The following is a 55,844-nucleotide window of genomic DNA, read 5'->3' as shown; positions in this document are numbered from 1 at the left end:
CATGCCTCCCATTTCGGTCTTCATATTTCCTATTTCTGATTTCATGCCTCCCATTTCGGTCTTCATATTTCCTATTTCTGATTTCATGCCTCCCATTTCGGTCTTCATATTTCCTATTTCTGATTTCATGCCTCCTATTTCGGTCTTCATATTTCCTATTTCTGATTTCATGCCTCCTATTTCGGTCTTCATATTTCCTATTTCTGATTTCATGCCTCCTATTTCGGTCTTCATGCTTCCTATTTCTGATTTCATGCCTCCCATTTCGGTCTTCATATTTCCTATTTCTGATTTCATGTTACCCATTTCAGTTTTAATGCTTCTCATTTCGGTCTTCATGCCTGTCATCTCTGACCTTAAGCTGGTTGTTTCCGATTTTAAATCATTTACATCTCCTCTCATACCTTTAACTTCTGTATCCAGGCCGATAAGCAGCTCAAGAATTTGTTTTTCCATGTTATCACCTCCTCTTTTCATTATAGTGGATAGGAGAATAACTATCACGTACTATACGAAGAATTCATTTTCCATTTTTGGATGCGGGGGTCGCAGAGAGCCACTATTAAAAGTGGGTCAAGGTGCCTGTCCCTGCAACACCAGCTCCCCTCTACCCACGAAGTATGGGCAGCGTGCAACAACGAAAAGATCCACCGGATTTAATAATTTCAATAATGTCGACTTCTATTATTTCATAACCTCTCTTCGTGAGTTCCGCGTTCACCTTAGGATTAACCGGCAGGCTGAAAATTTTCTTATTGCCTATACTTAGTACGTTTGTGCCAAGGGTGAACTGTTCGTCCTTTGTTACTTCGATTAATTCAAACTGCGACGAGAGATTGTCTATCTCTTGCTGTGTAAAAGCTTCTGGATAGTACAGTGCTTCTGTCGGTGAGATAATGTTGAACACACAATCTAGGTGTAAGTATTTCTCTTTAAAAGGCACCTTTATTACTTCATAATGTGGCAGGAAGCTTTGAAGATGTTTGATTGCTTCCTCGTTCGTCCGGTTGCTCAAACCAACATACACCTTCTTGCCATGGATGATGACATCTCCGCCTTCAATCATATCCCCCTTTAAATTCAAATAAGAAATTTCTTGTTGTTCCAACATGCTTTTCAAGACATCTTCTTCCCCTTGTCTTATTTTATTAGCCATTTCCGCAACAAAAAGAATATTGCCAAGGGTGAAACCAATATCTCGTGTGAAAACTTGTTCCGGAAACATTTTCATTGCAGGCAGGAGGATAACTTCCACTCCGTGTTCCTCCAATTTATCCACAAATTTTTTATGCTGCGCCATGGCAATTTCAATATGAATGCCTTCATTCTTAAATTTTTCCTGTGTTTCATTAATAACCTCTCGAATGGTCATAAATTCAGGTTTGCAAAGGATAACCTTGCGCAAAATATCATACTCACTACTTACATGCGGCCGCATCGCTTCATCGGAAAGTAAAGACATGTTAATCACCCTTTAACTAAATAATGTTTTTATTGTTACCTAGTAAAAGGATTTTTAATTGGAAAGGAGAACGATATTAATTTTCCTCGTAGTGCGTAGAAATGAACAAGTCCACTTGCACAAACTTCCAGAATAACCTCTCCCTCTTTACCTATACTAACTATATGTGCGTGACAACATGGATAAAGAAACAAAAAGTGAGGGGTTAACTTGGCAAAAAAAGAGGAAAACGTATCCACAGATGATGCAGTGTTGCAAATGCTGCTTGATCTAACAGATAAAGACGGTGTGGAAATTGGTATCACGTTAAACATTAATGGAACAGTAGTAGCAGGAACACTGGTTGGTCCCCACACTTATTACGAGGGAATCATTCATTCTGCAGGTGGTGTAGAAAATAGTACCCTGTCGCGCGTTCTACATAAAAAATTCACTGATCTTAAAGAGGCCTATATCAGTGAGCGGCAAGAAGAAGAGGAAAAGAAAAAACAGGATATGATTGCTACGTTTATCCATTTAAGAGATGCGGTATATATTTCTGCGAACGCGCAATCTCCTTTCAAAAGTCACACTTGGTGGCGTGGAAGAATTGATTCCATTGATGGGTTTTCTTTTAAACTTTAAGTAATCGTACTTATTAATTGTAGACATGACGATGGAGGGGTAGAGGTGACAAACAAGAAAATCGGACAAGTCAGTGCTTGGTGCATAATAAGCATGGCTTCCATCCCTCTTATAATGACACTTGGCAATTCCATGCTTATTCCTGTTTTGCCAATGCTTGAAAAAGAATTGGACATCTCCTCTTTTCAATCCAGTATGATCATCACTTCCTATTCTGTTGCATCTATTTTCTTAATACCTATTGCAGGTTATTTATCAGACCGGTTTGGCAGGAAAATGATTATTTTGCCGAGTTTATTGCTGGCACTGATCGGAGGATTAATTTCTGGATTTGCTTCCTGGAAAATGGATGACCCCTTCACATGGATAATAATGGGACGGATTATCCAAGGTATTGGTGCAGCAGGGGCAACACCGATTATCCTGCCACTAGTTGGCGACTTGTATCAGGACGATGATGAGAAAACCAGTTCGTGCTTGGGAGTTATTGAGACATCTAATACATTTGGGAAGGTTCTTAGTCCAATATTGGGTTCGCTTCTGGCAGCTGTCCTGTGGTACCTTCCTTTCTTTTCCATATCTTTTTTCAGTTTAATTTCAATATTAATGGTTCTTGTTTTCATTAAAGTACCTAAGAAAAAGGACAAGCCACTCGCACTAAAAATTTTCATTCAAAATACAAAGAAAATCTTTCAAAAAGAAGGAAAATGGCTTTATACCACCTTTGTCATTGGCGTCTATGCGATGTTGATCCTATTTGCCCTATTATTTTATTTATCCGACATTCTTGAAAAAACGCATGACCTGCACGGTGTTAAAAAGGGATTATATTTAGCGGTTCCTTTGTTCACCCTGTGCGCCTCTTCCTATATCACCGGAAAAGTAATTAAGGGAAATATTGAATTGATGAGAAGAATTTTGATGGTCACACTTGGCGTTATCGCCATAACCATCGTTTTTGTTGGCTATGTAAATGAAAAAATATTTATATTGCTTACGATATCCAGTTTTATTGGCATTAGCATTGGAGCCATGCTACCCACCCTTGATGCCATAATCACCGAAAATGTAGAGAAGGAAGAAAAGGGCACCATCTCCTCCCTATATAGTTCTTCTCGATTCATCGGAGTCGCTGCAGGTCCGCCAATTATGTCTGTGATCATGAAGAAACATCTACTCACAAGTCTCTATATATCAAGTGCTATGGCAGTTATTATCGGCGTACTTGTCTTTATTTTCATCCAACATGTAAAACCAAAGAAGAGCACGCTTTGGTAGTGGGGTGTAGGGACAGGCACGGCGGCCCATTCTTACTTGGATGTGTGAAAGATGTGGGTTCGTGCAGTTTATTGCAAGAGTAAAGGCCTCTAGTTCCACTAATTTAAGGGGCAGAGGTCTTTAAAGGCTTTATAAAGACTTCACTTACCGTTATTTCACGTTCCTGAAGTCTTTATAGCACTTCTAATGACCTTTCTTCTTCATTTTTCACTTCCTAGAAGTCTTTATTAGACTAATCATGACCTGTTTGTATTGCCTTTTATGTAGAAGAGGTCTTTATCGCGTCTTAAAACCTAGTAATCCGCAGCATAACTCCTTTTATTGAATGATTTCAGCTATTCATCCTTTTTTTAACACGAAACAGTTGCTTTTCTACTCAAAAGTGTGTTAATTTGTATATGCAAATGAAATCAAAGGACTGAAGATTATGCGAGAAGAAGAAGAGCTGCTCATTCATTGTTTGTATTTTACGGCCAATCGATTTGCACGTAATATGACAAAATTGACGGAGAAAACATTCGATTTTGATGAACTATCCCCTTCTTATCTGTATATGATGATGATTGTAAAATACAATCCAGGGATCTCACAGAAAGAGCTTTGTCATACATTATCTATCGCTCCTTCCACCAGTACTCGTTTTATTGATAAATTAGAGAAATTAAAACTAGCAACCAGAAGAATGGAAGGAAAACAAAGTTTTATAACTTTGACCGAAAAAGGCGAAGATGTTTACACTGAATTCCGACTTTCCCTTAAAGAGCTTTTTAAGAATTACTCCGAGATATTAGGGCGTGAGTTCAGCTTGGATCTAAGTAAAACCTTGCATGAAGCCAGCAATAAAATAGAAAAAAAAATATAAATTTTTTTAGATTTTCATTTGCATATACAAATAACATTTTTGAGGAGGATATACATGAATAATAAAGTGATGTTGATTGTTGGAGCAGGCCCTGGAATAAGCTTAAGCACAGCAAAGAAGTTCGGCCGCGAAGGGTATAAAATTGCGATGATTGCACGCCGTGAAGAGGCATTAAATCAATACACAGAAGAACTGAAATCAATGAACATAGAGGCAAAAGGATTTAAAGGTGATGTTTCTGAAGAAGATTCGCTTCAAACAGCCATCCATGAAGTGATCAATACCTTAGGAAAGATTGATGTACTCCTTTACAATGCTGCAGCCGGTACTCCAGGAAAACCAACAACTCTTAAAACAGAAGATTTAATAAACGATTTCAAAATTAGTGTGGCAGGAGCCTTAGTTTCTGTCAAAGAGGTCCTACCCCACATGGAGAATGGTACCATTCTGTTCACTGGTGGAGGGTTGGCTTTGACTCCTTATGCAGACTACGCTTCCTTGGCTGTAGGGAAAGCAGGTATTCGAAATTTGGCTTACAGTCTGGCACAAGAACTAAGTCAAAAGGAAACGTACTTGGGATTACTTACTGTTAACGGATTTGTTAAGGAAGGCACCTCCCTTTCACCAGATCATGTGGCTGAAGAATTTTATAACATGAACACTAACCGGACAGAACTTGAAATCATATTAGAAAATCATTAATTTTTTTGTATTATCATTTGCATATACAAATAATAGGAGATGAAAAATAATGAAAACACTTGTCCTTTTGGCACACCCAAAGATTGAAAACTCAAGAATTAATAAAGCTTGGAGTCAGAAATTAATGACCGTGGAAAACATAACGGTTCATAACCTTTACGTATCCTATCCAGATGGAAAAATTGATGTGAAGCATGAACAACAACTTCTGCTCGACCACGATCGCATCGTTTTTCAATTCCCTTTCTATTGGTACAGTAGCCCCTCACTTTTAAAGGAGTGGCAAGATGTTGTGTTGGAATATGGTTGGGCATACGGCACTAACGGAACTAAGCTTCATGGCAAAGAATTTCTCCTAGTCATTTCAACAGGAGGCCCTGCTTCAGCCTACCAAGCAGGAGGATATAATCTTTTTAGCATGAGTGAATTAACAAAGCCATTTCAAGCAACAGCAAACTTGACAGGCATGAAATTCCTTCCTGCCTTTACACTACAAGGATCCCACAGATTGTCGGAGGAAGAGATAGAGGAAAATGCGGAAGTTCTAGCAGGTTATTTACGTTCTATGTAATAACATAAAAGGGCCGAAACAAATAAATTGCTTCGGCCCTCTTTATATCCTGCTATCTTATTGAATGATTTCCATTTGAAGTTCTAATTCTTTTACTTTTGCTTGAGGGAGTAGAATTTTTTCGAATTCAAATTCGTTTAGACCTATTCCTTTTTTCACTCTATTAGGAAGATCTGGATTAGCTAAAGCGCTTGTCCCTATGGAAACGAAATCAGCTTGATGTTCTTCTAATATTGTTTCCGCTTTTTGGGGATCACCTAAACTTCCATTCGCTATGACAGGAAGTTTACCAAACTCTTTGGCAGCCTGAGCCAACGTTTTAGTATTCTGCCCGAATGCTGGTGCTGTTGCATCTCCATCGGTAACATGAATATAGTCTAAAGAACTCTCTCCTAGTTGAGAGAAAATGTATTCTGCCTCGCTTTCTCCTTCCCCCCATTTGTGATTAGGATCAGCTACCTTGATTTGAGAAATGCGAATTCCCACCATAAAATCAGCGCCTACTGCTTCTCGAATATCTTCTATGATTTCTATTACAATTCGAAGGCGATTTTCTTTTGAGCCTCCATATTGGTCCGTTCGATGATTCATATAATCTGTCAAAAATTGATCCAATAAGTACCCGTTTGCTCCATGGATTTCTACTCCATCAAATCCAGCCTCTTTCGCTCGCACGGCACTCTGAACGAATGCATCTTTCACTTGTTTGATATCTTGTACCGACATTGCTCTCGGTGTCTGGAATGGACCTGATCCACCATAGAAACCTAATTGTTCACCCTTTGGAGGAATGTCAGATGGTGCAATCGTTTCATTTGTGTAAGCATTCCCCTGACTTTGGCCACCAGCGTGCATAAGTTGAGCAATCATCAAGGATTTATGGTTGTGAACAACGTCCACTATTTTTTTCCACTCTTGTACATGTTCTTCTCTTACAAGTCCTGGTTGATCATCATAGCCCTGACTGTAACTCTCATCCAGATAAATCCCTTCTGAGATAATGGCACCAAATCCACCTTTTGCAAATCGTTCATAATACTTACTCATGGTCTCATTAACACAACCATCTTGTTCTGCACTAATTCTTGTCATCGGCGCAACAATAAATCTATTATGAAATGTATTGCCCTTGATTTCTGCTTTTGAAAATAAATTTTTATATGTCAAAGTAACCATCCTTTCTAATTAAACTTAGCTATCATGCTAATAGAAAAAAATCTTTAATTCAAGATTTTTGCACTTGATAAGCTTGTCATGAAATAGGATGACTTTAACACACAAAATTTATAACCCATCAAATGATTGTTTTTAAGAATTTCTCCAATACTCCCACTGATTTTTCATAAAGTCGTGGATAGATATACTTATTTACTCCTATCCAAGCTAAGAAAACTCCTAAAAAGCCTGCTACAATAAGACCCCCAAAAGCAAAATTTTTATGAATACCGTAACCTATTGGCAACAATAATACACTTGTCGATATTAGGATTATAAACATACAAATAAATAATGCTCTTTTTTCCACTTTGTGTTTAACATTATTTAACTTCCGAACTCCCATTCCTAATATTTTAAAATAACAAATAGTAAGGATAACGGGGATTATCCACTTAAATGAATCCATTTGCTTCCCCCTCTTTACCGTTGAATTTTCTCCCAAACCGCATTCGTATAAGCAATCTTCAATCCAGCTCGTTCCATGTTCATTTGGCTTACACTGCCAAATGCCGCTTGCCCAACCAAGTATCGGCACCCTGCATTAGCAGCCTGTTGCATCCTCTCTTGAATGAGTGCTGTTTGAACGCCTTTGTTTCTGAATTCAGGCAGGGTTGCAGATGCAGCCAATGTGGCCACATCATTTTTTATAAACAAGACTGCGATTCCAACTGGCTCACCGCCTACATGCGCCAAATAAAAAATCCAATTGTCGCTCTCTGCAAGAACCTTGTTATTTGCCGTCACATAGTCCTTGAATGCAACGGGCATCCCGAAACCTTTCGTGTATAACTCACCAAAAATATCAAAATTCGCGAGACTGATTTCCTCTATTTGAATAGCACTCTCTGCCCTCATGTCCGTTCTTTCTTCAATGGATAAGGGCCTATAGAGAGCCGTGTGGAAGCCACTCTGAAAAAAGCCCAATGAACTAAATTTCCTGAAAAGGTCAGTTGAAGCATTGCCTGGTGTCACTTCAAACCTAGGAGGAATGCCTTTACTAGAATAAAATTCTACTATGTCATCCAAATCTTCTATATTCTCTCCGCTAATTCCCTTCACCGTATTGAATGATGGACCTGGAATACTTTTCACAGAGAATGCCACGGCATTCCCATATCTCTTTAGTTCAACGCCCATAGCATTTTCATTGATGCTTGCAACTCTCAGCAATCTATCTTCAAGTGCATCAATCTCAGACTGTTCCACGATTTCCAATTGATCTTTCGTTAAGATTGACATGTCTTTACCTCCGGCGCGATGAGATCCGTATCAGGCGGCGTATACCCAAGTTGGCGACCAATTTTAACAATCTGTCCTTTATGGTGGAATTCATGAGTCGAGGTGTGGGTGAAAAGCCAAAGTGTGCTAAAATCAGAGGTTTCACCGCTTTTGAAGGTATATGGAATGGTATGATTCCAGTTCCCTTGATACTTCAGCAAAAATTCCTCCACGATTTCATCCGTTTTTTGGAAAAGGCCCCTCATATCTTGAACGGTTTTAATGTCTTTTGGTTCAGTTTTTCCGATTGATTTACTAAGACCATGTGTACCGAGCCAAAAATGATAGCAAGTGGCCACATGTACGTGAAGATTTCGGATCGAGTCACCGCCAAAGCTCTCCATTTCTTTTACATAATCATCATGTGCCATGCCTTCACAATAATGAAATAGCGTTTCCCTTGTTCGTTTAATCCAATCGTATTGAGTTTGAAATAACTCCATTTTCCCATCTCCCTACTTTTAAATGAAGGAATATTCCGTCTTTAAATTTATAGTACCACACGCGTAGGAAGATGGTAATAATTTCTACAGCAGTGTTAGCATGTGATGTTTAGGGACAGGCACAGCGGCACAAACCGGTCGCCCGTACCTGTCCTCTCAACCCATTGTTTAAAACTCCCTGTTTTGGGGAAATTAAAAACACTTTGAAATCTACATATATGGGAGGTATTATCCTTGAAAAGATTATTTGGTGTGTTGCAGAAGGTAGGGAAAGCGTTGATGCTTCCGGTTGCACTTCTACCGGCGGCTGGGATTTTGCTTGCGCTTGGGGCTGCATTGAAAGAGGAAAATTTGCTGGAGTTGATGCCGTTCCTTGGAGCGGATTGGATTCAGTTAGTGGCGAGCGTCATGGATGCTGCCGGAGGAATTGTATTCAGTAACCTCCCTGTACTGTTTGCCGTTGGGGTGGCAGTTGGACTTGCAGGTGGTGAGGGGGTTGCCGCACTTGCCGCGATCATCGGTTACCTCATCATGAATGCCACCATGGGTGTAGTGCTTGGCGTAGATGATGGGATGCTTGATGACCCGGCATATGCGAATGTATTGGGAATCAATACGCTTCAGAGTGGTGTGTTTGGCGGGGTAATTGTCGGTATCCTCGGGGCCTTCATGTACAATAAGTACTACAATATCGAGTTGCCATCATACCTCGGTTTCTTCGCTGGGAAGCGATTTGTCCCGATTGTAACGGCTGCCTCTGCCGTTGTGTTAGGTATTGTCATGTCCTTTGTTTGGCCGCCGATTCAAGGTGGATTGAACACCCTGTCGGAAAGTATGATCAACACAAACTTAACGTTGTCCGCCTTTATTTTTGGTGTCATTGAACGGGCCCTCATTCCGTTCGGTCTGCATCATATTTTCTATTCTCCGTTTTGGTTCGAGTTTGGATCCTATACCAACCAGGCTGGAGATATTGTCCGCGGGGACCAGGCGATGTTCTTTGCGCAGCTGCGTGATGGGGTCGAGCCTACTGCCGGAACGTTTATGACAGGTAAATTCCCGTTTATGATGTTTGGACTTCCTGCCGCGGCACTTGCGATCTATCATACCGCCCGTCCTGAAAAGAAGAAAGTAGTCGGTGGAATTATGGCGTCTGCTGCGCTTACCTCTTTCTTGACGGGTATTACAGAACCAATTGAGTTCTCGTTCCTGTTTGTTGCACCTGTTTTATTTGCAATTCACACGGTGTTTGCAGGTCTTTCGTTCATGGTGATGCATATTTTAGATGTAAAAATAGGGATGACGTTCTCAGGTGGGGTCATCGACTACTTGCTGTTCGGAATCGTACCAAACAGAACCGCTTGGTGGCTTGTTATTCCAGTAGGTCTTGTATTTTCCGTCATTTACTATTTCGGTTTCCGCTTTGCTATAACAAAATTCAATCTTGCAACACCTGGTCGTGAGGAAGTGGACGAGGAGGAAGATGGAGCCTCTCCCTCTACTGCTGGCGAACTCCCTCATGACGTATTAGATGCGATGGGTGGCAAGCAAAACATATCCCACTTGAATGCTTGTATCACGAGACTTCGCGTGTCGGTAAACGAAATTTCCATGGTCGATAAAGCTCGCTTAAAAAGGCTTGGTGCCTCAGGTGTTCTAGAAGTCGGCAACAACATCCAAGCTATTTTCGGACCTAAATCAGATACGTTAAAATCACAAATCAAAGATATTATGGACGGGAAGACACCTCGTCCTGCTAAAACAGACACAAACAAAGAAGTTGAGCAGCAAATTGAAGAGATCAATCCTGATGCGATGCAAACCAAGTCAACGGAAGGCGGATTTATCGCTCCTATCAAAGGGGAAATCAAACCACTTGACGATGTTCCCGATCAAGTCTTCTCTGGAAAAATGATGGGTGACGGCTTTGCCATTGAACCTGCAGAAGGACTTGTCGTCTCTCCTGTTGACGGGAAAATTGTTAACCTGTTCCCGACCAAGCATGCAATTGGAATTGAATCCAACGAAGGACACGAAATTTTGATTCACGTAGGAATTGATACGGTGAATCTAAAAGGGGAAGGGTTTGAAGCACTCGTTTCACAAGGGGATACTGTTACAAAGGGGCAGGAACTCCTTAAGTTTGATATGGATTTCATCGGGAAGAATGCTCCTTCCTTGATGACACCAATTGTGTTCACCAACCTGAAGGATGATGAAAAAGTAAAGCTGAACAAGCAAGGTGAGGTTGGTTTGAAGGAAGAAGGAATTGTGGAGATATCTAAAGGGTAGTTAGAGAGGGCCGTTTCGATCACAGACATGTTAATCGAAACGCCCTTTCTTTATTTTACAGATGGCGGGGTATTATGAAAGGCTGTTGGAGCAGGATTTAGCATTGGCTTTCCTCCCCATGCCCCAGACATGCTTAAGTATTCAAAATTAGCTAATCCATCTGGAGCAGCGCCACTCGCCCAATTGCCTTTGCTACTCTCTTCTCCCTCTGATAAAGCAATAAACGTATGAGAGACTTCCGATTTTTCTTTGGATGTAGGGAATGTGCTTGGAACGATTACTCCTTCTTGCGCTTCTAATTCATAAATTGCTGCCAACCATTGATTTTGGTGCATTCTATCCCTGGCAATAAGGAATGACAGCATGTCTCTTACTCCCGGGTCTGTTGTTTGTTCATATAATCTGACTGCCTGCAAACGCCCTTGTGTTTCGGCGTTTAGATTTGCCCTGAAATCCGCTAGCAGATTACCACTGGCAATGACATATCCTGCGTTCCATGGTACACCAACGCTGTTTACTGGCATTGCTGAAAGACCTGAAACAATGGCGTATTGCGGGTTCATCCCTCCCATAATTGCTGCCATTACAGGATTCTGTGCCGCTTCTTCTTGAGCTTTCACCGGTGCATTGTCGAGCAATCTTGCAATCATGGTTGCAAGCATCTCAACATGGGCGAGCTCCTCGGTCCCCGTATCCATCAATAAATCCCGGTACTTATCATGTCTCCTTGTTCCCCAGCCTTGAAACAAATATTGAACAGCAACCGAAATTTCTCCGAACTGCCCACCCAATATTTCTTGCAACCTTGTTGCAAATATGGGATCAGGCTTATCAGGCTTGGCTTCATACTGTAATTCCTTCATATGAAAAAACAAAACATCTCCACCCTTCTTTATGCATCACAAGTTATATATACTGACAATGGTTAGTACATCATTCTAAATTTAAGTTGGTACAATAAAGGAAATTTTTAAGGGCGGGTATATCATGAAAAAGCACCGCATCTATCCGTCCATTTTTGCAAGTGTCTACCCCCATTACGTTACGAAGGCAGAAAAAAAGGGACGTACGATAGTAAAAGTGGATGAGATTATTCGTCGATTAACAGGCTACAGCCAGGCCGGATAGAAGCACTTATTAACAAACAGACTTCGAAACCTTTTTTGTTGAAGCTCCCCTAATGAACACAGCGCGGAGCATAATTAAAGGAGTCGTTTGCGGTGTCCGAGTAGAGGAAGTTGAAGAAACAACCATAAGAGAAATACGCTATTTGGATAAGCTGATTGATGAGTTACCAAAGGGAGAAGCGAGTTAGGGGACAGATACCCAGGCCCACCATTTTTGTAAAAAATCTGTTGTTTTTCTTTTAACAGCAAAATAAACTTATGGAATAAGGGGGGAAGTTTATGCAAAAACGTGCCACCATATTGGGTTCACTTTTCTTTCTATTGTCAGCCATTCCTTTGGTTGCCTTTCTGACTTCTTGGGGTTCAACAATGGTTGAGCTGTTCAACAGAGTAACGCTCTTCATTCCCATTGCCTTTGGTGTTGTAGGATTACTTGTCACTCTATTTAGAGTAAAAGGGTGGCCAAAGGGTTGGCTGATTGCGGCAAATTCACTTAGTGTGTGCGGGTGGGCATTATTACTCTTTATAGCGATTTACGGGTTTCAAGCACCATAGAATTCGACAAATAGATGTCAATTTCTTTTATTAGGAAAATGAAAATTTCCTACAATACTTTTTTCAAAAGTTAATTTCGATTTTTCCGCTGAACCTCTTGCTACTCAAGGGGTTCAAATTTTATTTAACAAACGTTTGTATAAAAAGATCTATTTCAAAATAAGGGTTTCCCGGGAAATTTGTCGTTTCGTATTGAATGGTGGCAGGTTTGTGAATTATATCACTACACCTTTTTCAAAAGTTAATTCCTTAAAAATAGTTTTTACCCTACAGCGCCATAGCTTCAAAATTTTCTTAATCAAACGTTGGTTTAAAAATTACTATATTAAAAAGTATAAAAGGACAGCCCCCTTACCAAACGAGGGCTGTCCTTTTAACCTTAAATGACGTCCATGATGAAGTCCGTCGATTCGAAAAATAACAAACTAATAAGGATAATGATAAGCGGCAAAATTATTCCAATTAGGCTGCATACTAAGCCCGCCTTGGCATATCCTTTTCCTAATTGATCCGTTTTGTGAATCTCATTAAGACCTATCACGCCAAGGACAAAGCCCGGAACTGCAAAAAGCATGCTCAAAAAACTAATGATGCAACTTATAATAGAAATAATTCCTAAGATTAGTGATAACACTGCATTACTATTCATTTTTTCGGTTTCGGAATGCGGAACAGATTCATTCATTTTTTACACCTACCATTCTAATTCAGTGAATGTTAGAAGATACATTATTAGACTCTCACTGCATTATAGCTCTCCTCAGCTACAACACGCCACTACTTTTCTAGTATCCTTTTCCCTAATCCAGATATCTCCATGCCTAATCTCATAATTTATTTTTGCATGATCTAATTGTTGAATCTGGTTGTCTGTTTTTTCTGTCCAATAAACATACGCCCCACTACTGCTATCTGAACTGCAGGCAGAAAGGATAACGAGGGAGATCAACCCTGTAGTGATTAATTCTTTCATGAGACGCCTTGAGATATGGTTTTCTGATATATATTTAGAAAGCTTTCGAATGTATGAGAATATAGATCCGGCTGTTCTCGATGCACTAAATGTCCAGCAAACGGGATGACTGCCATATGTATATTAGGATTCTTGTCTTGAAATGTAATAGCGGCAGACACTTCCATGTTATGTTTTTCACCAACTAAACAGAGTGTAGGCACAGTCAGGTTTCCTACATCCCCTATTTCTTCAAAAGGGTAAAAATCTTCTGCTTGGAAGGAATGTAACAATGCTTTCCAATCGTTATTACCATGAATTTCATTTAAAAAAGCAACAGCCTCTTCATTTTCAAATAACTGTTCATGCGCTGCAGCTTCTTCCTTTGATAGCTCGTCCCAGTTATCAGGTTTAATTGGGAAGATTCCAGAGAAACAAAGGGAGTCTGCTTTTTCAGGATAATACTTTGCGAATAAGAGTGCTGCCACTCCTCCCACTGATACACCTGCAATATGACAGGAATCAACCTGAAGATGTTCTAATGTTTCATATATATCTTTAGCGCAGTGACTAAAATATCTCTCTATACTTCCTCCTGATTTCCCATGACCTCTTAAATCTGGGCGTATTACCATATACCCTCTTTCAACAAAAAATTCTGTTTGCTCTATATATTCCGTTGAGCCAGTCATGCCTCCAGAGTGTAATAACACTAATGGTTTGCCATGGCCAGATATCTCCGTATGTAAAATCATTATATTTCCCCCTCATTAATGGATAAACACTCTGCCCAATCAGATTATCCCCAACTGTGTGATTGCCATAAACAAAAACAAAATCCCTAGAGTGTAATCCATTATATAGACCTTTTTTTCATCACGATGATAGTGCGATTCTACACCATTCATAACATTCATCAATCCCGCCATAAGAATGACAAACCCTAGATACGTGCTATTAAAATCATCCCAAATTCCAAGGATAAATAATACAATCATTGCTATAGCCACTATTATTCTAACTACCACTACTGGCTTAGAACTTTTCGACCGTCCTACTTTTTCAAAAAACAATCCCATTTAGTACAACTCCTGTTGGTTTCTATTTCTAATTAAATAAAATACTTAAACCACTGAACGCTCGTATTATGTAAGAGTTGTATGGTTGTCTCTCTAGTAGTAATACGAAATTGATCAGGAAAAAGTTCCATTCTTGTCCTATTATGGAGGTGTTCACTGCTGAAGGGGTTTGGGGGCGGTTCTCAGTTACCGTTTTCCTTCTTGCAAGCTCGTTTCGGGCTTAGAGAATGCTTCTCTGTTACCGTTTTTCTTCTTACAAGCTTGTTTGGGGCTTAGAGAGGGCTTCTCTGTTACCGTTTCTCTTCTTGCAAGCTTGTTTCGGGCTTAGAGAGGGCTTCTCTGCTACCGTTTCTCTTCTTGCAAGCTTGTTTCGGGCTTAGAGAGGGCTTCTCTGCTACCGTTTCTCTTCTTGCAAGCTTGTTTCGGGCTTAGAGAGGGCTTCTCTGCTACCGTTTCTCTTCTTGCAAGCTTGTTTCGGGCTTAGAGAGGGCTTCTCTGCTACCGTTTCTCTTCTTGCAAGCTTGTTTCGGGCTTAGAGAGGGCTTCTCTGCTACCGTTTCTCTTCTTGCAAGCTTGTTTCGGGCTTAGAGAGGGCTTCTCTGCTACCGTTTCTCTTCTTGCAAGCTTGTTTCGGGCTTAGAGAGGGCTTCTCTGCTACCGTTTCTCTTCTTGCAAGCTTGTTTCGGGCTTAGAGAGGGCTTCTCTGCTACCGTTTCTCTTCTTGCAAGCTTGTTTCGGGCTTAGAGAGGGCTTCTCTGCTACCGTTTCTCTTCTTGCAAGCTTGTTTCGGGCTTAGAGAGGGCTTCTCTGCTACCGTTTCTCTTCTTGCAAGCTCGTTTCGGGCTTAGAGAGGCGCTCTCTGTTACCGTTTTCCTTCTCTCATGCTCGTTTCGGGATTAGAGAGACGCTCTCTGTTACCAAATTTCTTTTTCGCATTGAAGCTTGGTAACAGAGATATACCCCGCTGCGATAAGAATCATGGAGGCTTTAGCAAAGTTCTTCAAGCTTCCGTTGTGATCACCAAAAGCTATTACTAATAGTACGGTGAAACCAACAAATGGGATTTCCGAAAAAGCAAGACAACAATCCAAGTACCAAGTGTTACTTTACTCGTATCCCAGCTGTAACGGGCGAAGTAAGACCACGGCTTTCCTAGTGTGTTTGTTTGTAGTGGTATTCATTGTAATCCAATGACACCCTCCTCTCTCAAAACAATCAATTAAACACTTCCAACCAACCCGGGTAGTCGAATTGTCCTTCCGAAATTTGAAAGAAACTTCCATAGATCCCCAAATGGGTAATGCCGTATTCCCCCGCTACTACCGGAGTATAAGCAGAAAAGAGAAAAAGGTTCACGCGTTCAACTTCCATTTCCAGCCCCTCCGGCAACTTTTCATAAATTGGCTCCCCTGTCATCTCAAGGTACTCTTCCTCGCTGGGGTTTGTGAGTACAGCCACCAGCAACAAGGTCACCATCAATAGCAACAAACTGTATTTTTTCAACACACATCACATCCCAAAACGGTTAAAGTGACTTCTCAATCCCTCACCTAAAATATTAAAGGTCAAAATAACATACATAATCGCAATCGCTGCAGCCGCTGGAATCCACACGGCTGTATAAATATCTTTTCGGGCATCCCCTAAAATGGTCGGCCAATTGAAGCTTGTGTTTACCAACTGAAACATTCCACCAGGCGGAACCTCTACAAATTGCATCGTAATAAAAATAGAGAAAATCCCTAGCTGGCCGATAATCAGCGCTACCCTTCCAATATCAAAGCAAAAATTAACAAGCATGGTAGGGAGAAGTGAAGGCAAGAAATGATTTTTGGCAAGACCGAAATTGGTGACACCAACTGTACGAGCCGCATCAATATAAGGCTTTGTTTTTACATGCATTAGCTGATCACGAACTGTCACGCCCACACGCCCCACTTCCACCAATGCTATGCTGAAAATAACAATCCAGAACCTATTTTCTGCATAAATTAAAAGTGGTAGATTAAACGCTAAAATGGCAAAGAAAATTACCGGCATGCTGGAGAAAATCTGATCCCACACGTTAAGGACATTTGAGATTACACTTCCCCCTAAGGATGCAATCGCACCAAGCACAACACCTACCACATAACGAATGCTTGTTATTAAAAAAATAAGTAATAATGTATCCTTGGCTCCCATGACAAGAAGACTTACCATGTTCCTGCCTTCATGGTCAGAGCCAAGCGGGTAGTCAGCTGATGGAGGGAAAGGCGCTGATACGATGCCCCCAGCCTCTGGGAAGATTAATCGTTTCCCTTCTAACCCCTCTTTAACATATGAAAAAGAGGAACCGAAAACGGCTACCAAGATTAATAGCACAAGAAAAAATCCTCCGGTCCAAAGCGCTGTGTTTTTTCGCATCTCCTACGCTCCCTTCTGGCTGAGCTTTGCCAGCATAATCATTTTTACAAAATGAACGACAAGCACGGTTACTATAAAACAAAGAGCGAAACCAAATACTAATCCCGCTTCAATGTCTGAGGTACCGAACCCAACCGTGTTCTGTCTTCCGCCTAATGCTACAAACATCCGATTCCCTGCTCCAGCATAGCCAGTCAAGTACTCCACCATCAACATGTTTGAAATAACCACCATCATAATGGTCGGCAGGTGCGCAATCAAGTCAAGCGCACTGTTTCTCAAAATATGGCGGTTGATAACCTGACTGACTTTAAACCCCTTAGCAAAAGCTGTTCGAATATAGTCCTGACCATCTTGATTCAAAAGCGACACACACGTCATGCGCGCGACATACATCGTCGGATAAACGGAAACCAGCAAGGCCGGCGCGGCAAAGCTGTACCAATTCTGATTGCTGAAAATTAAGCCCATCGGCAGGTAATAGAAAGCAAGATAAAATGCGATAATGACGACGAAGAAATCAGGGATCGACTGGAAAAGCCAAGTAGTTCCGTTCCCAAACAAATTCTTTTTTGTATATGTATGGCGGTAATCAAAAACCCCCTTTAAAACACCGAAAATAATGCTGACCACAAATCCAATCACAATGATAAGTAGGCTTTTCGGATAATACCGAAGTAGTTCTTTTTCTACGGAAGTTTCAGAGAACATAGTTCCTCCAAGACTCTGGTGGTCCCAAATATACTGAAAGAACTGGATGATGTTTGTTTTATATACTTCAAAAAATAGAGAAAGTTGAAATCCTTGGAATGCACCATCTTCTAGATTCATAGGGATTTCCCCATAGTACCCTCCTCTAGGAAAAAAAATGAGCAGGATAGTGAAAATCAGAGCCAAAATAACAGAAACAGACAATTTAAGAGATTCTTTCTTTAGTTCCATCGGATCCCCCTTTTTTCAACATTCAGTCTTTTTTCTCTGCAATATAGTATTTGTCTTTCCACTCGTATAGGATGAAGTTGTTATTCTTGGTGTGTTTGTAAAGGGCTGTCCCAGGCGGTAAGGAATTACTATCTAGATGCTTTTCAATTAACTCCTCGGCGGTATCCATATCCACAATATTGCGTTGGACTTTACCGATCAGGTCTCCTTTAACGCTATCCTCCGCTTCTTTCTGGGTCAGCTGAAAGGAGGTTTCCTGTACTCGAACAAATTCGTAGGCCCAAGATGCTTCTTCTGTGGATTTAGTTAGGATGGGCTCTTTGGTTGATGCGCAACCAACTAGGCTCAGGGAAAGGAACGTTATTAATATAGGTCTTTTCAACATTATCACCTCAGCAGTGTGTTAGGAAGGTTTCAGATGGGCTATGATTTGTTTCTTTTACTTTTATGTAAACTGGCCAATAAACCTACTAAGGTTGCTACAGGAAGTTTAAGAAGAGAATAGGCTATTAGCCCTTCCACTACATATCCTTTTGCCTTTTGGAAATTCGTTGTTTCAGGGACCCAGTCGATTACATATCCCACACTAAAAATACTAGGTAGTGATAGGACGATGTAAGCAATAATTGTAAAAATGATGAAACTCTTCCAGGGCATCCGACCTCCTCCTATCTGCTAAGATAATCTATCTCCAATTATTTCAAAATAGATTGGAATACTCAAATGTTTTTTGAAAATTTTGTTAAAAATGAGTTGGATTTTGTTTACAATTTGTCACATTTAAATGGTACACTGCTATTCGCTTCACACAAAAAAATGCTCCAAAATTCTGGAGCGCATTACTTCCATGATAGGCATTTTATATTTTACCTTTCTACACATCCAGCGACTGCGTCGGGAGAAAAGGCGCGTTCTATTGGACCTTTCCTCCTTTTTCAACACCACTTCGGGCATATAGACGCGCTCTATTTGACCTTTCCACACATCCACTAAATGCTTCAGGCATATTAAATCTACTTATCTACAACTCATCCAACACCCGCTCAAACATCACCATATCTACCGCCTGAATCCCATCCTCAAAAATTGGTTCAGGATATTTCAAAAAGAAGTCCTTCCTTATTTCCACCATCCTAAACCCTGCTTTCTGGTAAAAAGAAAGATTGGCAATACTGGAGTTGGCAGTGCCGACAATCATCTTGCGGAAACCCTGTCTCTTGAATACCTCAAAAGCGATATCAATAACCCGCTTCCCCAGCCCGCGGCCACGAAACTCAGGGTCCAACGCGATGTTTTTCAGCTCGATCACACCCTTTGATTCTTCCACAAACAAGGCCACACCGGCCACTGAGTCATCACCAACAACAATCGCGAGCATTTGCCCCTCCGCAATATACTCTTTCACCACGCTCTCACTCTCATCCGCCATTACCAAGTACGGCAAAAAACTCAAGCGATCCGAACTTCCCACCAACTCTAGTCGAACACGCATCTCTTCCATAACTTTACCTCCTAAACCCACCTTCTGAGTGAATAATCTGTCCTGTCACCCATTCTGCCTCTTCACTGACGAGAAACTTTATAGTCCGCGCCACGTCACTTGGCACCCCTACCCGTCCGGAAGGGAACATGCCAGAAAGACTTGACTTAATTTCCTCTGTCATCCAACCCGTATCTGTCGGGCCTGGATTGATTGCATTTACCGTAATTCCCAGTTTCCCAACCTCTGCCGCTAACGTTATGGTCATAGCATCAATCGCGCCTTTCGTCGTTGCATAAGAAAGCTCGCCTGGCATCGGCCCTCGAAATTGGCCCGATGTGAGATTAACAATCCGTCCGCCGCTCCCAAAGGTGAACTGCTGAGCAAATCTGCTGCTTAATAGAGTGGTAGCCCGGATGTTTACGAGATAATGCTTATCCAGATCCTCCGCTGTTATCGTGCGATAATCGTCGTTTGTGGAGTAGGCCGCGTTATTTACCAGAATACTTGGCTCACCAAGATTCTCTCTCACTTTTTGAAACAGCACATCAGCCGCTTCCATACTTGTGAGGTCGAGCTCCATCATTCCCACTGGAACACCGAATCCCTCCAACTCTTCTTTTAAAAGTTGAGGATCTCTAGCTTCAGAAACCCATGGCATCTCTTCATCATAAGGCGACCAATACGTAAAAAATACAGGATGGCCAGCTTTCGCCAACTGCCTGCACACCTCTGCTCCAATTCCTTTTAAACGACTTGCTCCTGTAACGACTGCTATTCTATTCATAAAATAACCCTCCTATTGTTAGGGTATAAACAAGTTCGGTCCGATAAAAGAGATGTTTTTCCCATAAAAAAACAGGTGCACCAAAGGCACCTGTTTCAAGTGGGGTATCGACTCCACAACATGTGTATCCCTTTAATGAAATGATGGACGGTCGGACTAATCCCTTGGTAGGAACAGCTGACTCTATCCAGTTACTCAATTTTCATTAAAGGCTATTCCACATTGTTAGGCTTTCGATTCCCCTTCCGTTCATCTCTTTCTTTTATGGTAAGAATTTGAAAGGGATCTGTCAAGGATAATAATGTGTGATCTTGCGCCTGATTTCTTCTATGATGGCATTGGGCTCTTTGTTGGTTGTGTCAACTAAGTGAGGCACGTTTTCTTTTTTATTTTCCAACTGGTGGAGAAGTTCCAAAGATCGAGGAATCATGTCGGTGTCTCCGCGTTTGGTGATACGCTCCGCTAGCACTTCTGGGTCAGCACGCAGGACATAATAGTGAAGTGTCACTTCCACCCCTGTTTGATGAAGTTCCCTGCAAAACCATTCCAACTCATCCTCCACCACATAATCAATAACAACATCATATCCGTTCAGCAAAAAGTTCTTGGTCATACTGCTCAAGTTCTGCCAGACGATAGAAAGCTTTTCTTCCCAGAGCGGCTGTGCTTCCCCTACAAACATGGCGCTAAGCAAATCCCCCTCAATCAGTACCGCTTCCTCTAATTTATGAGCAAGCCCTTTAGTGATGGTCGACTTTCCCACACCACATGGCCCAGAAATGATATACACGTTCCTCTTCTTCATCCTTACTCAGACTCCTTTAGAAACCTCACATTTTGTGTTAATGCGTTATTATGTATGATCTTGCTCAACTTAATCATCTCATGGTTAACCATCTACTCCATTGTCCCATCATCAAAGAAACGCTTTTCACACCTTGGGCATACGTAGGCATAGGATAACTCAATTTCCTTATAATACCTGAAAGGAAGCCGTTTCTTACAATTTGGACATCTCCAAAAAATAAAGGAGACGATACTAAACAGAACTATGACAATAATTGATAAATAAATTAACCACGCAATGTTAAAAATCTGCCCAAAAAAATTGCTAAACCCTCCCACAAATAACATCCACACAGCTGCATTTCTTACTCGCAACGGATTGAGGTACTTCCTCCACACTGCGCTCACCCCTTTATAAGGTATACGTTTCTTTTGCTTATATGTTGCATTATGTTTGATAAAAAAAAGAGCGGTGATTACGTTTAGGGACGTAAAACTACCACTCTTGTTTTATTCCTTAAAATTCTTTTATTCCTTTAAACTACGTTTCACTTCCTCCAAGCCTTCATCTTCTAAGATGAAATAAAAGATCCCCTCTATTTTTTCAGCATTTACTTTATCAGCAATTTGGATAGTATTTACCTCTACTTCTTCCGGAACCCCCTCCAAAATGTTTAATTCTTTTGGGTCTTCCAATAGACGTTCCAATACAGCTGTTAATATTTCATAATGTTTCTTTTCCTCGTTCTCCGTCATTAGATTTCTATCTGAAAGGGAAGTTAACACTTCTTCTCCACCTAAAACTTCATCATCTGACTTCAATGAAATTCCGCCAATTTGATCAACATATTTAATAAACTCTTCTTCTGTTATCCCTGAAAATGAATCATCTTTAATTTGAAAATAATTTAAAAGAGTTTGTTTAACACCTTCTTCTCCACCAAACGCATAAGCATGTAACATTTTATCCATTCCAATTTTTTTACCTTCCGAACTAAAAATTGGTACATAGAGATCTCTTGGAACGGACAGTACATCTAAAGATTTAGCCGAAGGATTATAGGAATATACAATATTTAACGGTGCCCTTAGATTCTCGTTTGTAATGAAAAAGACCCCTGTTTGTTTTTTTACAGTGGGTGAGCTATTAACCTGCTGTTGCTCTTGAATTACCGCATTTGGAGAAGACCATAAAACCATCAATAAAACAACGGTTACTATTCCTAGAATTGAGGAGAGTACTACTGGACTAAAGCCCAAAAAAGTAAGCTTCTTATCTTTACGTTCATGGAGTTTATGGAAAACTTTCTTTCTATCATTATCATTGAATTTCACTCTATCAAAGACTTCGAAAAAAGTATCTTTCTCCTTATTGTTCATAGATTTCCCTCCTTTCCACTTCCTGCTTCAGCCTATCTCTTCCTCTAGTTATCCTGCTCTTAACCGTACTAATTGGCAGACCTAGAAGTTCAGCGATTTCCTCCATCTTCAATTCTTCATAATAGTATAAGAAAATAATTTCACGGTATTTTGTTGGCAATGTAAAAATAGAGCTCTTCACCCTTCCCATTTCCCACTTTTTTAGTGCCTCCTCTTCTGTTGACATGGCGCTCCTTTCATTCCCATAATATATCTCTATCATTCTCGACTTTTTATACGCCCAACTCTTTAGATAGTCCTTACATTCATTAATGGTAATTCTGTATAGCCATGTTTTTATGGTAGATTCATGTCTGAAATCCGATATTTTGGTATAGCATTTAATGAAAGTATTTTGCACAAGGTCTTTTGCTATTTCTTCTTCTTTTACATAGGCATAAGCAAGTCTTGCCAACTGATCACCATACTCCAGCATAACTTTCTCTAATAATTGATCTCTCTCGTTTTCGTTCACATTATCCCCTCTTTTTCTCTATACGCAATGGTTGGACGATTGAGTTTGTGAAATTGTTTCAAATATTTTAAAGTTTATTACTTCTTTACAGAAAAAAAAAAGCTCATTGGACCAGGAAGCTTCTATTTGGCCGATATGTTAATTGCACGTTTCTTCTGTATCTTCTATTCCCCTTTTGTATCATACACCTCCTAAAATAAAATAAATGAGAAAGTAATTATTGTTTGTAGTTGTGCATATCTTTGCAACTACACGTAACTTATTTCGTCAAAATGACAATACGAAATGATTCACTCATGAATTTTTAACTCTTAGGTGATTAGCTTTGTTATCCAAGCTAGTGTAATAATCAGAAATCGAAAAAGTAGAAAATAAGTAATTATTGCTTCAATTATAGGAGGCTAACAGGAACTTTTTATTTGTATCTCCTTACATATTCAAGTAAATGATAGAATAATAATAAATTTATTAATAACAAAAGAAAGTAAGGAAGTGGTCTTTTGGATAAAAAAGGGAGAGGGAAGGGTGTTTTCATAGGTACTGGTATTGCAATAGGGGCTGCACTTGGAGCGGCACTTGATAATCTAGCTCTAGGAATTGCTTTAGGTACTTTTATTGGAGCCTTAATTGATTGGTTGAGAACCAGATAATACTTTTAAATCACCTGACTTACTAAGTGGTTATAAAAAAACGCTTGGATAGCTTTCCACGCGTTTTTTTTAATATTTGTTTGATATTTATAGTGAAGGTCTACACTCTGATTTTCTCAATACATAGTAATTATATAACTCATTTTCTATCGTAAGTTTCCCCTGAAGAGAAAACCCGCATTTCTCCATAACTTTATTGGATGATAGGTTATTCATTAACGCCACTGCATTAAGAATCTCTAAATTCGTGAATGAAAATAAGTAGTTTATTAGCCCTAATGACGCTTTTGTAGCGTATCCATTCCCTTGATGATCGGATGAAATGGCATACATGATTTCTCTATTCGGAGCAGGGAGTTCCTCTTTTATTCCCGTACAGCACCAGCCAATGAATTCATCTGTTGCACTAATAAATACACCTAGTTTTAAAAATTGATTGTCTATGTTATTTGCTTTAGCAGCCTCTAAGAATGCTTTATTTGCCGGTATTTCGTAATTTGTGACCCAGTCTACCCTTTGTTCCCTCGTCGATTTCCAATCTGGCAAGAAATTAGAAATTTCTGGTTGATTGGATATTTTGTATATATTTTCTGCATCTTCTACGGAAAACTCTTGAAGGTAAATGTCTCCTAAACCTATTCTAAATAATACTTCTGAGCCGTTATGTATGATAATCTACTCCTTCTTATTACCATTTATCGTATATATTTTCTCATAATGGTTTCCTTAGTAACCTTTTACTTATTAAAACGCGAAACAACTTCAATTTGTTTAAGCCTCACTTTTAATTCTCCAAATCATATAATGATAGACTTCGCCCTAATCACTGTCCTAAAATATTGATGCAACTCATTAATACCTTCCGTTCTCGGCCTTCTTATCTCTATGGGAAGCACTCTTAAAATCCTTCTCTTATTTGTTTTTTATTTCCTCTAATATAGATATGATCTTTTCATTTTGTTCAATTAGCGTTTGATTCTGTTTTCTAATCCTAGCAAAGTCGAATAAAAATATAAAAACAGCTATGGTAATAATGATAAGCATTTCTGCTAGCTCTCCCCTTTATGGTTTAAATTTTTTATTTATTTTAATACCTGTAACCACTCATGTGTTGGTTCATGAATGCTGATTGCTTGCTTAAGCCATCGTAGTTGGTCCGATTCGAGTGCTTCTTTAACAGACATAAGGTCCATGTGGTCTTTATCTCTTGTGTTCTTCGCCTTATATAGTAAAACAATTTCTGGAGGTAAGTATGGCAGTCCTGCTTCTGTAAAACGGATGAATGATTCTAGTGGAGATGTAATTCTTCTATCTCTTCTAAATATCCAACTCTCACCGTCTGTCTCATTTAAGAGAACTTCTAAGTCCCCACCTGCCTTCTTAGCATGTACTTCGTGGACAGGCAATTCTAAAAACTCATCGCCCCAAATTAAAAACTCACCGTGTACTACTTTCCTAAAGTCCCAAGTAGAAAGGTACCGTTTTAGTTCCACTTGATCCTTCCTATAAATACCGATCTCCACATCATGGTGATCTCTCGTTTCTTTTCCTAAGAAAAGATCGATTGCCCAACCACCCGCAAAAAACCAGTCTTTGTTGAAGCCAGCCATCAATTCGTTTATTTGCTTACATTTTTCAAAAGCCATTTTAGACCCTGCTTCCAAGCAACAAATCCATCAAGTGTTCCACACTAGAAACGGTGTAAGTCGGTTCCGCCTCTTTTATTTCTTCCCGAGACCCGTACCCATACGTCACGCCAATGGAGTCTATCCCTGTATTCTTCGCTCCAATGATATCGTGCTTTCGATCTCCAATCATCACAAAGTCATTGGGATAAAATTCAGTATATTTATCAAGTATGTGTTGAATGATTTCCGTTTTGGAGGACCTTGTTCCATTGAGGTTACTTCCGACAATCAGTTGAAAATACTGCTCTAACTCAAAGTGCTTGATTATTTGCTCAGCAAAAACGGTAGGCTTTGACGTTGCAACCACCAACACATATCCGCTTTCCTTTAAAGATGCTAACAGCAAGTGGATAGAAGGATATAGGACATTTTCATACATTCCCTTCTCCTTAAACCTTTCTCTATAAAAATCAATAGCACGTTCTGATTCTTTTTGGTCAAACCCATAATACTCCGCGAAAGAAACTTGTAGTGGTGGACCGATAAAAGTCTCTAGTTTATCTGTGTCAGGTTCCAAAATATCCATTTTTTCTAACGCATAGTGAACAGATTTTGTAATGCCTTCTTTCGGATCTGAAAGCGTTCCGTCTAAATCGAATAGAATAATCTTGTATGCTGCCAAAAAAGCTCCCTCCCTGTTACTACTCATTACCTCTTACCCGCCGTGAATGCCGTTTTTCCGCTGCATTCAAAATAAACATAATAGAAAAAAAGTTGATGAATGCTGCTGTAGAAATTATTATCCAATTAGGGATTTCTGGAAAGAAATCTGATAATAGAAATAATAATGGCGTAACTAGCACCAAAGTCAATCCTATAAAGAATGACTTTGTCTCCGGTACTGTTTTGATTTTATCTACCATTTTTTTCACCTTTTCCACTAAGTTTGGTACCTCGCTATATCTGTACAATTCCTTCTTCCACACCGTACAAGATAAGGCCTTCATAAGGATCTCCGCTAATGTTTAGAAGCTTACAAAATGCCGGTTCCGTTTTATATCCTTGCTTTTTAAGGCTAATTACTTTTCCTCTTAAACCTGGATCTCTTTGCAGAAGCTCATATTCAATTTTCATATGAAGGTATGCAAACTGCTTTTGGACAGGCTGAGCTTGACCGAATAATTCAAACTCGAAATCATGAAAAGTAAAGTTCGCCTTCACGACTTCTTTCCCCAGGATAATTTTTCTTTTCAAAGAGAAATTTTCTTTATCAGCATAAAGAGTTTGTAATTCGTGTGCAAAAGAATCTAAGTCCTTTACTTCCATGATAATGTCTAAATCTGATCCTTTGATATCAATATCAATAGGGATCGTTCCACATAGGAAGGGATAATAATCGTTTAGATCATCTAAAATCTTTAATTCATTAATAGCTGCATATGCCTTCTGTTGCTGTTTATTGCCGGTCTTCATTTGCTCAAAAAGATTATTCAAGTAACCACTCTCCTAGATCATAAAAATCTAGCGCTATCCATATTTCTTGAATAGCGCCAGAAAGATGTTGGAAAAATTTATTGAAAGTTGGCAAACGCTACTAAAGTCCCCTTATCACATGATTCAAAGCCGTAAACCGAATATCTACAATTTCGACATTATCCTGCATAACCCTTCCAATCTATTGCCAGATTCCTATTAATCTTTCTTCAAACTATCCAACAACACATATCCAAAAATCAAACCAGCAATTTTAGTTATATCTAAATGAATTATGTCTATCGCAAACGGAAGGTATTTACCTAAATTAGTGAAAGAAAGTAATGGCACCAAAGGGTTGGGAGTCCGACTGCCAATAGTTTTATCCAATTCACGGACCATGCTTTGTCACGCTTTATCTCTGTTATTAGCTTTGGCAAACGAAGAAGTATTCCGATTAAGACTGGGAAAACAGTTGCAAATATCACCGCAGGCCATAAGTTATAATTCATTTGACCTTTTTCCATTAGTTGCAGCTCATACCTCGAACCGCTAAAGATAATAAACCCTATCGCTACAGTCCAGAAAAAATACATTAAGAATTTCCCCATCATAACACCTCCTGTATGTTAACTGGCATCTTTTAGTAATTATACGAGTGAATAGTTTAAAAGTTTCACGTTGTGCAGTTAAAGTTGCAAGCATAAAAAAAGCACAACCATCTTTTCATGGTTGTGCTCTAGATAAAGTTTTATTAGTTTAAACTTCCACCTGCATTCAGGTAACGGGCATTAAATTCTTGGACAAATTGATTAACTATTGCTGTATCGTGAATGATTAGCATGTTTTCATCATTGACGTCATTTCCGTTGTTACTCCAGTTGGTGGAACCTACCACTACTGTTGGATCACTTGTTGTATCTGCATCGATTAACATCGTTTTGCTGTGAAGTTTTCGGTCTTCTTTGCCTTGATATACTGGTGCCGGGTTGGCCCAACGAGTGTTTGGATTATCTACGCTTGTCTGAGTTGCAGTACGGCCTGTCATATCTATACTAGCACTCCACCATTGATTCCAGAAGCTAGAGTCAAATAATCCTTTCACATCAAATCCAGTTAACGTTCCTTCTAAGTCATTGTAAGAACCTTCATATTTCTTTTTCAGTTCGTCTACAAGTCCTTGGTCACTCCATGCGAAAATTGTGAAATAGGTATTGATGTCTGCTTCATTTTTGACTAGTTCTCTCATGCGGCCTAGCGCATCATCTCCAGTGGAGAAATAAACTTCTACTGTTTTCCCACCGACATTGAACAAGTGTTGAGTATTGTCTGTCTTTCCTGTTCCGAAATTAGAAACCATTGGATCAGGAGCCAATGTATTGCTGCCCCACATTTCGTTAAATTCTGTTTCATAGGCATTGGCAATTTCAGGGGCATGAAGTTCTACTACGTGCTGTTGATTCCCGCCTAACACACCGTTTGCCATATTCTCTTCTGAACCATATAATCCAGTAACCGTGAAATTCCAGCTACCTGTAAATACCCATTTATCATCTACCACCGCAAATTTATTGTGCATTTGAACATCAGGAGAATAATAAGTCCCATCTGTTTTTTGTTCGGCATCAACAAATAGATAGCCAGTTTGATTGGTGCTTCCAATCGTGTACGTGCCATAGGCGAAATCGTTTGGAACAGGAGGTAATCCGTGTTTCTCTCTTAAGGTTGTATCTTCTACTGCTAACATCGCAGAATCAGAGAAAACGTGAATATCGTCATTTGTACCAACAATATTATCTTTTCCTCTAACCATTTCCTCTATATATAATCTCATCGTAGTAAAACGTTCCACATAGTGAGGGTCTGTAGCATCCTTTGCATCCGCAAGTACACGTACATCTACTCCTTGTGATGCTTTGTTGATTAACGTATCCACCACTCGTGGTAGATTAATTTCATACGTTGCAAAATCAATACTTGTTGTCGCTTGGTTTAGTCTTTCAATTAAACGATCTTCAAGGTTTACGTTATAGTTAGCTGCATTTCCTGTTGTAGCATAATCAGTCATTGCACATTTATTGAAGTAGACATTAATGGCAAATAGTTCACTTGATACGTTGTTTAAATGCTCGGTTGTATCGCCGCAAATATTACCTCCTGTTGCGCCACCGGTAGATCCGCCACTATTTACTGTTGAGCTATTAGAAGGTGTTCCATATCCCCCATCATACACATTTGTAGCCGTTCCCCAACTTCCAGCAACCGTTCCTAAACCATTTGGGTCTACTCTTTCCATTGTAGCCTTGGATGTGTTATCCCCACTATACCAAGCATTCACAGAATCTACTAAAACACCATTCGCATCGCGCAACTCCAGATTTTCAGCATCATTTCCAAGCGAACCGCTGTAAATCAAATCTGCAGCTATACCTGCTACTGATTGATCATCTGTCTTTTCTAGCAAAAAGAATCCGTTTGCAGGGATTTGCCCAGCTAAGTTAATAGAAGGAGATCCGTCTTGAGCGTTTAGTGTCCAACCTGTTAAGTCAATCGGCTGATTTGTGTTGTTATGTAATTCCATCCACTCATCCGTGTAATTATATGTTGTTCCCATCCATGCAATTTCGTTCACAACCACGCTATTAGTGGTTGTCGCATACACGTTCTCTTCCTTTTCAAAAATAGGAACAAAAAACGAGAAAATAAGAGCAAAAACTAATGATAAATTTACAGACCTTTTCATTCTTCCAACTCCTTATAAACTATTTACTATACTAGTATAAGGCAGTCTTATCGTTTAGTTGTTAAATTATTATAATATTTTTGTAAAAATTCTATTATTATGAACACTTATCATGCACTTTTTCCAAAAAAATGGCCCGGGAATAGAATCCCGAGCCATTTTTGTATAATATTTCTTGTTACATACTCTTTAAAACCTCTATTACTTTACCCGGTTCTACACGTTTTGTATAGTCAGAATCAACATCTGCAAATACAATGTTACCCTTCTGTTCAATGACAAACGTAGCTGGTTTTGGTAATTCCCAATCATCATTTCCATTATGGTCCGGAACACTTAAGCCAGAACCTTTATATATCTCTACTAAATAATCCGGCATTTTAAAAACCAAGTTAAATCGTTCCGCTACTTGATTGCCTTCATCACTAAGAACCAAGAATTCAAGTTCATTCTTTTCCTTTGTAGACAGGGAAGCATCAGGTGTCTGTGGACTGATGGCGATTAATGTTGCACCAGCATTTTTGATAGTGTCTAATTCCCGCTGATAGGCTTTTAATTCAAGATTGCAGTAAGGGCACCAGCCGCCGCGATAAAATGTTAGGATCACTGGTCCTTTTTCAAGCTCTTCCTTAATGGACACCATTTTGCCGGTTGCATCAGGAAGGGTAAAATCAGGTACTCTCTCTCCCTCTTTTAGCCCCTGTGCCACTCCGGACTCCTCTAATTCTTTTGTTGCTTGCGCCATTAAACGTTGCTTTTCTTCAGGAGCCTTTTGTTTAAATACGTCTTTATAAGCTTTAATTTCTTCGAGCAATGTAGACATCCTTATCTTACCTCCTTATGATCTGTTCCAACTAACCTTAACAAAAAAGTGTTCTGTTTACCTCTAATTTGCTTGAGGGGAAAAATACAGTTAAAACTGCAAAAATACCTACATATTAAGTACTCTCCTGTATCTTATATATCCCTTTTCTATCACGAAGCTCACAACCATTTTTTTCAAAAATCTTTATCATGTTGGTATTGTTCACATCGGTGCTGCCGACATAATAGGTGGCGTGGAATTTCTTGAGTAGCTCCATACTGATTTGATGAATATGCGTACCCATCCCCTGCCCTCTTAAGGCTGGTACTACTCCGAAGTAAAATAATCTCCCTTCATCTTCGGTAACCCTTTCAATATGAGGGATACTTATTCCTACAAAAGCTCCATCTTTCAAAAAATAATAACAATGCTTGCGCCATTCAGGTCCCAATTCATTCTCTAGCGAACTCATCACTTGGGCGATTGATTGCTTCGTATTCTTGTTAGCACTTCCTGACCGGCAAAGCTCATAAAGCTGTGAATATTCTTGGTCTCCAATTAATCCTTCTGCAAGAGAGTGCTTCATAATTAGGTCGTTCGTTACTGTCAAATCTTCCAGTTTCCTTGTATACTCCACGATGCTTGAGATTTTTGAGAACTTCTTATCAAGTAGCCAGTTTTCATATTCTTCGTCCATTAGTAGCGACAAATAACCAATTTCCTGACGTTTCATTTCTTCTAAGATATTTGATAAATCCCGTATGTACGATTCTGTTGGTACCTCTTCCTTTTTGATTTGATCTACTAGCCAATATTCCTGTTTGTTTTTGATGATAGTAAAAAAGTTCAATTTGATCCTCCGTTGCTATCTTTTTTAATATAGTTACTAAATGGACGCAAAAGATAATCCCTAGTTTCGTATAATCCCTAAATATTCCTTCCACGGGCCAACATCCTCTTTATATCTTTTTGCGAGGACACGGGTTAGCTGGGTAATATGAGTAAGATCATGGACTACCCATGTGGAAATTAACTCTCGCACTTTTACTTCGCCCAGGGCTGGGTGGATACCTTTTAGCTCCATATGAATAGTAGGGTCAATTAGTTGTGTTAGTGTTTGTAGGTTTCCTTCCCGGAGCTCTTTAAATTTTTGCAGCTTCTGCTCTATTGTCCCGACCGAATTTACATGTAAATGTGAGAACCTATCAAACTCTGGAAACGGCTTGCTATTGCCCTCTTGCAAAATAAACCGGAGACGCGGAATCCAGTTTACTTTTTCCCCTTCCATCAAATGGTCAATGATTTCTTTAGCATTCCAGGTCCCTTCCCCCTCGTTGCAGGTCAACCAGCTTGGTGAAAGCCCCACTAATAATTGATCTAATGTACTGGGTGTACGTTCGAGTATCTCCATTGCTTCTTTCATTTGAAAGTTCATGGTACATACCTCCCTCTGTTTTTCATATAATCTATTAAGCATAAAAATATCTTATACACTAATTTTACAACATCTGCTAAAAGAGTGGACAAGGAACTCGATATAATAAAAAAGGGGAGATATATGCTATGAAAAAAGCGATCAGTCTTTTTATATTAGGGGTTTCATTACTAGTTTTGCCTCAATTGGCGTATGCCCAAAGTGGATTGGGAGGAACAACAGAGCCTAATAAGTTCATTGTCATAGTTTCTACTATTATCATTATCCTTGTCTTCTCTCTGTTTAAATGGTGGAAAGACAAAAAAGCTGCATAGGGAAAAGTCCAAGCATGCCAAGTCCATTCACATATCCTATAAGAAAGATTGTTTTATGGGAGTGGATTGGAATGGGAAGCGCATGTCTAAATTTTAATATTAGGACACAATTTACCTTTACCGTGAGTGATCGGGATCTAAGTCGTATTTTAAATGGACTAGCAGAGGAAAGTGTGAACATTAACGGGTATTTCCAGACGCTTGCCGGAAAGACATTCAATTTTGTTCGCATGGTTGTTGGAACATCTGAAGAAGAGCGCGAACGAGACATTCGCGCGGTTCGAAAGGTAATGAAGCATATTGGTGTTCGTTACAAGGAGAATCAGGTGATTCAACTGCTAGATAGTATTTCTGGTGTGCCTGGGCAGATCAACGCTATCTTTGACACGCTATGGTGCAAGATGCAGGTTCGGGCAGTTTACCTCGGTGAAGACAGTACTATTTATTTGGATGTTTCCAATATTGGATACGCCATTCGGTTGTTGTCGGAAGAGAACCCGCCTCGTTGTCTAGACGTTTAAATTAGTGTTAGAACGCAAAATGGTCATCAATTGGCGTTGTTATATTCTTCTCCCAATCTGTACGGGTGATGGCATAACCGACTGAATCAAATAACTTCCCGTTTTGAGGCCAGGCACTACGGTGGTAGGCTTCTTTGACGTACCCGCTGTAGTGGAAGGTCTTGCGCATCGCCAGGTTATCGTTTCGGGTGTGACCTTCTATTCGGATAAGGTGCGGGTAGTTGGTGAATGCATACTTAGTAAGCCATTTTACTGCATGGGCGCCACGGTTTTGACCCCTCGCTTGTTGTTTGAGTCTGATGTCGAACAGGCAGGTCGGGTCTTCCAGGTCGAAAAGCCGGAACATACCAATGACAGTATTGTTTTTGTCTTGAATGAGGAAAGTTTTGGTGCCTTCATTTGTATAGTTCCCTTGTTGGATGGAGGCTTTGATGGCTTCCTTTGTTGGATTTTCTGTACCATGGTAGGGCCATGTTTCTGTTGTTAGCAGTTGGACAAGTTGGTGTTCGGTTTCTTTTGTGAGTTCTGCGTATGTTTGCATGGTTGGTTAGTTTCCTTTGTTTTGTTTGGATGTGGATTCGGATTTTGTTTGTTCCCACTCCTCGCGCAGCATGCCCATGCGGATGGAATCGTACAGCTTGCCTTGGTAGGTTCGGACGTTACGTATGCAAGCTTCTTGTGTAAAATTCAATTTGTTGCCGACTTTTACCATTCGGTAGTTGCCGGACCAGGTTGTGTATCCGACTCTCGGGATTTGCGGTTTTGTTTGGAAAAGGTAGTCCGTCCATAGCTTAATAGCTTCAGTTCCATATCCGCCATTCCAATACTCGGGCAAGTAAATGATGATACCCATTTCAAGCCAGTTGGACGGTTCGTGCTCCCAGTAGTAGGTGACGCACCCAATGGTTTGGGGCTCTTCTGTATTGGTTTGAATCAGGTAAATGGAATCGCGGCCTTTGTTTAGTTGTTGGGTCATTTTGGTGATGTAGGCTTCCTCTTCGATCATTTCGAGTGGGAAGTATGGTGCGTCCCACTTTTTGTATTCTGGGTTCGGGTCACCGTATATTAAGTGATAGAGTAGCGGCAAATCTGAGATGGTGAGCTTTTTCAGTTGGATTTTGGTTCCTTGGATAGTGGTTGTGGTAGAAGTTGTCATAAGTAAGGGCTCCTTTGGGTTAGGTAATTAAGTAATCTACGTTTTTAAAAGGGTTTTAGTTTCATTTTTTTATGTAATTGAGGTTTTGTTTTGGTAATTTATAGTTTCTTGATATATTGAACTGTTTTTTTGATTATTTGAGAAGGTTTTTTGACTAATTCGACCACTTTTTTGACTATTTCCCCCTCGTTTTTCGACTAATTCCCATCCAGAGGTTCATTGCTGCTCCATTTCAGAGAAATACCACCTCCTAGCAAGAGAATGACGCTCTTATACTAGCATAGCAAAAATTAAACAATCGTTTGTTCAAGAAAAAACTAACCCCTTCAGCCCCAACGGATCCAGCGAAAAATTCAAAATTAACTTTTGAGATTACTATATTACAAAAAAACAGACCCCCATCCCTAAAGATAGAAGTCTGTCCACAAGTTCAATTTATTCACCTAAATCCACATTATGATACACACGTTGCACGTCGTCGCAGTCTTCCACTGCATCAATCAATTTTTCGAACTGCTCTTGTGCATCTCCTGGAAGTTCCACTTCGTTTTGTGCTAGCATTGTTAGTTCAGCCACGGAGAACTCTTCTACTCCCGCTCCTTTTAACGCTGTTTGCACGGCATGGAATTGGTCTGGTTCTGCATACACAATCACCGTTTCTTCTTCTTCCAAGATGTCACGTACGTCAAGGTCTGCTTCCATCAGCACTTCCAGCACTTCATCGGACGTTTTTCCTTCGAAGGCGAAGACTGCTGTTGCGTCGAACATGTATGCAACCGATCCACTGACACCCATGTTTCCGCCATTTTTTCCGAATGCTGCACGTACTTCAGATGCTGTACGGTTTACGTTGTTTGTCAGCGTGTCCACGATTACCATCGATCCGTTTGGTCCGAAGCCTTCATATCGAAGCTCGTTATAGCTTTCTTCCCCGCCACCTTTTGCTTTGTCGATTGCACGGTCAATGATGTTACGTGGTACGTTGTATGTTTTCGCACGCTCAAGCACAAATTTTAACGCCATGTTGGATTCTGGATCTGGCTCGCCTTGCTTTGCTGCTACATAAATTTCAAGGGCAAATTTAGAATAGACTCTACTCGTATTCTGATCCTTTGCCGCCTTCTTTTCCTTAATGTTGTTCCATTTACGACCCATATATATTCACTCTCTTTCAGAAATTAAAAGATATAACTTGTTCTATTATACATCAACTTCCCAAAGGGTTTCGAGTGATTTCCTTATACATCTCCAGAAATCTGGTTGCTACCTTCGATAAATAGTATTTTTTCATCCAAGCAACTCCATATTGGGAGGACAAATCCTCATCTTCCACCAAATAAGAATGGACTTTTGCATCAGAAAAGATGTGCATCGCACTTTCTGGTACCAAGGTTGCTCCAAAACCTTGTTGGACGAGACGAGCAAGCAGGGTTAAATCCGAACTCGCACACACAATATTTGGTTCATAGCCTCTTTGTGCAAAAGACTGAAGCGTGTAATCATACAGCCCCTGCCCCTTGGTGCTTGGCAGAACCAGCGATTGACCAGCAATCTCTGCTAATGTCAATGAACCACTCCGAGCTTCTCGGCTGACAAAATAGAAAGGCTCCTTCTTGATCATAAAATGGGCAAATTCATCTGATTGAACGGGGAAACGAATGACTGCCAAGTCTATAGCACGTTCCCGTAGGAGCTCCAATAAATGTCCCGATTCATTTTGATGGATTTCATAAGTTACCATAGGATACTTTTCACTAAATGCAAATAGCAATTTGGATAGCGACATTTCAGAAAGCGTGTTTACCCCTATTTTCAAAGAGCCTTTTAACCCCACTCCCAGTTCCTTCACTTCCTCCATGCCCTCTTCCATCATTTTGGTAATTTGTACAGCATGGTGATAGAGCTTTTCTCCCGCTTCCGTCAGCCGGAGCTTCTTTCCTTCCCGAAGCACAAGTCCTACTCCCACTTCCTCTTCCATCAACTTTAATTGTTGACTTAATGGAGGCTGGGACATATGTAATTTCCGAGCTGCTTGTGAAATATTTCTCTCTTCTGCAATGACGGTAAAATAGCGCAATTGCCGAATATCCATCTAGAATCACTCCTATATGTTTTTCATATGATTTCACAACAAAACAGATATCATACATATGGTTTTACATATGATACCATATATTTGGAGAGAGGCAGGAGAATAGAATGAGGGCAATTCTGATTCTTATAATACTTAACTTAATAGTGATCCTTGTTTTACTTATAGATGCAACATCAACATCAGAAGGGACTAGAGTCCATGTGAAGAAACATTTTTATGCTCACGCTGAACAACAAATGCAACTAAGAAAGGAACTTCTATGAATAAATTAATCTCATCTTTTACCATGTTTTCTTCCCTACAATGGCTCTTTTTCATTTTCGCCAATACGGTGGTGGTCCCGCTCTCGGTCGGGGCCGCTTTTGATGTGTCACCGGAAGTTAGCCGAATGATGCTTAGCGCCTCCCTGCTATTCACTGGGCTGGCATGCATCTTCCAAGGCTGGCTGGGACACCGCTACCCACTGCTCGAAGGACATTCTGGTTTGTTGTGGGGTGTGATGTTGAATCTGGGACTCACCGCTTCCTCGTTAGGCATGAGTTTCACGGAAATTGGTGGGGGTGTAGCGACAGGACTTTTGCTTGCAGGTGGCTTTACGATGCTGCTTGCAGTCTTTGGATGGACATCTGTCTTGCCTAGGATTTTCACACCGATGGTCATGACGGTGTACCTGTTCCTATTAACCTTCCAATTAATGATGGTATTTTTTCAAGGGATGCTTGGTGTGACAGAGGATGGTGTGATGAATGTGCCTGTCAGCATCCTTTCTGTTGTTCTTATTATTTTCGTAAGTATGTTGAAAATTAAGGCCCCAAGAGTAATCGGGAATTTTTCGATTCTCATTGGAATTGTTGTTGGATGGATTTTGTATGTCCTGTTGTTCCCAGGTGGTGGTCAGGAGGCGCCAGCTGCGGCCTTTGCGTTTGATCTGTTTCCGCTTGGTGCCCCGAACCTTGAATACGGTATTATTGCGGTCGCATTCTTCGCCGGAGTAATGAATATGAGTAACACGATTGCCTCCGTCCAGGCTGCAGCAGAACTGTATGGAGAGACCCCAAAGCCTGGACAATTTAGGAATTCTTTCTTCTTTACCGGTTTATTTTCAGTGATTGCGTCCCTGTTTGGGCTTGTCCCATACACGCCGTTCACGTCGACGATTGGATTTTTACAGAGTACAAGAATATTAGACCGAAAGCCGTTTTTCATAGGCGGGCTCTTGCTAGCAGCCATTGGATTGGTACCACCGTTAACGTCATTCTTAGTGACGATGCCAATGACGGTGGGGAATGCAGTGCTGTTTGTCGCATACCTCCAGCTGTTCGGGACCGCTTATAACAGTTTGCGAGGCGCTGCTTTCAATTCAGATACAATATTTCGTTTGGCAGCACCTGTGTTATTAGGAGTGTGCTTGATGAATACTTCTCCAGCTGTGTTCGGTCCGTTGCCAGTGCTCTTGCAACCGTTCCTGGCGAATGGGTTAATTATGGGCGTGCTGCTTTCAATAGTCTTGGAGAAGGTAACGAATTGGGGAAAGTTTGAGGAGAAGGCGGTTGGGCATAGCTGATCCGGGTAGGATTAGCTGCTGTATAAAACTATCTTCATAATGTTTCCCTTTCTCTATTCAGTGGTAGGATAATAATTACGAAGAAAACGGAGGAACCTACCATGCGCCACATAGAATTCAAATACGAAATTACAAGACACGCTTTATCCACACTTTTTGACAATTTTAAACCTTGGCGATACGGGAGAACCCTCTTTTATTTAGGGGCTATAATATTCAGCATTTATTCCTTTTTGGATTTGCTGTTGATGTACGGTAAAATCCCTACTGGAATATTTGTCATGTCCGCCATTATGGCCTTTCTGGTTCCGTTGGCAGTTGCGTTCCTTCTCATAAAAGTCATCACTTTTTTTGCTGGAGTCATTTTGCTCAGGAAGCGCGTATGTGAAGAGGAAATGGTAGTGCGTTATCAGGAGGGGAATGATTTCTTCCTTGCGGGGGATACAAAGTTCCACTTTGCCAACCATTCGAAAATGATAGAAACCAAGGATTACTACATCTTTTACAGAGGAAAGAAGTTCCTTGACGGAATAGCGATTCCCAAGCTGTCATCGCTTGATGATGGTTATGAGGATAGAGTCGAGTTTTTGATTAAGAGATCACAATGAGCAAGAAGCCTTTCGGGTATGTGGAAAGGCTTCTTTTTTTATGTGCAATATTTCTTTTTGAATGTGGTTTTGGGTAACTAGGTTTGGTTTTTAGGGAGCGGTCACGCACCGATTGAGTGGATCGTGAAAATGCGGATATCCATTGTAAAATCCTTTTATCCATTGTAAAAGTCACTATATCCATCGTAAAAATGATTTATCCATTGTTAGTGGCCAGATATCCATTGTAAAAATGATATATCCATCTTTACGATTTCATCCCTCTCACTCTGTTACTTAAGAGTCCTCCCTAGTCACCGACTCCTCCTCAAAATAACATACCCCAAGAATATGCCCGTCCAGATCCTTAAACTCGAACGACAAAACAGTCCCGTAATCTATAACATCCTCTACCAATACTCCGCTCTCCTTAAGTTTCTCATGTGCAGCATGAATGTCAGAAGAATAGAAGTTCAATAAACAATGGGATCCTGGTGTCACACTTTCCGCTCGCACAAGTGTCAGAGGTGTTTCCCCCATCTCAATTGCGGCATATCCGTTTTCTTCGTCATGCCATCTAACAGTAAAGCCGAGTACCTCTGTGTACCAGTTGACGGACTTAGCCATGTCCGTAACTTCTAAAAATACGGTATCAATCCTTTTGAAAAGTGCACTCAAGCAAACCGCTCCTTTCCATAAATTCTTCGTGAGTCATACCGAACAACAATACATCATGGTATGTTCCGTTCGTGTACACCATATTCCGCAGTCGTCCCTCCTCTACAAAACCGAGACGTTCATGCAGCTGAATGGAACCCTCGTTAAAAGCATATACATGGGCATTGACCTTCTGATACCTTAGTTCGCCAAAAAAGTAACGGAGAACAATCCTAATGGCATCACTCGCATACCCCTTCTTCCAGTGTTCACGGAAAATACTGACGCCGTAGTTGAACGTGCCATTTTGAGGGTCGGTATTATTTGTGCTGATACTACCTACAAGCTCTCCGTTTGAATTCTGAATGGCAAGCCTAAAGTTATGGCCATCCCAACCTTTTTCCGATTCTCGCTCTGTCCATTTCTTGGTGCCATCTTCCGTCCTTGGCCCATAGATGGCATCATTTAATCTGGCAATCTCGGAATCCATTCCGTCCTGATGGAATTTCTCCCAATCAGAAGGCTGAATCGGTCGCAAACGTACCGCTGCACCTTCCCAAATATGAAAAGCCATATTTTTCTCCCCCATTAGCTCCTTATTCTCCATACTCCTTCCAAGCTTTCCGCTTCAGCTTTCATTCCCAGCTTTTCGTTTTTTCCACTCTTCCGCAAGCATCCCATACACCGCGTGGTCGACATAATGATCATACAGCCATTCCGCTTGACGGATCTTTCCTTCCAACGTAAAACCAAGTCTTTCTGGAATAGACCTGCTTTTCACATTTTCCACCGCCGCCCGAATATCCACACGGTTCATTCCAAGTTCCGTAATGGCATAGTCCGTCAACGCTCCAGCAACCCTTGTCATAATGCCGTTTCCTTGATAATCCTTGTCTAACCAGTATCCGATATATGCCACTTTGTTCGTCCAGTCAAGGGTGTTGTAGCTTGCCGCACCAACAATCTCCCCTTTGTAAAGAATCATCGTGGTCATCGATTTATTTTCCGCATAGCCTTGTCTCGTTCCTTTTATAAAATTCTTGGAGTCCTCCACCTTCTTGGTGAAATCAAGCCATGGCAACCACTCGCGCAGGTACTCCCTTGAATTGTCAGTTAGCTCAAATAGTCGTTCTGCATCTTTTTCCTCTGCTAGTTTCAGAGATAGTTCCTCGTCAATTTTATGTATGAACATGGTTGTGTTCCTCCTAAAAGATTTGTATGTTTTCTTATTCATCGGCTCAAATGCTCATGAATCAACTTCCATTCTTCCTTTTCTTTAACAAAAACATTGGTCGCTCGTCCGCTGCCCGAAATGATCTCCCCATTCATGTACCCTTCATAATGAAAGGTATAGAGGCAAGTAGCAGTGCGCTCATCCACCGCAATCCACTGCACATCCTTTGCCGAGTAAACTTCCTCTTTGATGGTGTCCCAAGCGTTTTCAAAAAAGGCACGGATTTCTTCCATGGTTGTGCAGGTTTTATTGGTGAACCAATAGACTACATTATGGTGAAGCAATTTTTCCACCTTATCGAAGTTGTGGGTATTGGTTGCTTTAATGTAATGGTCTAGAGCTGTTTGATAGGTCATGTGTACTCTCCTTTATGGTCGCATATTCTCAGGGTTCAACACCCCGACAAGGGAAACTGGTGCTTTACGTTGAATAGCTTCCCTCACTCCCTCAGCAATCTCATGGTTTTTCAACCATCTTCCTCGGTTCATTTCTACCTTGAAGCCGAGGTGAACTTGATGGTAGCTGCAATTCCTTGGAATTGGGAGGTTCCTTTTCACATCCGACAATTTTGCCCGACTTCCAAGAACGTGATACAGCTCCCAAGGTCCACTTTTTTCTGACACCCGTTCAATTATCCTTTCTAACCCTTGCTCTCCACCAGCATGAACCCACGCAACCACCAATGAGAACGTCCCATTTTCCAGGATTGCTTGTCTGAGGAGCATGTCTAATTCTTCAACATTTTTATAATCCACCAGTAGAGGTATAATGGTATTCTTGTCTGTTTTCTTTACAAGATGGTCCATTTTTTCACGATTCCGTCCAATTACAGACACATGATAATTCTGATTCACTAACCAGGTGCATACCTCTGAAAGCATCCCTGTTCCACCAACTACCAGGGCATGCTTCATACTTTTATTTCCTCTTTCAGTTTCAGTTCATACACATACTGCTCTCCCATCCGCCCCAGCACTTTTCTTCCACTGTCTCTGAATCCCGATCTCAAGTAGACCCGTTGTGCTGCTTCATTTCTCAGATTCACCGCCAAAACCACCTCATCCACATGAGGGAAATTCCGTTCCACATATCCAGGCAGCAACTCTAGTGATTTACCTGCAATACCCTTTCCTTGAAAAGGAACAGCAACCGAATAAGCCCGTAATAGAATGGAATTCGGATTGTCGGTATAGTTTGTAAGTTCCTCCCCCTGATAAAGAACGAAAAAACCTGCAGTCTGCCCTTTTTCTGAAATAACTACAGGATGCCTTCCCTTATCTGTTTCACAAACTAATAGCGCGTCTTTTGGATGTGACGTGAATGTTAACTGGCATTCAGTAAGCTCATAGTTTATTAGTTCTTCCAAATGTTCTGGTCGATAACCTTCTAGGGAAACCGCTCTTTTTTCCTTACAAGAATGAATTAGCTCTTTAGCAAAATGGATGGTGGCATTCACTCTTTCTTCATTTGTAGCAAAGATTCTTTCTGGATTGCCTTTTCTACTATTAATTGCCTCTTTTATGAGGCCATGCCATTTTGGATCAAGTTTACACAGTCCGTATTCCCCAGCAGCTAACTTAGAAATGATACTATGCTCGCTCAATGTGTAATATTGCCGCAGCAGCCCCAGCACGGTCCATTCCATTTCGGTTTCGATTACCTCAACTGGGTAAGACATTAACTGTTCTTTTATCTTTTCCATGTCCATTACTCTTGTCACCCAGTAGTCGTTCATGTTTTTTCGTACATAGACTGTGAGTTCTTCTGTTGTTACGTGAATGGGGAGGTCTTTGGCATTTGGCCCGAAGATTGTTCTCCCATTGTTCTTGAGAAGCCACCAGGTAAAGGGGTTATTGTGAGTCGCTTTTTCAAATGTTCCTTCGTTATAGCAATAGCTTTCTTCATCATGGATGGACAATTGCACGTAAATGCCATCTACTTGCGGCTTTTTGCATGCTTCTGCAAGATTGCAATGAATCTCTTTTAAAATAGCTGCATCGTCATTTGTCAGCTTCCGGCTGGTCAATGCAACAAAATCAATGTCACTTTGTCCTTCTAGATACGCATCTATCGCAATAGATCCATGAAGGTACAATCCATCTAACAATCCTGGTAACTCTTTATTGCACTGATCTATAAAAAGGTCTAAAACTTTTTGTACGCTTTCCGGAATTCTGTACATCTCTATCACCTTTTCTTTCAAAATACGCATCCTACACTTTTCGACTCTTTGGATGTTTTATCCTTTTTATATTAAAAACAAAGTGAAAAGTACATCATCCCACTTTAAAATCAAAACCCTTCCCTCTCAAACTCCTCCCGCAACACCCCATAATAAGCAAGGTCCACAAACCTCCCGTCCCGCATAGCATGTTGGCGCCAGGTTCCTTCGTGCTTCATGCCTACTTTTTCCATGATGCGCCAGGAACCTGGATTATCAGTAAAAGCACCTGCGAATACCTTGTTCAGGCCCAGTACATCAAATCCGTACTTCACCATAGCACGTGCCGCCTCGGTCCCGTAGCCTTTCCCCCAGTAAGGACGGCCTATCCAGTATCCAAGTTCGCCCCGATGGTAAGCGAGCGTCTGCTTGATATTAATGATGCCTATTAGACTGTCACTCTCTTTTTCCACGATTGCGAAGACGACTAGCCCCTTTTCCTCTGCTGCCCACATGCTTTGAATGAAATCCTCCGCAGATCCAACTGGATAAGGATGCGGTACGTTTAGTGTTGTTTTTGCAAGTTCATAGTCACTTGCCAGTTCCTCGACACGGTTGGCATCTTGGAGTTTTAATAGGCGTAAGGTTAATCTCTTTGTCTGTACAGTCTTCATAATGAAAGAACTCCTTTATATAATAGTTCCTTGCTCTCTGAAAAGGTTGAATAGTAAAAAAATATCATATTTTCTAAGCTGGCGTAAGAGCAAAAAAGGGTATTCACACAAGTTGTGCGAATACCCTTTTCATTTTTTATTTTTTCAAATAATGCACACTAAATTTCTCTTCATTATCCGTCCATACCTTGCTTGGCTTGAACCCGCACTCCATTGCCAGCTTCTGGAACTGGTCAATGGAATATTTGTAGGAGTTTTCCGTATGAATGGTTTCCCCTTCCCGGAAGGAGAATTCATGGTCTCCGATGTTCACTCTCTGATCGCACTGACTTTCAAGATGCATTTCAATGCGTCCTTTTTCCTCGTTATAGTAAGCAAGATGTTCAAACTGCTCCTCCTTAAAATCTGCCCCTAGCTCCCTATTCATTCTGGTCAGAAGGTTAAGGTTGAATGCAGCCGTAATTCCTTTCGTATCATCATAAGCTTTTTCCAATGTTTCGATATCCTTTTTCATATCAACACCAATGAGGAAGCCATCTCCTTTATCCAAAAGCTTCGCGGACTTCAGTAGGAAATTCCGGACCTCCACCGGCTCAAAGTTTCCGATGGTTGACCCCGGGAAAAAGATTACCTTCTTGCCTTTCGCTTCCAACGGTAAGGTCAGTGGACCCGTATAGTCCCCACAAACCGCCTTTATGGTGATATGAGGGAATTGCATCGCGAGTTCCAAACTAGATTGAAAGAGAAAGTCACGCGATATATCAATTGGCACGTATTCCTTGAGGCTTTTAAAATTATGAAGCAATGCCTTAATTTTATTGCTGCTTCCACTGCCATATTCTATAAGCGTATGAACATCGCCAACAGCCAACGTGATTTCATCTATACTATTGGTGAAAATCTTCATTTCCGTCCGAGTGGGGTAATACTCCTCTAGCTCCGTTATCATCTCAAATAACTCGGAACCCCGATGATCATACAAATATTTAGAGGAAATAGTTTTGACTGGAGCAGAAAGCCCCTTGATAATTTCCTCGCCCATGTTTTCTTTTTCTATATAAAAATCATAGCTTTGAATATTATTTTCTAATAATCTCATAGTGCATCCTCCGCCAATCGGAATCCGCTAAACTGCCAGCGTTTGTCCGCTGGAAAGAAGTTGCGGTAGGTGTTTCGGATATGGTCTTGTGGGGTGGCACAGGATCCACCGCGCAGCACCATCTGGTTGCACATGAATTTAGCATTATATTCTCCAAGTGCCCCTTCAAGCGGCTTGCTTCCCGGATATGGGGAGTAGGCGCTTGCTGTCCATTCCCACACATCGCCAAACATTCTGGAACCTGCTGATTGATTGGATGATCCAGGATGGTAGTTGCCCGTTTCCATCGTGTTTCCTTTTATCTCCAGATCCCTTGCTGCATGCTCCCATTCTGCTTCTGTAGGGAGACGCTTGCCTTTCCATCTGCTGAAGGCATCCGCCTCATAGAAGCTGACATGGACAACTGGTTCATGTAGATTGAGTTTCTTTTTGCCTGCAAGCGTAAAGATCAACCACTCGCCATCTTCCTTACTCCAGTAAAGAGGAGCCTGCCAGTCATTCTTTTTTACTGTATTCCAGCCGTCCGACAGCCAGTAATAAGGCTTCTGATAACCGCCTGCTTCAATGAATTCCAAATACTCTCCATTTGTGACAGGCTGATCAGAGAGTTTAAACGGCTCCAACCAAACTTTATGATTCGGGCTTTCATTGTCAAAAGCAAAGCCATCGCCGTTATGGCCGATTTCAACGAGGCCGCCATCATAAGTGTGGAAGGCCGCTTCTCTTTTTTCAGATGATGTACTAGATTGGAATTCTTTATAGACTGGGTGCAACGGGTTAACAAAAAAGTTGTATTTTACATCCATTAAGATCAGCTCTTGATGCTGTTGTTCATGCTGCATGCCAATTTCTATGAGACTGTGAATTTTGTCCGTCTGTTCAGACTTAGTCTCCTCCTGTTGCTCGAGCAGATCCACGATATAATTATCAACATAACTCCGGAATTGGAAAATGTCTTGGATGCTTGGTCTTGAGAGTACTCCGCGTTGATGCCTTGGCTGGAACGGCCCAACCGTCTCGTAATAGGAATTAAAAAGAAAATCGTATGTCGGATGGAATTCTCGGTAGTTCTCGAAGTACTCTTTCAGGACAAAGCGCTCAAAGAACCAGGTGGTATGGGCCAGATGCCATTTTGGTGGACTGACATCCGGGTGAGATTGAATAATGAAATCTTCTGTTTCTAGTGGTTGAACAAGCTTCATGGTGAGGTCACGCACATTCATAAATCGTTGGGATAATGATTTTATCGTTTGTGTTTCCATGAATGGATACAGCTCCTTTTATTGGATTCTAGCTTTGTTCCACTACATTTCCCTCTGCAGGGATGGGATTGTTTTGAAGCATTTTCGAAAAATGCACCAGGTTATAGGCCATAATTTTGGCGTGCTCCATGGTGAAATCGTTCTTATGTCCCTCCGCTTCGATATACGATGACCCTGGACCTGCTTCGCCAACCCAGTATGTATCTACATTTGGCGGGATTGTAAAGCCAATATGCGATAGCCCGTAAAGTATGGACGCTGCCGCATGTTTCGCGCCATCTTCGTTACCTGTTATGACCACACCTCCCACTTTGTTATAGTAAATATATTGCCCTTTATCATTCGTTAGTCCACTTCCGCCATAAAGCCGCTCCATCACCATCGTTGCGACACTACTCTTCTCACCAAGCCACAACGGCGTACCGATGATGACAATGTCCGCCCGCAATACCTTGTTGAACACTTCCGGCCATTCATCGCCATATCCTTCGTCCTCACTAACGCCGAATTTTATATTGTAATCTGCTATCCTCACAATTTCGGACTCTACGTTTTCGTTGTTGAAATGAGTGATGACCTCTTTCATCAGTGCTTCCGTATTAGATTCTTCGCTGGAAGATTTGAGAGAACAGTTTAAGAAAATTGCTTTTGTCATGTAGGTCGTTCCTCCTTTTGGGTGTTTGAGTGGAAAATACTATTCTTTACCCTATTAAAGGGAATTAAAACGTAAAAAGATACATTGGGTGAGTGTGGTTTTGGTTAAGAGTTTGTGAAGGGTGGCGGATTTTGATTCTACAGCGGAGAGTTTGGGTGGTTTCTTTTTTGAGGATCGCGAAGATTACTAAGCTTCTATTTTACTCACGAAACTTATTGTCCAATTTGAAGATTTATTAGCCAACTTTCAAATTTATTAGCCACTTTTTCATTTTATTAGCCACTTTGGACTGGATAAAGGCAATTCAACAAACTTCGACATAAACTAAAGGAAGGCTACCAAAACACTAGCCTTCCACTCCCATTCAAAATATACGCTATACATTAACTCATACTAAAATATCTTTCCTTTTCTCACGTTTAACACTCCAAAAGACTACTAATGAGCTCATGAGCAGCACCACTGCCAGCCCTATTAAAAATGTGTACTTTGGCAACTCAAGGGTTGTCACATGCCTCACTAGATAAGTGGTACCTACACCAAAAAATACAAAAGCTAGCGGGACATGCACCCCGACACTTGTCATATAATTAGGAGAGATGTTTGAGATCCAAGCGCAAACTACTATTAAAGCTATTCCTAGTATATAGATAGCGGCCACCGTCAAAATAATGTATTGCAAGAATGTCAGGTCAAACCAAGATAACATAACAAAATTGATAAATGAGTTGATGTTTTGTGACAAAAACATGTGAGTGTCATTTGCTGCGTAAAAACTGAAAAATAGGATAAGTTGTGCTGTTATGACCAAGATACCTCCAGTTACCGCTGCCGCAAGTTTAGTACGAAATAGCATTCGCCCTTTTTTGGTTGCATACTGCAGGTGAATCACTTTGTTTTTTCTATCCTTTAAGTAGAGTGGCATAATGAATAGCATAATACTAAAAAAGGAGAGAATGGCAACATCTTTAATTAAGAAATCATAATTTTCAAAGACGATGTAAGAAAAAATATTTTCAGCCGATCCATTTTCACGCAGTTGCTCTATTCTTTCTAGTAATGCGGGATTTGAGCTAGTTTCCAAATAAGAGATTCCCATCTCTTTTCGGTCCTCATAAGAAGAGATAATGGACTCCCTTGCTTGGATGTCATAAATCAAATCTTCCTTCTCCACTCCCACTTTTTCTCTTAAATCCTGTGCTACTTCGTTGTCAACCTCAGAACGGTAGAGTGCTTCATAAGTCGTTAAGTCAGACTCAACCGCCTTTTCATCTTCTTCTAGATAATTATGAAGTAGTGCCTTCCTGTCTTCGAACTGTTGTTGAAAGTCTAGAAATTCCTTTTCGTCCATTCCTTCCCCATAGTTCTCCAACATTTCCTGTGTCACCATAAAAGTATCCAATGTTGGTCTTCCGTTTGGAAAGTATTTAAACTCAAAAACGATGAACAATTGATAGAAAACCAAACTTACAAGCACCAGCAAAATGGCAAACTTCCAAGTAAAGAGCTTCTTCCATTCTTCTAAAAATATTCTCATCATGTCGCTTCCCATCTATATATTCTGATGCTTAAACTGCCTTATGCATAACCATGCCAGAAAACAAAGGCATGAAAACCACAAAATTAACGTGACTACTTCAAAGTAGGGTGTCATGGTAAATGGACTACTTGCCATGAACGTTTTTTTCAAGCCCATCAACAAAATAAAAGGCGTATAATGGGTATAAAAAATTACCATCCCGTCCCTTGGCATCATGTTTGGCAACATAAGGCCGACGCCAAAAATGATGGCAAAAACAGTGAAGGCCATGTATGTATTCTTGATCCAAACGGACAGACAGAACCCAAGAAGACAAAATAGGATTTGTAGGATTAATAACAGACTGCTAGCAATTGCCAAGAATTTCACAAACGTAATTTTCCCCCAGCTGATAAATGGAACATTATTGTTTTCAGTTAAAAATCCTGAACTAATTTGAACATTCCAAAGACCGCTATAATCAAATACCCAAAAGTAGATTCCTAGGGTAACGGTCATTAGGAGAGTAAAAGTGAGGAAGGTCATTCCTAATGCGACGATTAATTTGTCCCAAATCAGCTTTCTCCCACGTTTGGCGGAATACATAATAAGGGCTGTCTGCTGTTCAAACTCATAATTCACAATAAATGCCGTGATTAGCACCGTAAGAATAGTTAGCTGAAAAGAAATTGGAAGGAACAGCTCTTGGAATAGTATTGTATGTGTGGTATAGTCTTTTCCTGAAAAAAAGAGATGGAGGTGCTCCTTATTTTCCACTAATTTCACTACACGCTCGCTCAGTACCTTGTAATCCCTCGTTACTTTATCTGCAGCCAATCCTGTCAAACCGAATATCTTAATTTGCTCTTCTCCGACTTTCTCCATGTCCATTTCATTATACTCTTGATCTATTTCCTCAGCAGACACTAGATAGGACTCCAGTTCTGCAAGCTGTTTAATGCTTTCCAGTTCCTCCATTGTAAATAAGTTGGATTCCGCGATAGAAAACCGTTCTGAAGAATAGATGTTTCTTGCCTTTTCAAACGGCTCTTCTCCATGTCGTGTTATAAGCTTGTTCCATTCCGCCAGTTCAACCTCGTAATCTTGTTTCATTGCCTTCCTGTTCTCTTCGTCCATCAATGTACCGTACTTTTCGATAATCGGTTGTATTCGTTTCATATCCTCACTCATTGAGGAATGCTGGAATATTATAAACACGTTAAAAGCCATAAATAGCAAGAGTAACGTCCAAATGATCGGAGAGCTTATTAGTTTTTTAAACTCAAAGATTTTGATCATCTCACTGTTTCATCCTGATACACATGAAGGAAGACATCCTCAAGATTTGGATGCACCTGCCGCCATTCAGGTTGTGCGAATTCCTCTGTCAAAAATCTTACATGCATCTTTCCATCTTCCTGTTTTTCTGATAGGGAATGATGTTTTTTACGAAAATTACCTACCTTATTAAATTCCATTTTCGTCTCGTACACCTTCTCGTTCAACCTGTTGCAAATATCTGAAACCGTTCCCTGAAGTAAAACTTTCTTATCTTTTATCATAATAATTTCATTTGCGATGGATTCTACATCTGAAACGATATGGGTGGAAAGAATGACGATGCGGTCACGTCCAAGATCAGAGAGCAGATTTCGGAATCTTACTCTTTCTTTTGGATCTAGCCCTGCTGTCGGTTCATCTAAAATTAGGATTTTAGGGTCGTTTAACATTGCTTGTGCAATACCAACCCGTTGAATCATTCCTCCGGAGAACTTTTTCATTTTTTTATCTGCCACTTCTTCCAACGCAACAAGCTTTAATAGCTCTTTAATCCGTGCTTTTGCTACACCTCTCTCCATCCCCTTTAAAGCCGCAATATACAGAAGGTAAGCGGTTGGGGTGTAGTTTTTATAATAGCCGAATTCCTGTGGCAGATAGCCAAGCAGGCCACGATAGTTCTCGTCCATCTTGATAATATCCTTACCTTCGTAAAGAATGGCTCCACTGCTAGGGAATAATAATGTCGTCAACATCTTAATAAGCGTTGTCTTACCAGCTCCATTTGGTGCAAGCAAACCGTATACGCCATTTTTAAATTCAAGGTTCACTTTCTTTAATGCCTCAAACTTTCCAAATTTTTTTGATACATTTTCAACAATCAGCATACTAAAGAACTCCTTCTACATTGCGAAATGTTATTAATCTTTTTAAACTTCTTATATAAAAATAAACGCTCAAGGTTATCAGAATGGCATAGACATACACCGGTACACTACTTAAAAATAAGGAATATGCGATGTTATCAAACATAACTAGGGTGCCATTTCCGACAATCCATGCCGAGAACCAAACATAACTGACGAGCTTGCCTTTTCTCTTTTGCATCGAATATAAATGGATACTGCCAAATATGCTTAAGGAACAAAGTGAAAGCATTAGAGCTTCCATAATATGTATCGATGTAAACATGGCTGCGATAACTGTCATGAGCACAATGTTTAATCCTAATCCTATGACACTGAAGATCAACATTCGAAACGCGGCCAACTGAAATACGTGATACTTGAAAGTCATTTCCAGTTCAAATGCAGGTTTCATGCGGGCATGTACCAACAAGGTACTAGCAATAACAAAATAGAACATAGGGGATAAGGTAAAAATTAACGAGTAGAGTTGTGTGTTCATGGCATTTCCATTGAACCCATATAAAACAAAAACAAGGAGACTCATCATAATTACAGTAAGAAATGATACCTCTGTAGCATCTCGGAATACATAACGCAAACCTATATGACGGTACATCTCATGTAAAAATGCAGGGAAGGATTGCTTCTTTTGTAGTCCTTTTTTTATGATGGACTCTATCTGTCCCTTCACTTCCACTTCAGTTGGATAATCAATTTCGAACCTTTCTCTCTCCATACTGCATCCCCTCCATTCTCGTTTTTATTTTTCTAATTGCTGCATAATATTTCGTTTTCACCGTGGCTTCAGATGAACCTAGGGTTGCTGCTATTTCTGCAAAAGTCTGCTCTGCAAAAAGCTTCAACCTCAGGATATCCTGTGATCTAACTTCCATCTCATTAATCAAGGATGCTACCTTCTCCACATCTTCCTTAAACTCCAGTTCAACGGTGAAATCCACTTTTTCAACAACTTCCATTTCAGCCATTGATTCCGAACTCCGATCATACCGATATTGGCGAGAACGAAAATAATCAATGACTTTGTAGGTTGCTATTTTATATAGCCATGTTTTAAAAGAGGCCTTTTTTCCTTCATATCCCCCAATGGACTGAAGCATGTGAATGAAAATCTCCTGGGTTAGATCCATGGACAGTTCTTTTTGTTGGGTTTGCTTATACACATATGCATATATAGAAGGATAAAATAGCGAGATGAGCTCATTGGCTGCCTGTTCATCGCCCCTCTTCTGAACCTGCTTTATCCATTTTCTTAGCTGTTTTTCGTTCATTTTCAATTCTTCCACTTCCAGACTGGAATTGTACGTACACTTATATATTCGGAATTGATAGAGAAATAGTTTTGGTTTACAAAAATTTTTTCCGGAAAACCAAAAAAGACATACCCCTATTAACAGGTATGCCTCTCTTCTTATTCAAATATGGTCCTCAATCAAGTACATCAACTTGTGGGGACCTCTTTCCTTATTGGAAGGTATCACGACAATCGTTTCTGATTCCGGGTAGTAACCAGAAGCAAAGCTTACACCCGGGTCATAGCCCATCACATGGTATTTTACTATTGTGTCTTCGGCTTTCTCTATCCAAATCCCATACCCATAGTAATCATTACCCGCTTGAATGCATGGTGTCGTCATTATATCGACCATTTCTTTACTTACTAGTTTCCCATTCATTAATGCTCTCCAAAGATTCGCCATGTCGCTTGCTGTAACATACGCTCCACCGTCTGCTCCACCTTTTATCGGGATGGAGTAGCTGTTGGTTTTCCAGGAACCATCTTCCTTGTCGATATACCCAAGCGCCGTGTTGGCAGGCAGACAATCTAGAGAAAAGTAACCGGAATCCTCCATTCGCGCCGGCTTGAAGATGTGCTCCTCTACATATTTAGTAAAAGGCACTCCCGCTACCTTTTCCATAATTAAACCCAATACTATATAACCGGCATTATTGTAGTGGAATTTTTCGCCCGGGTTTAATTTCATCTGTTGATTTTGGAACAACGGAAGGAAGTCTTCTAGTTGTCTCATATGATACATTGGATTCTTCACCCAAAGCTCTTCAAAATCATCCATTTCATCCTCGTCAAAATAGTCGGGAATACCGGATGAGTGAGTCAGCAGGTGGTGGACCGTCACCTCCTCATGGAAATGGGGGAAATATTCATTCAATAAGCTGCTTAATGTTGTTTGAAACGAAAGGGCACCGCTCTCTACCAACTGACATATTCCTATTGCGGTGAAGAGTTTGCAGCCTGAGGCAATTCCGAATCTCGTCTTGGTAGTGTTGAGAATGGATTCTGCCCGATTGGAAAAGCCATGGGCACTGGCATGGATGATTTCTGTCCGGTTTTCTACATGGATAACACCTGAAAAGGCTGTTTCATCTACCTTTTCAGCTAATTTTGTTTCTAATTCTACGGTTTTCAGTTTCATTTTGAATTATCCCCTTTACACCTTTATGACGTGTGAGAAGAGTTGTCCGCTTACTGTCCAAACAGGGTCATTTACTGTCGGAACTAGGGCAAATACAATCCAAGTTTGGGTATTTACTGTCCGCTTTCAACCAAATACTGTCCAAAAACCATGAAATACATGCCAAACGACGTAATTCAACAACTCTTAAAATATACCGTTTATTTGCTTAACGCCTTCAAAACAAACCGGTCCTGTCTGATATCCAAATACCCTTCCCGCTTTATTTTCAGATGAAGTTCATACAAGCGATCCAAATAATCCTCCACTTTAAAATCCACCACCTGCCAAGGAATAGCCTTTAAATAGTAGATAAGCGCACCAATATCATAAAACCGCTGCACCGGGAATTCCTTTTTACTGAGAAGAACTTGAAAACCGTAATCTTCCAATTGCTTATGTGCAAATTCAAGATTCCAATGCGCATACTCTTCATTAACCGGCGCACCAAGGAGTCGGTTGATGTCCTGGCAGTCACTCCAGCCGACCTGTTGAGTCAAAAAAGTTCCCCCTGCTCTCAGCACTCTTCTAACCTCGCTCGGATCGTACTCTTCGTGTTTGTTAATAATCAGGTCAAAGTGCTTGTCTGGAAAATGCAGCTGATTGTCGGGCTCTACTTCAACCACCTTTACACCAAGCGGCTCCAGTCTTTCTTTTGCAATAGGAACGTTTGGTTTGTAGCCTTCCGTCGCACAGACAGTATGTGGAAATGGTTGCAGCTTGGAAAGCAGCTCTCCCCCTCCTGTTCCCATGTCTAGCATGGAAGTGACGTCAGCCATCAATGTTTTTGCCATGCTGCCGTATGACCAAGACAGCATGCCAGATGCAAGGCGCCCAGTTTCGGTTATGTGGGAAAAATCCCATCCGGAAAAATCAATTTCCGCCTCTTTTAAATAGTGTTGAAAAAGTTGATCTGTTTTCATTTAGTTACCCTCCATTTTTTACATTTAGTAGTTGTTTGCCGACAAGTAAGGCTTGGAGGTCCGCGAATGCGGTTTTATATGTTGTGTTCCAGTAAGTTCATTGGTTGCTCTCCTAATTCTCTTTTTTCTAATTATACCAAATATTCCTATATTAAATAGAAAAACCTGCTAACGATGTTCGTCAGCAGGTCTCCAATTCTCTTATTGCAGCTTTCATCCTTAATAGCGCTTCCGTCAACACCTCGCGTGGACAGGCAATATTAATGCGTTCAAATCCTTGTCCGCCAGCGCCAAATTTCATTCCTTCATCTAGACGAACTCCCGCTTTTTCTAAAAAGAAGGAATGCAATTCATGTGCAGCGATTCCCAGATCCCTACAATCCAACCAAATCAAATGAGTGGCCTCCGGTTTTACTACTTTTATGGCAGGGATATGCTCTTTCAAGTAGGTGCAGACATACTCCAAATTAGCATTCAAATATTCCTTCACTTCTTGAAGCCACGGCAACCCTTTATAGTAGGCGGCGATGGTTCCTTCAACGGCGAATGCGTTGGGGCGCATTAATCCAAATCCAGTCAACAATGTCTCGTATTTCTCTTTGATATCCTTGTTTGGAATAATGAAAATAGAGCTTTGCATTCCCGCAATGTTAAATGTTTTGCTTGGTGCCGCACAGGTGATGGAAAAATCCAGATGGTCCGGATGTACCTTGGCAAACGGAATATGCTTGTATCCTGGATAGGTGAGGTCGCCATGCATTTCGTCTGAGATAACGATCACTCCATGCTTTTCACAAATCTCCCCAATCTTTCGTAACTCTTCACGTGTCCAAACTCTTCCGACCGGATTGTGAGGACTACAAAGAATAAATACCTTCGTATTGGGCTGCGCCGCTTTTTCTTCAAAATCCTCAAAATCCATTTTATAGCCGTCCTTGGAATAGAGGAGGGAATTATGCAAGATGGTACAGCCTTGTGTTTGAATGGTAGAAAAGAAAGGGTAATAGACAGGATCCTGCACGATTACCGCATCACCAGGTTTCGTTAACGCCTTCAGCAAAAGGTTCATCCCGGGAATGATTCCCGGACTGAACGAGATCCACTCCTGCTTTAACTCCCAGTCGTACTGCGTTTTCCACCAATATTCTACAGCGTCATAGTATCTTGCACAAAACGTGCTATAGCCATAAATGCCGTGCGTCGCTTTTTGGCTGATGGCATGGACAATCTCTTCTGAAACCTGAAAATCCATATCTGCAATACAAAGTGGAATGATGTCTTGATCTTCGATAAACCATTTGACAGAATGCGTCTTTCTACGGTCGATGAATTTTTCCAGTTGCATGGCTTTCTCTCCTTAAAAATCGATCTAGTATGCCTTAGCCCAATATACCATATGTTTGGCTTCCTTTCCGCAACACACACAAGTTTCAGCTACTTGTTCCTGTTCAAAAGGCATACAGCGGGAGGTCGCGCTTGTTTCCTCTTTTATCTTGTCCTCACACGCTTGATCACCGCACCACATTGCTTTAATGAAGCCGCCTTTGTGTTCGATTTGCTCTTTAAAGTCATCGAAAGTCGTGGCCACACTAGTTTTCTCTTCGCGGTGGGAACGGGCTTTTTCTAACAGATTTTTTTGGATGTCTTCCAGGACTTCTTGGATTTTCGCTTCCAGACCTTCCATTGGCGTTATCAATTTTTCCCCAGTATCACGGCGGACAAGGACAACTTGTTGCTGTTCAATATCCCTTGGACCAGCTTCCAGTCTTAATGGAATCCCCTTCATTTCATACTCATTGAACTTCCAGCCAGGCTTCTTGTCGCTTGCGTCCATTCCAACGCGAATGGTTTTAGCCAGTTTTTCTTTTAAGTCATAGGCAAAATCCAGCACGCCTTCTTTATGCTGAGCGATTGGAACAATCATCACCTGCGTTGGCGCAATTCTTGGAGGAACGACAAGACCGCGGTCATCGCCGTGGACCATAATCATGGCTCCGATGATGCGAGTGGTGAAGCCCCAAGAAGTTTGCTGCACATATTCTTGCTTACCTTCACGGTTTAAGAATTGTATGCCGAATGCTTTGGCAAAACCGTCCCCCAGATGATGGGAAGTGGCGGATTGCAATGCTTTTCCGTCATGCATCAGGCTTTCGATCGTATAGGTGTATTTGGCTCCGGCGAATTTTTCTTTTTCCGTCTTTTGTCCTTTGATAACAGGGATGGCCAGAATGTTCTCACAGATTTCTGCGTAGACGTTAAGCATTTTCACCGTTTCTTCATGTGCCTGTTCGTCTGTCTCATGGCAAGTGTGGCCTTCTTGCCAGAGGAATTCAAGTGTTCTTAGAAACGGCCTGGTTGTCTTTTCCCAACGGACGACGTTTGCCCACTGGTTGTAGAGCTTTGGCAGGTCGCGATAGGAATGGATAATGTTTTTGTAGTGTTCTCCGAAAAGTACTTCAGAAGTTGGACGGACCACTAAGCGTTCTTGTAGCTTTTCGTCGCCTCCGTGGGTAACCCAGGCTACTTCAGGCGCGAATCCTTCGATGTGATCTTTTTCTTTTTGAAGAAGACTTTCTGGTATGAAAAGTGGCATGTAAACATTCTCATGACCGGTTTCTTTAATCCGTTTGTCGAGTGCGTCTTTGATATTTTCCCAAAGTGCGTAGCCGTATGGGCGGATGATCATGCTCCCGCGGACGCTTGAGTAGTCAACAAGTTCTGCTTTGGTGACAACATCTGTGTACCACTGTGCGAAATCTTCATCCATATTGGTGATTTTTTCTACGAAATTTTTATTAGACATGTTGGTTTGCTCCTTTTTTTGAAAAGTTCGTGCGGAAATAAAGTGAGTTGGTGCGGAAATGGCTCAAGTTCGTGCTAAAACACCCCGAGTTGATGCCAAACTCATTTTTCAGCTAAATAAAAAAAGCCCCGCTCAAAATAAGGGACCATTCCTGGCGGTACCACCCTCATTCAAAGCAAAGCTTTACTCTCTTTCATGGTAACGGTTTTAAACCGCTGCACCGTTTCTGATGCAGAACTCTGAGGCAGGTTCAAATGCTCATCTATGGCTGCCTCTCACCACTCGGCACCCTCTCTTGGATAGACGAAAATCATTCTACTAGTCCTCTTCGACGTTTGATATTGAGAAGATTATATAGGTTTGTTGGAAAATTTGTCAATCTATTATTTTATTAGTATGGGGTAATTTTTGATACTTAAACCTATGTAGGTAATTTATTTAGGGGGAGTCGACGATTGGTCTTTATTTTG

67 protein-coding genes, 1 pseudogene and 1 other annotated feature (1 of these 69 only partly in view) are annotated in these 55,844 nt (G+C 40.8%); of the genes and pseudogenes, 14 read left to right on the top strand and 54 right to left on the bottom strand.

Annotated features, from left to right (window positions below; genetic code table 11):
- Positions 1-456, bottom strand: partial view of a DUF1640 domain-containing protein gene (locus AAV98_RS03210; protein ID WP_060664119.1) — the 5' portion only. Its footprint begins 93 nt before the window's first position; 456 of the gene's 549 nt are visible here — the first part of the coding sequence; its start codon is at positions 454-456; the stop codon falls past the left edge of the window.
- A 151-nt stretch (positions 457-607) separates the two neighbouring features.
- A complete protein-coding gene (locus AAV98_RS03205; protein ID WP_060664118.1) occupies positions 608-1,462 on the bottom strand; it encodes a dimethylarginine dimethylaminohydrolase family protein in 855 nt (284 codons plus the stop codon).
- Between the two features lie 210 nt (positions 1,463-1,672).
- Here AAV98_RS03205 and gvpU point away from each other — a divergent pair, with 210 nt between their 5' ends.
- The 5 genes from gvpU to AAV98_RS03180 all read left to right on the top strand — a co-directional run bounded on the left by gvpU (position 1,673) and on the right by AAV98_RS03180 (position 5,499).
- Entirely contained in the window at positions 1,673-2,086 is a 414-nt protein-coding gene (gene gvpU, locus AAV98_RS03200; protein WP_060664117.1) for a gas vesicle accessory protein GvpU, read from the top strand.
- A gap of 93 nt (positions 2,087-2,179) precedes the next feature.
- A complete protein-coding gene (locus AAV98_RS03195) occupies positions 2,180-3,364 on the top strand; it encodes an MFS transporter (RefSeq protein WP_060664380.1) in 1,185 nt (394 codons plus the stop codon).
- Between the two features lie 427 nt (positions 3,365-3,791).
- Positions 3,792-4,226 (top strand): MarR family winged helix-turn-helix transcriptional regulator, encoded by a 435-nt coding sequence (locus AAV98_RS03190; RefSeq protein WP_060664116.1) that lies wholly within the window; start codon positions 3,792-3,794, stop codon positions 4,224-4,226.
- A gap of 54 nt (positions 4,227-4,280) precedes the next feature.
- Positions 4,281-4,928, top strand: a complete 648-nt coding sequence (locus AAV98_RS03185; RefSeq protein ID WP_060664115.1) for an SDR family NAD(P)-dependent oxidoreductase — start codon at positions 4,281-4,283, stop codon at positions 4,926-4,928.
- A gap of 49 nt (positions 4,929-4,977) precedes the next feature.
- Complete coding sequence (locus AAV98_RS03180) at positions 4,978-5,499, top strand: NAD(P)H-dependent oxidoreductase (protein WP_060664114.1); 522 nt, start codon at positions 4,978-4,980, stop codon at positions 5,497-5,499.
- A 57-nt stretch (positions 5,500-5,556) separates the two neighbouring features.
- Here the strand turns inward: AAV98_RS03180 and AAV98_RS03175 are convergent, their stop codons facing one another.
- From AAV98_RS03175 to AAV98_RS03160, 4 genes are all read right to left on the bottom strand, one after another.
- Positions 5,557-6,675, bottom strand: a complete 1,119-nt coding sequence (locus tag AAV98_RS03175) for an oxidoreductase (RefSeq protein ID WP_060664113.1) — start codon at positions 6,673-6,675, stop codon at positions 5,557-5,559.
- A 118-nt stretch (positions 6,676-6,793) separates the two neighbouring features.
- Positions 6,794-7,123, bottom strand: a complete 330-nt coding sequence (locus tag AAV98_RS03170) for a hypothetical protein (RefSeq protein ID WP_060664112.1) — start codon at positions 7,121-7,123, stop codon at positions 6,794-6,796.
- 14 nt (positions 7,124-7,137) lie between these two features.
- The gene (locus AAV98_RS03165) at positions 7,138-7,956 is read right to left on the bottom strand and encodes a GNAT family N-acetyltransferase (protein ID WP_060664111.1); all 819 of its coding nucleotides are present in this window, start codon (positions 7,954-7,956) and stop codon (positions 7,138-7,140) included.
- Positions 7,944-8,438, bottom strand: a complete 495-nt coding sequence (locus tag AAV98_RS03160; RefSeq protein WP_060664110.1) for a DinB family protein — start codon at positions 8,436-8,438, stop codon at positions 7,944-7,946. Before AAV98_RS03160 ends, AAV98_RS03165 begins: the two co-directional genes overlap by 13 nt.
- A 234-nt stretch (positions 8,439-8,672) precedes the next feature.
- Between AAV98_RS03160 and ptsG the strand changes: the two genes are divergently transcribed.
- Entirely contained in the window at positions 8,673-10,730 is a 2,058-nt protein-coding gene (gene ptsG / locus AAV98_RS03155; protein WP_060664109.1) for a glucose-specific PTS transporter subunit IIBC, read from the top strand.
- Positions 10,731-10,780: 50 nt separating this feature from the next.
- Here ptsG and AAV98_RS03150 read toward each other — a convergent pair whose 3' ends face one another.
- Positions 10,781-11,605 carry a manganese catalase family protein gene (locus AAV98_RS03150; RefSeq protein ID WP_060664108.1) on the bottom strand — a complete coding sequence of 275 codons (825 nt, stop codon included), beginning with the start codon at positions 11,603-11,605 and terminating at the stop codon, positions 10,781-10,783.
- Positions 11,606-11,717: 112 nt separating this feature from the next.
- Between AAV98_RS03150 and AAV98_RS03145 the strand changes: the two are divergent.
- Positions 11,718-12,045, top strand: a pseudogene (locus AAV98_RS03145) (DUF2200 domain-containing protein).
- A 91-nt stretch (positions 12,046-12,136) separates the two neighbouring features.
- Positions 12,137-12,412, top strand: a complete 276-nt coding sequence (locus AAV98_RS03140; protein ID WP_060664107.1) for a hypothetical protein — start codon at positions 12,137-12,139, stop codon at positions 12,410-12,412.
- A 379-nt stretch (positions 12,413-12,791) separates the two neighbouring features.
- Here AAV98_RS03140 and AAV98_RS03135 read toward each other — a convergent pair whose 3' ends face one another.
- The 14 genes from AAV98_RS03135 to AAV98_RS03070 form a co-directional block, all read right to left on the bottom strand.
- Positions 12,792-13,097, bottom strand: a complete 306-nt coding sequence (locus AAV98_RS03135; RefSeq protein WP_060664106.1) for a DUF4190 domain-containing protein — start codon at positions 13,095-13,097, stop codon at positions 12,792-12,794.
- 75 nt (positions 13,098-13,172) lie between these two features.
- Entirely contained in the window at positions 13,173-13,385 is a 213-nt protein-coding gene (locus AAV98_RS20140; RefSeq protein WP_156317595.1) for a hypothetical protein, read from the bottom strand.
- Positions 13,382-14,119 (bottom strand): alpha/beta fold hydrolase, encoded by a 738-nt coding sequence (locus AAV98_RS03130; RefSeq protein WP_060664105.1) that lies wholly within the window; start codon positions 14,117-14,119, stop codon positions 13,382-13,384. Before AAV98_RS03130 ends, AAV98_RS20140 begins: the two co-directional genes overlap by 4 nt.
- 39 nt (positions 14,120-14,158) lie before the next feature.
- Complete coding sequence (locus AAV98_RS03125; protein WP_060664104.1) at positions 14,159-14,443, bottom strand: hypothetical protein; 285 nt, start codon at positions 14,441-14,443, stop codon at positions 14,159-14,161.
- A gap of 1,215 nt (positions 14,444-15,658) precedes the next feature.
- Positions 15,659-15,949 carry a hypothetical protein gene (locus tag AAV98_RS03120; protein ID WP_231687680.1) on the bottom strand — a complete coding sequence of 97 codons (291 nt, stop codon included), beginning with the start codon at positions 15,947-15,949 and terminating at the stop codon, positions 15,659-15,661.
- A gap of 3 nt (positions 15,950-15,952) precedes the next feature.
- Positions 15,953-16,849: an ABC transporter permease gene (locus AAV98_RS03115; protein WP_060664103.1), complete on the bottom strand. Its 897-nt coding sequence runs from the start codon at positions 16,847-16,849 to the stop codon at positions 15,953-15,955.
- A 3-nt stretch (positions 16,850-16,852) separates the two neighbouring features.
- Positions 16,853-17,791, bottom strand: a complete 939-nt coding sequence (locus AAV98_RS03110) for an ABC transporter permease subunit (RefSeq protein ID WP_060664102.1) — start codon at positions 17,789-17,791, stop codon at positions 16,853-16,855.
- A gap of 22 nt (positions 17,792-17,813) precedes the next feature.
- Complete coding sequence (locus AAV98_RS03105; RefSeq protein WP_156317593.1) at positions 17,814-18,176, bottom strand: hypothetical protein; 363 nt, start codon at positions 18,174-18,176, stop codon at positions 17,814-17,816.
- 38 nt (positions 18,177-18,214) lie between these two features.
- A complete protein-coding gene (locus AAV98_RS03100) occupies positions 18,215-18,448 on the bottom strand; it encodes a hypothetical protein (protein WP_060664100.1) in 234 nt (77 codons plus the stop codon).
- A gap of 364 nt (positions 18,449-18,812) precedes the next feature.
- On the bottom strand, positions 18,813-19,292 hold the full coding sequence (locus AAV98_RS03095; RefSeq protein ID WP_060664099.1) for a GNAT family N-acetyltransferase: 480 nt from the start codon (positions 19,290-19,292) through the stop codon (positions 18,813-18,815).
- A 4-nt stretch (positions 19,293-19,296) separates the two neighbouring features.
- Entirely contained in the window at positions 19,297-20,058 is a 762-nt protein-coding gene (locus AAV98_RS03090) for an SDR family oxidoreductase (RefSeq protein WP_060664098.1), read from the bottom strand.
- 289 nt (positions 20,059-20,347) lie between these two features.
- Positions 20,348-20,863, bottom strand: coding sequence for an AAA family ATPase (locus AAV98_RS03085; RefSeq protein WP_060664097.1), 516 nt, complete (start codon positions 20,861-20,863; stop codon positions 20,348-20,350).
- Positions 20,864-21,372: 509 nt separating this feature from the next.
- A complete protein-coding gene (locus tag AAV98_RS03075) occupies positions 21,373-22,224 on the bottom strand; it encodes an LCP family glycopolymer transferase (protein WP_060664095.1) in 852 nt (283 codons plus the stop codon).
- Positions 22,214-22,738 carry a sigma-70 family RNA polymerase sigma factor gene (locus AAV98_RS03070; RefSeq protein ID WP_082380752.1) on the bottom strand — a complete coding sequence of 175 codons (525 nt, stop codon included), beginning with the start codon at positions 22,736-22,738 and terminating at the stop codon, positions 22,214-22,216. The genes AAV98_RS03075 and AAV98_RS03070 overlap by 11 nt, the downstream gene beginning before the upstream one ends.
- Before the next feature lie 500 nt (positions 22,739-23,238).
- Here AAV98_RS03070 and AAV98_RS20495 point away from each other — a divergent pair, with 500 nt between their 5' ends.
- Positions 23,239-23,388 (top strand): hypothetical protein, encoded by a 150-nt coding sequence (locus AAV98_RS20495; RefSeq protein WP_197284228.1) that lies wholly within the window; start codon positions 23,239-23,241, stop codon positions 23,386-23,388.
- A gap of 87 nt (positions 23,389-23,475) precedes the next feature.
- On the opposite strand, the gene AAV98_RS03065 is transcribed toward AAV98_RS20495, so the two are convergent.
- The 10 genes from AAV98_RS03065 to AAV98_RS03020 all read right to left on the bottom strand — a co-directional run bounded on the left by AAV98_RS03065 (position 23,476) and on the right by AAV98_RS03020 (position 31,472).
- On the bottom strand, positions 23,476-24,060 hold the full coding sequence (locus tag AAV98_RS03065; protein WP_060664094.1) for a GNAT family N-acetyltransferase: 585 nt from the start codon (positions 24,058-24,060) through the stop codon (positions 23,476-23,478).
- Between the two features lie 410 nt (positions 24,061-24,470).
- Positions 24,471-25,034 (bottom strand): nucleotidyltransferase domain-containing protein, encoded by a 564-nt coding sequence (locus AAV98_RS03060; RefSeq protein ID WP_060664093.1) that lies wholly within the window; start codon positions 25,032-25,034, stop codon positions 24,471-24,473.
- A gap of 1 nt (position 25,035) precedes the next feature.
- Positions 25,036-25,698 (bottom strand): HAD family hydrolase, encoded by a 663-nt coding sequence (locus AAV98_RS03055; protein ID WP_156317591.1) that lies wholly within the window; start codon positions 25,696-25,698, stop codon positions 25,036-25,038.
- Positions 25,699-25,717: 19 nt separating this feature from the next.
- The gene (locus AAV98_RS03050; RefSeq protein ID WP_060664091.1) at positions 25,718-25,987 is read right to left on the bottom strand and encodes a hypothetical protein; all 270 of its coding nucleotides are present in this window, start codon (positions 25,985-25,987) and stop codon (positions 25,718-25,720) included.
- On the bottom strand, positions 25,974-26,489 hold the full coding sequence (locus AAV98_RS03045; protein ID WP_060664377.1) for a DUF4269 domain-containing protein: 516 nt from the start codon (positions 26,487-26,489) through the stop codon (positions 25,974-25,976). The genes AAV98_RS03050 and AAV98_RS03045 overlap by 14 nt, the downstream gene beginning before the upstream one ends.
- 323 nt (positions 26,490-26,812) lie before the next feature.
- Positions 26,813-27,103, bottom strand: a complete 291-nt coding sequence (locus tag AAV98_RS03040; protein WP_156317588.1) for a hypothetical protein — start codon at positions 27,101-27,103, stop codon at positions 26,813-26,815.
- A 140-nt stretch (positions 27,104-27,243) separates the two neighbouring features.
- Entirely contained in the window at positions 27,244-29,232 is a 1,989-nt protein-coding gene (locus tag AAV98_RS03035) for a phospholipase D-like domain-containing protein (RefSeq protein ID WP_060664089.1), read from the bottom strand.
- Positions 29,233-29,410: 178 nt separating this feature from the next.
- Positions 29,411-30,055 (bottom strand): peroxiredoxin-like family protein, encoded by a 645-nt coding sequence (locus tag AAV98_RS03030; RefSeq protein ID WP_060664088.1) that lies wholly within the window; start codon positions 30,053-30,055, stop codon positions 29,411-29,413.
- 115 nt (positions 30,056-30,170) lie between these two features.
- Positions 30,171-30,887: a GNAT family N-acetyltransferase gene (locus AAV98_RS03025; protein ID WP_060664087.1), complete on the bottom strand. Its 717-nt coding sequence runs from the start codon at positions 30,885-30,887 to the stop codon at positions 30,171-30,173.
- Between the two features lie 60 nt (positions 30,888-30,947).
- Positions 30,948-31,472, bottom strand: coding sequence for a DinB family protein (locus tag AAV98_RS03020; protein WP_060664086.1), 525 nt, complete (start codon positions 31,470-31,472; stop codon positions 30,948-30,950).
- A gap of 128 nt (positions 31,473-31,600) precedes the next feature.
- Here AAV98_RS03020 and AAV98_RS03015 point away from each other — a divergent pair, with 128 nt between their 5' ends.
- Both AAV98_RS03015 and AAV98_RS03010 read left to right on the top strand, forming a co-directional pair.
- The gene (locus AAV98_RS03015; protein ID WP_060664085.1) at positions 31,601-31,786 is read left to right on the top strand and encodes a hypothetical protein; all 186 of its coding nucleotides are present in this window, start codon (positions 31,601-31,603) and stop codon (positions 31,784-31,786) included.
- Between the two features lie 71 nt (positions 31,787-31,857).
- Positions 31,858-32,307 (top strand): hypothetical protein, encoded by a 450-nt coding sequence (locus AAV98_RS03010; protein WP_060664084.1) that lies wholly within the window; start codon positions 31,858-31,860, stop codon positions 32,305-32,307.
- A gap of 7 nt (positions 32,308-32,314) precedes the next feature.
- On the opposite strand, the gene AAV98_RS03005 is transcribed toward AAV98_RS03010, so the two are convergent.
- From AAV98_RS03005 to AAV98_RS02990, 4 genes are all read right to left on the bottom strand, one after another.
- Positions 32,315-32,848 carry a GNAT family N-acetyltransferase gene (locus tag AAV98_RS03005; protein ID WP_060664083.1) on the bottom strand — a complete coding sequence of 178 codons (534 nt, stop codon included), beginning with the start codon at positions 32,846-32,848 and terminating at the stop codon, positions 32,315-32,317.
- A gap of 6 nt (positions 32,849-32,854) precedes the next feature.
- Positions 32,855-33,463 (bottom strand): GNAT family N-acetyltransferase, encoded by a 609-nt coding sequence (locus tag AAV98_RS03000; RefSeq protein ID WP_060664082.1) that lies wholly within the window; start codon positions 33,461-33,463, stop codon positions 32,855-32,857.
- A 435-nt stretch (positions 33,464-33,898) separates the two neighbouring features.
- Positions 33,899-34,618 (bottom strand): YebC/PmpR family DNA-binding transcriptional regulator, encoded by a 720-nt coding sequence (locus AAV98_RS02995; RefSeq protein WP_060664081.1) that lies wholly within the window; start codon positions 34,616-34,618, stop codon positions 33,899-33,901.
- 52 nt (positions 34,619-34,670) lie between these two features.
- Positions 34,671-35,555: a LysR family transcriptional regulator gene (locus AAV98_RS02990; protein WP_060664080.1), complete on the bottom strand. Its 885-nt coding sequence runs from the start codon at positions 35,553-35,555 to the stop codon at positions 34,671-34,673.
- Positions 35,556-35,662: 107 nt separating this feature from the next.
- On the opposite strand from AAV98_RS02990, the gene AAV98_RS20135 reads away from it, so the two are divergent.
- From AAV98_RS20135 to AAV98_RS02980, 3 genes are all read left to right on the top strand, one after another.
- On the top strand, positions 35,663-35,821 hold the full coding sequence (locus AAV98_RS20135; RefSeq protein ID WP_156317586.1) for a hypothetical protein: 159 nt from the start codon (positions 35,663-35,665) through the stop codon (positions 35,819-35,821).
- Positions 35,818-37,122, top strand: coding sequence for a uracil/xanthine transporter (locus AAV98_RS02985; RefSeq protein ID WP_060664079.1), 1,305 nt, complete (start codon positions 35,818-35,820; stop codon positions 37,120-37,122). The genes AAV98_RS20135 and AAV98_RS02985 overlap by 4 nt, the downstream gene beginning before the upstream one ends.
- Before the next feature lie 248 nt (positions 37,123-37,370).
- Entirely contained in the window at positions 37,371-37,730 is a 360-nt protein-coding gene (locus tag AAV98_RS02980) for a hypothetical protein (RefSeq protein ID WP_156317585.1), read from the top strand.
- Between the two features lie 276 nt (positions 37,731-38,006).
- On the opposite strand, the gene AAV98_RS02975 is transcribed toward AAV98_RS02980, so the two are convergent.
- The 19 genes from AAV98_RS02975 to proS form a co-directional block, all read right to left on the bottom strand.
- Positions 38,007-38,387, bottom strand: a complete 381-nt coding sequence (locus tag AAV98_RS02975; protein WP_060664077.1) for a VOC family protein — start codon at positions 38,385-38,387, stop codon at positions 38,007-38,009.
- On the bottom strand, positions 38,362-38,940 hold the full coding sequence (locus AAV98_RS02970; protein WP_060664376.1) for a GNAT family N-acetyltransferase: 579 nt from the start codon (positions 38,938-38,940) through the stop codon (positions 38,362-38,364). The genes AAV98_RS02975 and AAV98_RS02970 overlap by 26 nt, the downstream gene beginning before the upstream one ends.
- Positions 38,941-38,994: 54 nt before the next feature.
- Positions 38,995-39,558 (bottom strand): GNAT family N-acetyltransferase, encoded by a 564-nt coding sequence (locus tag AAV98_RS02965; RefSeq protein ID WP_060664076.1) that lies wholly within the window; start codon positions 39,556-39,558, stop codon positions 38,995-38,997.
- 38 nt (positions 39,559-39,596) lie between these two features.
- Entirely contained in the window at positions 39,597-39,956 is a 360-nt protein-coding gene (locus AAV98_RS02960) for a YybH family protein (protein ID WP_060664075.1), read from the bottom strand.
- Positions 39,957-39,968: 12 nt separating this feature from the next.
- Positions 39,969-40,514: a short-chain dehydrogenase gene (locus AAV98_RS02955; protein ID WP_060664074.1), complete on the bottom strand. Its 546-nt coding sequence runs from the start codon at positions 40,512-40,514 to the stop codon at positions 39,969-39,971.
- On the bottom strand, positions 40,511-41,803 hold the full coding sequence (locus tag AAV98_RS02950) for a GNAT family N-acetyltransferase (RefSeq protein ID WP_060664073.1): 1,293 nt from the start codon (positions 41,801-41,803) through the stop codon (positions 40,511-40,513). The genes AAV98_RS02955 and AAV98_RS02950 overlap by 4 nt, the downstream gene beginning before the upstream one ends.
- 89 nt (positions 41,804-41,892) lie before the next feature.
- Positions 41,893-42,435, bottom strand: coding sequence for a GNAT family N-acetyltransferase (locus AAV98_RS02945; protein ID WP_060664072.1), 543 nt, complete (start codon positions 42,433-42,435; stop codon positions 41,893-41,895).
- Between the two features lie 136 nt (positions 42,436-42,571).
- Positions 42,572-43,534, bottom strand: coding sequence for an L-histidine N(alpha)-methyltransferase (egtD, locus tag AAV98_RS02940; RefSeq protein ID WP_060664071.1), 963 nt, complete (start codon positions 43,532-43,534; stop codon positions 42,572-42,574).
- On the bottom strand, positions 43,531-44,796 hold the full coding sequence (egtB, locus tag AAV98_RS02935; protein ID WP_060664070.1) for an ergothioneine biosynthesis protein EgtB: 1,266 nt from the start codon (positions 44,794-44,796) through the stop codon (positions 43,531-43,533). Before egtB ends, egtD begins: the two co-directional genes overlap by 4 nt.
- A gap of 28 nt (positions 44,797-44,824) precedes the next feature.
- On the bottom strand, positions 44,825-45,451 hold the full coding sequence (locus tag AAV98_RS02930) for a flavodoxin family protein (protein WP_060664069.1): 627 nt from the start codon (positions 45,449-45,451) through the stop codon (positions 44,825-44,827).
- Between the two features lie 388 nt (positions 45,452-45,839).
- Positions 45,840-46,991: a hypothetical protein gene (locus tag AAV98_RS02925; RefSeq protein ID WP_156317583.1), complete on the bottom strand. Its 1,152-nt coding sequence runs from the start codon at positions 46,989-46,991 to the stop codon at positions 45,840-45,842.
- Positions 46,992-47,003: 12 nt separating this feature from the next.
- On the bottom strand, positions 47,004-48,149 hold the full coding sequence (locus AAV98_RS02920) for a hypothetical protein (protein WP_156317581.1): 1,146 nt from the start codon (positions 48,147-48,149) through the stop codon (positions 47,004-47,006).
- Positions 48,150-48,265: 116 nt separating this feature from the next.
- Entirely contained in the window at positions 48,266-49,135 is an 870-nt protein-coding gene (locus tag AAV98_RS02915; protein ID WP_060664066.1) for an ABC transporter ATP-binding protein, read from the bottom strand.
- Between the two features lies 1 nt (position 49,136).
- Positions 49,137-49,892 carry a hypothetical protein gene (locus tag AAV98_RS02910; RefSeq protein ID WP_060664065.1) on the bottom strand — a complete coding sequence of 252 codons (756 nt, stop codon included), beginning with the start codon at positions 49,890-49,892 and terminating at the stop codon, positions 49,137-49,139.
- On the bottom strand, positions 49,867-50,445 hold the full coding sequence (locus tag AAV98_RS02905) for an RNA polymerase sigma factor (protein WP_060664064.1): 579 nt from the start codon (positions 50,443-50,445) through the stop codon (positions 49,867-49,869). Before AAV98_RS02905 ends, AAV98_RS02910 begins: the two co-directional genes overlap by 26 nt.
- Before the next feature lie 144 nt (positions 50,446-50,589).
- Entirely contained in the window at positions 50,590-51,609 is a 1,020-nt protein-coding gene (locus tag AAV98_RS02900) for a serine hydrolase domain-containing protein (protein WP_060664063.1), read from the bottom strand.
- Between the two features lie 200 nt (positions 51,610-51,809).
- Positions 51,810-52,571, bottom strand: a complete 762-nt coding sequence (locus AAV98_RS02895; RefSeq protein ID WP_060664062.1) for a class I SAM-dependent methyltransferase — start codon at positions 52,569-52,571, stop codon at positions 51,810-51,812.
- 181 nt (positions 52,572-52,752) lie between these two features.
- On the bottom strand, positions 52,753-53,916 hold the full coding sequence (locus AAV98_RS02890; protein WP_060664061.1) for a MalY/PatB family protein: 1,164 nt from the start codon (positions 53,914-53,916) through the stop codon (positions 52,753-52,755).
- A 24-nt stretch (positions 53,917-53,940) separates the two neighbouring features.
- On the bottom strand, positions 53,941-55,374 hold the full coding sequence (gene proS / locus AAV98_RS02885) for a proline--tRNA ligase (protein ID WP_060664060.1): 1,434 nt from the start codon (positions 55,372-55,374) through the stop codon (positions 53,941-53,943).
- 137 nt (positions 55,375-55,511) lie between these two features.
- Positions 55,512-55,715, bottom strand: a binding site (T-box leader).
- Positions 55,716-55,844: the final 129 nt, after the last annotated feature.

Origin of the sequence: Bacillus sp. CHD6a (assembly GCF_001293645.1) — a bacterium.
Lineage (GTDB): Bacteria > Bacillota > Bacilli > Bacillales > Bacillaceae_I > Sutcliffiella_A.
Note: the sequence above shows the minus strand (reverse complement) of the source record. Positions and strands in the feature narration are given on the sequence as shown.

What these genes read in the sequence shown, in the direction of transcription:
- AAV98_RS02890 (WP_060664061.1), bottom strand. Translation starts at nt 53,916, where the DNA reads ATGCAACTGGAAAAATTCATCGACCGTAGAAAGACGCATTCTGTCAAA.
- AAV98_RS03005 (WP_060664083.1), bottom strand. Translation starts at nt 32,848, where the DNA reads ATGCAAACATACGCAGAACTCACAAAAGAAACCGAACACCAACTTGTC.
- AAV98_RS03140 (WP_060664107.1), top strand. Translation starts at nt 12,137, where the DNA reads ATGCAAAAACGTGCCACCATATTGGGTTCACTTTTCTTTCTATTGTCA.
- proS (WP_060664060.1), bottom strand. Translation starts at nt 55,374, where the DNA reads ATGTCTAATAAAAATTTCGTAGAAAAAATCACCAATATGGATGAAGAT.
- AAV98_RS03020 (WP_060664086.1), bottom strand. Translation starts at nt 31,472, where the DNA reads ATGAACTTTCAAATGAAAGAAGCAATGGAGATACTCGAACGTACACCC.
- egtB (WP_060664070.1), bottom strand. Translation starts at nt 44,796, where the DNA reads ATGGAAACACAAACGATAAAATCATTATCCCAACGATTTATGAATGTG.
- AAV98_RS03190 (WP_060664116.1), top strand. Translation starts at nt 3,792, where the DNA reads ATGCGAGAAGAAGAAGAGCTGCTCATTCATTGTTTGTATTTTACGGCC.
- AAV98_RS02945 (WP_060664072.1), bottom strand. Translation starts at nt 42,435, where the DNA reads ATGAAGACTGTACAGACAAAGAGATTAACCTTACGCCTATTAAAACTC.
- AAV98_RS03035 (WP_060664089.1), bottom strand. Translation starts at nt 29,232, where the DNA reads ATGAAAAGGTCTGTAAATTTATCATTAGTTTTTGCTCTTATTTTCTCG.
- AAV98_RS02920 (WP_156317581.1), bottom strand. Translation starts at nt 48,149, where the DNA reads ATGAAACGAATACAACCGATTATCGAAAAGTACGGTACATTGATGGAC.
- AAV98_RS02905 (WP_060664064.1), bottom strand. Translation starts at nt 50,445, where the DNA reads ATGAACGAAAAACAGCTAAGAAAATGGATAAAGCAGGTTCAGAAGAGG.
- AAV98_RS03175 (WP_060664113.1), bottom strand. Translation starts at nt 6,675, where the DNA reads ATGGTTACTTTGACATATAAAAATTTATTTTCAAAAGCAGAAATCAAG.
- AAV98_RS03040 (WP_156317588.1), bottom strand. Translation starts at nt 27,103, where the DNA reads ATGATGGGGAAATTCTTAATGTATTTTTTCTGGACTGTAGCGATAGGG.
- AAV98_RS03015 (WP_060664085.1), top strand. Translation starts at nt 31,601, where the DNA reads ATGAAAAAAGCGATCAGTCTTTTTATATTAGGGGTTTCATTACTAGTT.
- AAV98_RS02960 (WP_060664075.1), bottom strand. Translation starts at nt 39,956, where the DNA reads ATGACCTATCAAACAGCTCTAGACCATTACATTAAAGCAACCAATACC.
- AAV98_RS02980 (WP_156317585.1), top strand. Translation starts at nt 37,371, where the DNA reads ATGTACGGTAAAATCCCTACTGGAATATTTGTCATGTCCGCCATTATG.
- AAV98_RS03130 (WP_060664105.1), bottom strand. Translation starts at nt 14,119, where the DNA reads ATGATTTTACATACGGAGATATCTGGCCATGGCAAACCATTAGTGTTA.
- AAV98_RS02970 (WP_060664376.1), bottom strand. Translation starts at nt 38,940, where the DNA reads ATGGCTTTTCATATTTGGGAAGGTGCAGCGGTACGTTTGCGACCGATT.
- AAV98_RS02985 (WP_060664079.1), top strand. Translation starts at nt 35,818, where the DNA reads ATGAATAAATTAATCTCATCTTTTACCATGTTTTCTTCCCTACAATGG.
- AAV98_RS02955 (WP_060664074.1), bottom strand. Translation starts at nt 40,514, where the DNA reads ATGAAGCATGCCCTGGTAGTTGGTGGAACAGGGATGCTTTCAGAGGTA.
- AAV98_RS03075 (WP_060664095.1), bottom strand. Translation starts at nt 22,224, where the DNA reads ATGAACAATAAGGAGAAAGATACTTTTTTCGAAGTCTTTGATAGAGTG.
- AAV98_RS02930 (WP_060664069.1), bottom strand. Translation starts at nt 45,451, where the DNA reads ATGACAAAAGCAATTTTCTTAAACTGTTCTCTCAAATCTTCCAGCGAA.
- AAV98_RS03105 (WP_156317593.1), bottom strand. Translation starts at nt 18,176, where the DNA reads ATGTTGAAAAGACCTATATTAATAACGTTCCTTTCCCTGAGCCTAGTT.
- AAV98_RS02995 (WP_060664081.1), bottom strand. Translation starts at nt 34,618, where the DNA reads ATGGGTCGTAAATGGAACAACATTAAGGAAAAGAAGGCGGCAAAGGAT.
- AAV98_RS03170 (WP_060664112.1), bottom strand. Translation starts at nt 7,123, where the DNA reads ATGGATTCATTTAAGTGGATAATCCCCGTTATCCTTACTATTTGTTAT.
- AAV98_RS03100 (WP_060664100.1), bottom strand. Translation starts at nt 18,448, where the DNA reads ATGCCCTGGAAGAGTTTCATCATTTTTACAATTATTGCTTACATCGTC.
- AAV98_RS03110 (WP_060664102.1), bottom strand. Translation starts at nt 17,791, where the DNA reads ATGGAACTAAAGAAAGAATCTCTTAAATTGTCTGTTTCTGTTATTTTG.
- AAV98_RS03095 (WP_060664099.1), bottom strand. Translation starts at nt 19,292, where the DNA reads ATGGAAGAGATGCGTGTTCGACTAGAGTTGGTGGGAAGTTCGGATCGC.
- AAV98_RS03135 (WP_060664106.1), bottom strand. Translation starts at nt 13,097, where the DNA reads ATGAATGAATCTGTTCCGCATTCCGAAACCGAAAAAATGAATAGTAAT.
- AAV98_RS03180 (WP_060664114.1), top strand. Translation starts at nt 4,978, where the DNA reads ATGAAAACACTTGTCCTTTTGGCACACCCAAAGATTGAAAACTCAAGA.
- AAV98_RS02965 (WP_060664076.1), bottom strand. Translation starts at nt 39,558, where the DNA reads ATGTTCATACATAAAATTGACGAGGAACTATCTCTGAAACTAGCAGAG.
- AAV98_RS20135 (WP_156317586.1), top strand. Translation starts at nt 35,663, where the DNA reads ATGAGGGCAATTCTGATTCTTATAATACTTAACTTAATAGTGATCCTT.
- AAV98_RS02990 (WP_060664080.1), bottom strand. Translation starts at nt 35,555, where the DNA reads ATGGATATTCGGCAATTGCGCTATTTTACCGTCATTGCAGAAGAGAGA.
- AAV98_RS03060 (WP_060664093.1), bottom strand. Translation starts at nt 25,034, where the DNA reads ATGGCTTTTGAAAAATGTAAGCAAATAAACGAATTGATGGCTGGCTTC.
- AAV98_RS03045 (WP_060664377.1), bottom strand. Translation starts at nt 26,489, where the DNA reads ATGAAGACCGGCAATAAACAGCAACAGAAGGCATATGCAGCTATTAAT.
- AAV98_RS02915 (WP_060664066.1), bottom strand. Translation starts at nt 49,135, where the DNA reads ATGCTGATTGTTGAAAATGTATCAAAAAAATTTGGAAAGTTTGAGGCA.
- AAV98_RS03000 (WP_060664082.1), bottom strand. Translation starts at nt 33,463, where the DNA reads ATGACAACTTCTACCACAACCACTATCCAAGGAACCAAAATCCAACTG.
- AAV98_RS02910 (WP_060664065.1), bottom strand. Translation starts at nt 49,892, where the DNA reads ATGGAGAGAGAAAGGTTCGAAATTGATTATCCAACTGAAGTGGAAGTG.
- AAV98_RS03125 (WP_060664104.1), bottom strand. Translation starts at nt 14,443, where the DNA reads ATGGGATTGTTTTTTGAAAAAGTAGGACGGTCGAAAAGTTCTAAGCCA.
- AAV98_RS03185 (WP_060664115.1), top strand. Translation starts at nt 4,281, where the DNA reads ATGAATAATAAAGTGATGTTGATTGTTGGAGCAGGCCCTGGAATAAGC.
- AAV98_RS03195 (WP_060664380.1), top strand. Translation starts at nt 2,180, where the DNA reads ATGGCTTCCATCCCTCTTATAATGACACTTGGCAATTCCATGCTTATT.
- AAV98_RS20140 (WP_156317595.1), bottom strand. Translation starts at nt 13,385, where the DNA reads ATGAAAGAATTAATCACTACAGGGTTGATCTCCCTCGTTATCCTTTCT.
- AAV98_RS03085 (WP_060664097.1), bottom strand. Translation starts at nt 20,863, where the DNA reads ATGAAGAAGAGGAACGTGTATATCATTTCTGGGCCATGTGGTGTGGGA.
- AAV98_RS03090 (WP_060664098.1), bottom strand. Translation starts at nt 20,058, where the DNA reads ATGAATAGAATAGCAGTCGTTACAGGAGCAAGTCGTTTAAAAGGAATT.
- egtD (WP_060664071.1), bottom strand. Translation starts at nt 43,534, where the DNA reads ATGAGATTATTAGAAAATAATATTCAAAGCTATGATTTTTATATAGAA.
- AAV98_RS03115 (WP_060664103.1), bottom strand. Translation starts at nt 16,849, where the DNA reads ATGCGAAAAAACACAGCGCTTTGGACCGGAGGATTTTTTCTTGTGCTA.
- AAV98_RS03165 (WP_060664111.1), bottom strand. Translation starts at nt 7,956, where the DNA reads ATGTCAATCTTAACGAAAGATCAATTGGAAATCGTGGAACAGTCTGAG.
- AAV98_RS03010 (WP_060664084.1), top strand. Translation starts at nt 31,858, where the DNA reads ATGGGAAGCGCATGTCTAAATTTTAATATTAGGACACAATTTACCTTT.
- AAV98_RS03160 (WP_060664110.1), bottom strand. Translation starts at nt 8,438, where the DNA reads ATGGAGTTATTTCAAACTCAATACGATTGGATTAAACGAACAAGGGAA.
- AAV98_RS02900 (WP_060664063.1), bottom strand. Translation starts at nt 51,609, where the DNA reads ATGAAACTGAAAACCGTAGAATTAGAAACAAAATTAGCTGAAAAGGTA.
- AAV98_RS02895 (WP_060664062.1), bottom strand. Translation starts at nt 52,571, where the DNA reads ATGAAAACAGATCAACTTTTTCAACACTATTTAAAAGAGGCGGAAATT.
- AAV98_RS02925 (WP_156317583.1), bottom strand. Translation starts at nt 46,991, where the DNA reads ATGATGAGAATATTTTTAGAAGAATGGAAGAAGCTCTTTACTTGGAAG.
- AAV98_RS03205 (WP_060664118.1), bottom strand. Translation starts at nt 1,462, where the DNA reads ATGTCTTTACTTTCCGATGAAGCGATGCGGCCGCATGTAAGTAGTGAG.
- AAV98_RS03030 (WP_060664088.1), bottom strand. Translation starts at nt 30,055, where the DNA reads ATGTCTACATTGCTCGAAGAAATTAAAGCTTATAAAGACGTATTTAAA.